We start from the raw sequence: 57,671 nt of genomic DNA, 5'->3' as shown, positions 1-57,671 counted from the left end.
TCGCCTTTCTTTATAATGTGATCATTATTCCTTTTGCTGCATTTGGCCTGCTTGAGCCATGGATGGCAGGGACGGCAATGGCTCTCAGCTCGGTGTCGGTAGTCGCTAACGCGCTTCGACTCTCCGGTCAGCTTCGGCGCAAGGCTGGATCAAGCAAATGACGATAACTTGGCAGCAGGTTGGCTTTATTATTTTGACGGGATTGTTCAGCGCTCCGCATTGCATCGGGATGTGCGGAGGCATCGTATCCGCCGTGTCGCTTAATTCTACCGCTTCAACACAGAAATCGATGCTGCTCTACAATGCGGGACGAATTTTGTCCTATACGCTGTTAGGTGCCGTCATGGGAACGGTTGGCTCCTTTGTTGATGTGGCAGGCAAGCTTGCCGGCGTACAGGGGCTTGCGTCCATTATCGGCGGCTGCTTCTTGCTGCTATGGCTATGGCGCAGGTTCCAGCTGCCTTTCATGAACCGACTATCAACCTTCCTCCACAAGCGATTGGCAGGAGGTGCACAGCGCTCAGCGAAGCAAGAAACCGGGCATTTGCTTGCGACCGGCATCGCGTTCGGTTTCTTGCCCTGCGGCTTGACATATGCGATGCAAATGACAGCGGCCTCCACCGGCTCGGGGCTCGAGGGTGCGGCTGTGATGGCCTTGTTTGGCCTCTCTACCTTTCCTGCCCTAGCTGCTGCAGCGTCCATTGCATCCTTTGCAAACAAAAAATGGCGGCGCTTCATGCGCAAGGCGAGTGTGGTGACGGCGATTGCCGTAGGCGTCATTTCGATTTTGCGAGGGCTGGCTGTCAACGGCGTGATTCCATCGATAAATCCGTGGCTATGGTAAGCAGTCTAATGAACAGCCTTCAACAATCTGACGATAGTATAGGTTTGAGCTTCTGTCTCAACCGTTAATGTCGCCTTCCATGTGCCAGCCATGAGCGGCACGCCTTCACCTTCATATTTGCCCGGTGAAGCTTCGGTCATTGTAAATGCATAATCCCCGCAAACCATATCCAGCATTTCCAGCTTTACGGATAAGCTGGCTCCCTGCAAGGCCGCGCCAGAGTCATCAGCAAGTTCGATTAGAAAGCTGTTGCCGCGAAGCACTTTGGCCGGATTAGGCGCGATCCACCAAATGGCATGGCCTCTCTCGAAAGTATGCTCCGAAATAGGAGGAGGCGCTTTGTCGCGTTGGCGGAGCCAAGTTAGCGCTAAACCAGCTAGAAGTGCAATGGCAATGAGCAGGAAGACGAATTTATAAAGCGGCGATAGTGATTTATGCTGTGGCTGCATATCGGCTAGTGACCTCCTTTTGCATAAAACGGATTCGTCGTCGTCTTTAGTAATGAAAGAGGCATATTACGTTACCTATGCGGGAATTGTCAGGAGCAGAACGGAGGGAGCTGATCCGATTGGCTTAGCGAGTAATGTTGGACAAAATCCGAGAGACGGTGTATATTAACATCTGATAATTTCATACGTAAAAATAGGTGCTGATGGGAGAGTTTCTGACAATGGGTCATTCGATTGTTGGAAGTCGCTTGCTTGAAGCTTAATAGGGAAGACCGGTGAGAATCCGGCACGGACCCGCCACTGTAAGGGAATGCAGCAGGAGCTAGCCAGCGCTCGCTGTCACGACCAAGTCAGAAAATCTGCCTGTTTGTACATAACACTTTTACCTACGTGGACTTAGGGATCGTGCTTTGGAAAGCCTGCCGCTTCGTTTATTTACTAGAGCGCGTATAAGAGCATTTCTGGCACAATTGCCGGAAATGCTTTTTTTTATTTTATACGAATAAAAAAATTAGGGGTGGAGAACAAGATGAACGGAAAGAACCGCAATATGATGAAGATTCTGTTTGGCTTGCTGTTAACGATGATGCTCGTATTTACAGCAGCATGCGGAGCAAGCAATGGCAATGAAAACAAAGCTAGCAATACACCGGCTAATACGGAGCAAGCTGCTACGAATGAGCCGGCGCCATCGGGCGAATCATCTGGTTATCCGCTAACGATAAAGGATGATACAGGTACGGAGATGACGTTCGAGCAAGCGCCGACCAAGGTCGTTACGCTTGTACCGAGTGAGACGGAAGCTATTTATGCCATTGGCTCTGGGGAGCAAGTCGTAGGGGTTGATGAATATAGCAACTATCCGGAGGAAGCTGCATCCAAGCCGAAAGTAGGCGATATGACGACTAACATTGAAGCCGTAGCAGCGCTTGACCCTGATCTTGTGCTGGCTTCACCGTCGATGAACACGGAAGCGATCACGAAGCTCCGCGAATTGAACATTCCGGTGTTCGCGACTGATCCGCTTACCTATGATGCCGTTATTGCCAAAATCGAAAATTTAGGTCATATTATGAATAAACATACGGAAGCGGCTGCCGTTGCTGACCATATGCGTGAAGTTAAGCAGCAGGTAACCGATGCAGTGAAGGACGCGGAGAAGAAGAAAGTATACCTCGAGTTTTCACCAGGCTGGACAGTTGGTTCAGGCACTTTCCTCGACGAGCTCCTGACGCTTGCAGGCGGCATCAATATTGCAGCCGCATCGCCTGGCTGGTACGAGGTTAGCGCTGAGGAAGTTGTAAAACAAAATCCTGCATTTATTGTATATCCTGCATTGAAGGAGGACCCGAATCCAATCGTTGCTGGTATCGAAAGCCGTCCAGGCTGGGATGTCATCGATGCGGTGAAAAATAAGCACATGCATGCGGTGACGGAGGATCCGCTCGTACGCGTTGGACCACGTCTTGCTGATGGGTTGCTTGAGCTTGCTAAAGTCATTCACCCGGATCTCGTAAAATAATCAAATGACCTATAAATTAGTTTGGTATGGAGGAGCAGCTATGCTCCTTCTTGCTGTTTCTATCGTTGTTAGTCTATCAATTGGATCGGCTGGCATATCCTTGCGTGACGTGTGGGGGATACTTCTTCATCAACTGCCGTGGTTTGCGGATAAGCCTACTTCGTATTCACCCGGACAAATAGCTGTCGTGACACAAGTCCGGCTCTCGCGCGTTTTGCTCGCCGTGCTCGTTGGGGCATGCCTTGCGCTTGCGGGCACCGGCTTCCAAGGCGTGCTGCGCAATCCGCTGGCCGATCCTTATACGTTAGGCGTCGCTTCTGGAAGCTCGGTCGGAGCAGCATTTATGATCTTGTTTGGACTGCAGACCGTGCTTGGCATATGGACGATACCGCTCGTTGCCTTCAGTACAGGAATCGTTACGCTGCTTGGCGTTTTTTGGCTCTCGCGCAACAAGGGCGTCATGCATATTGAAACGCTTATTCTCTCAGGAGTCATTATCCAATCCTTTCTTGGCGCATTCGTTTCATTCATGGTTTCCATGTCGGAGGGTGTTGTCAATCAGATCTTGTTCTGGTTGATGGGCTCGCTTGCTATGCGAAGCTGGGAAAATGTCTATATGATGATTCCGTTTCTGCTTATTGGAATGCCGCTGCTCCTCTCTTACGGCCAGCCGCTCAATTTATTTGTGCTTGGCGAGCGGCATGCAGCGCATCTGGGCATTCGTGTCGAGAGGACAAAGCTTATCGTCTTAATCAGCTCGACGCTGCTCACCGCAGCAGCGGTTTCCGTATCTGGCGTTATTGGCTTCGTAGGGCTTGTAGTGCCGCATCTAATCCGTCTGCTCGTAGGCCCCGACTATCGCTTGATCACGCCTTTGTCTGCAATCGGCGGCGGCATATTCGTCCTGTGGGCAGATACGCTGGCGCGAATGGCATTGACACCCAAAGAAATTCCGCTTGGTGTCGTTACCGCGCTTATCGGTGCGCCTTTCTTCGCTTATTTGCTGCATAGACGGAAGCTGAAGCAAGGAGGGACGATATGATAGAGGCTCATCAAATCGTACAAACGGTGCAGGGAAGGACCGTGCTGAACGGTCTATCCTGCTCCTTTCAAAAAGGACGCATGTACGGTATTATTGGTCCCAATGGCGTCGGCAAATCAACTCTTCTGCAGTTGTTGTCGGGTATCGATCAGCCAAAGCAAGGAGAAGTGCTGCTGGCAGGTCGAAATATCGCTTCATATCCGCGCAAGCAGCTGGCTAAGAAGCTGGCGGTGCTTCAGCAAAGCGGCTTGCCGCCTGTCGGTTTCTCCGTTCGCGAGGTCGTCAGCATGGGAAGATATCCGTTCCAGAACTGGCTAGGCAGCGAAGAGCAGGACTCCGAGCCGATCATTGACAGAGCATTATCTGCGATGGGACTTGAGGAGCTGGAGCATCGCAAAATGGATCAGCTTAGCGGCGGAGAACGGCAGCGCGTAGCGCTGGCTAAGCTGATGGCGCAGGAGCCGACTATTATTTTGCTGGATGAGCCGACAACCTATTTGGATATTGGCTTTCAGGTGCAACTGCTGGATACGGTGAGAGCGTGGCAGCAAGAGCGTGAGCTAACGGTGATCGCCGTGCTTCATGATTTGAATTTGGCATCACTTTACTGCGATGAGCTCGTCGTGCTCCATCAAGGAAAGGTTGCTGCGGCTGGCATTCCGCATGCCGTGTTAACGCCTTCACTTATTGAACGAGTATATGAAACGACAACAGCTGTCATCGCGCATCCCGTTACAGGTGTGCCGCAAATTATGCTTCAACCAAATTGGAATAACGAATCAGTCAGACTTGGCTTGAAGGAGCTATAACAATGGAAACTAATTTGTACATAGCGTTAATGGAAACGATTAAAAAGATTAAACCGTTCAACGATGAGGCTGCGGCGATTGCTTTGCGTCACTCGGATTCTTTGACGAAGCCGCCTGGCAGTCTTGGCAAGCTTGAAGCACTCGCTAGCCAGCTAGCCGGCATCTCGGGTCATTTATGGCCTGACTTGTCGCGTAAATCAGTCATTGTGATGGCTGGAGACCACGGCGTCTGCGAGGAAGGGGTAAGTGCTTTTCCACAGGCGGTTACGCCGCAGATGGTGCTAAACTTCCTGAACGGCGGAGCAGCTGTCAATGTGCTTGCGAGACAAGCCGGTGCGGAGGTCGTCTGTGTCGATATTGGCGTGAATGCGGATTTGGAGCATGAACGGCTCGTAAGCCGCAAAGTTGTTCGTGGCACGGCCAATATGGCAAAGCAGGCGGCTATGACTCGTCAGGAAGCCATTCAAGCGATCATGGTTGGCGTTGATGTTGTGAACGAGCAGTACCGGCAAGGCAGCCGATTGTTTGCGACGGGCGAGATGGGCATCGGCAATACGACGGCGAGCGCTGCGCTTACAACCGTACTGACAGGGCTATCGCCCGAGGAATCCGTTGGCCGAGGAACCGGCATCAATGATGCGAGCTGGCTGAACAAGGTGGAGGTCGTAAAGCGCGCGATTGCCGTTAATGAGCTTTATTCTGCTGATGCAGATCCAATTGATGTGCTTGCCAAGGTCGGCGGCGCGGAGATAGCTGGACTCGTTGGCGTCATTATCGGAGCTGCGGCGAGCGGCTGTCCGATCGTAATCGACGGCTATATTTCGTCTGCTGCGGCGCTCGTCGCATCACGAATTGCCGAGCAGACAATGCCATATATGATAGCCTCACATCTCTCTCATGAGCAAGGCCACTTAAGATTGCTTGAATCGATCGGCTTGCTGCCGATGATGCAGCTTGAGATGCGCCTTGGAGAAGGTACGGGTGCTGTATTATGTTTTCATTTTATTGACGCTGCGCTTCTTCTCATGCAGGAGATGGCAACCTTCGAGAGCGCAGGCGTATCCAAAGGCTAGGTGATGGTTGGTGGCAATACTGGTAACCGGCGGCGCGCGGAGCGGCAAGAGCAGCTTCGCTGAGCAATATGCGATGCGGTCTGCGGCACGCGGCTTATATCTTGCAACCTGCCAGCCCTATGATGAGGAGATGAGAGAGCGGATCACGAAGCATCGAACAGACCGAGACATCTCCGGCTTTAGCTGGAAGACCGCTGAGGATGCCTGCAATGCAGCGGATCTGCTTAATCAATGGGAAGAGCAATTTACCGCTGAGCTTCACAATGGACAAGAGCCGCCTGTTGTGCTGCTTGATTGTTTAACGTTATGGTTGACGAACTGGCTGATGCAAGTGGAGGAACATGCAGGGGAAGAAAATCGTCTGGAGCTCGAAATCGAGAAGCTGCTTAAAGCGATTGCGGGGTATTCACACCCTCTTCTAATCGTTACTAATGAAGTAGGGGACGGCATCGTCCCGGCTTACCCGCTTGGCAGACGTTTTAGAGACGAGGCTGGCCGCTTGAATCAGAGGGTCGCCGCGTTGTGTGAGCGGGTCTTTCTCGTGACAGCCGGTATTCCGATTGAGCTGAAATCGCAGGCTTTTAGGTGGGAGCAATGATGATCCTGTACTCCATAAAGGAGCTGCTTCTGCTTGCAGCGGCGGCGATTGTGATTGATTGGATCGTTGGCGATCCGAAATGGCCGACCCATCCTGTCATATGGATTGGACGGCTCATACGGCTGTTAGAGCGTCTACTAGCGCCTGAGCGCTTGCCAGGGCGAACCGCTGCTGTCAGGCTATTGGGTGTCGTGCTCACTTTTACAACGCTAATGATAAGCTGCGGAACGATGTGGCTGCTTGTGTGGGCAGCGGATGCTGTGCATCCGTGGCTTGGCTATTCGGCAAGCGCATGGTTTATTTCGACAACACTTGCTGTTAAGGGCTTGAAGGAAGCGGCGATGCTGGTTTATCGGCCATTAGTGGAAGGCAGACTGGATGAAGCGCGCAAGTATGTTGGATATATTGTTGGACGGGATACCGGGAAGCTTGACGAGCGGGAAGCTTCGCGTGCTGCTGTAGAGACCGTTGCGGAAAATACGGTAGACGCGCTTGTATCCCCGCTATTATTCGCCTTAATCGGCGGCGCTCCGCTGGCAATGCTTTACCGCGCTGCAAATACGCTGGATTCGATGGTCGGCTATCGGAATGAGAAGTATGCCGATTTTGGCTGGTGCTCGGCTCGGACTGACGATGTGCTTAATTTTGTTCCCGCTCGGTTAACAGGCGTAATGCTTACGATTTCGGCCTTTTTTTTGCCTCGAATGAAGGCAAGGCAAGCTGCGCGCGCGATTCGATCATTCGCGCATCTGCATCCCAGCCCAAACAGCGGCATTCCGGAATCTGCGGTAGCAGGCGCGCTAGGCATAGAGCTCGGCGGTACCAATATATATTTTGGCGTATCAAGCGAACGAGCGAGAATGGGCTGGCCAACGCGTTCATTGCAGCCGGATGATATTGTACATACTGTACGCTTGTTGTATAGCGTTAGCTTTATTTTGTTTATAGGAGTGATTGCAGTATGGTTCGTCGTGAGTTGAAGCTGCAAGCTCAAGCACTTATCGCTGCCTTACAATTTTTAACGCGATTTCCGGTTCCGTTGACTGTTCCGTTTCAAGGAGCGGTTCTGTCGCGGAGTGTCGTCTATTTTCCGCTTGCAGGAGCACTAATCGGCCTCTGTCTCGCAGCTTTCTCTTGGGTGCTCACTTTATTCGCGCCGGCGTGGCCAAGCGCTGTTATCGTGCTCGGCTTATGGACAGCATTAAGCGGAGGGTTGCATTTTGACGGCTGGATGGATACGGCAGATGGCGTACTGAGTCATCGTACACGCGAGCGCATGCTCGAAATCATGAAGGATAGCCGGGTAGGAGCGATGGGCGTCATTGCCGCTGTGCTTCTGCTGTTATTCAAAGTGTCCATCTTAGTTGAACTATTCGAACCCGATCAGTTAAAGCTGTATTGGCCGCTGCTCGTAATCGGCCCGATTTGGAGTCGCGCTTGGATGAGCGCCGCTATCGCTTTCTGGACGTTTGCACGGCATGGAGAAGGAATAGCGGTATTATTTAACGAGGTTAAAGGCAGACATGCCGCTGCTTCTATGATCGTGGCAGCAGTTTGCACGGGAATCATTTTGTGGATCGCAAACATAGATTTGAGTATATCGCTAGTCTATCTGCTGCTTGCAGCCTTGATTACATACAGCGTCGGCAGTTTGCTTGCGGCTTACTTAAGCAGGAAGCTTGGCGGTTTAACCGGAGATACATATGGGGCAATGAATGAAGCGATTGAAGCAGTGCTGCTTTTTGCAGCGGTTATTTGGATGCAAGCTTACTAACATAAGGAGTTGGGTTCGAAAATGTTGGAGAGGTACGGACATGGGGGCGATTTAAGGACCGCGGAGGAAGCCTTCGGAATGGCAGCGCAATCATTTATTGATTTCAGCTCGAACATGAACCCGCTAGGTCCCCCTGAAAGTGTAAAACAAGCGCTGATGGCTTATGCGGACATTATCGGGCAATATCCAGATCCTGCCGTTCGCGGTTTGAGAAGAAAGCTGGCTGAGCGGCACCAAATTGATGAGCAATCCATTGTTGTTGGCAACGGCGCAGCGGAATTGATCGATTTAATCGTGCGCGCGCTGCAGCCTAAATTAACGACGCTTGCTATTCCATGCTTTGACGAATACGGGGACGCTATCCGCAAAATCGGCGGGGCCGTATATGAAATCAAGCTGTCATCGGAAAATCAATTTGAATTGCATTTGGAATTGGAGCATCTTCGAGGAGCAGCAGCAACAGGTTCATTATTTATGCTTGGATCTCCTAATAATCCGACAGGTCAGCTTGTTGATCCAGCACTAATCCGCATGCTGCTGAGTAAAGGGGCATACGTTGTCATTGATGAGGCATTTATGGATTTTGTCCCGGAGGAATCGCGATTCAGTCTCGTTCAGGAGGCAACGAGGAATGAGAAATTGTTTGTGATCCGCTCGATGACAAAGTTTTTTTCCATCCCCGGCATTCGGCTTGGCTATATCGTTGGCATGCCAAGAACGTTAAGCGGCTTAAGGCGGTTGCAGGTGCCTTGGAGCGTCAATTCGCTCGCGCAGCTGATCGGCGAGTCGGTGCTTGACGAGACGGATTATGCGGAGAGAACGATGATGTGGCTGCATGAGGAGAGGCCTTGGCTCATTAAGGAGCTGCAAGCACTCGACTTTGTTGTTAATCCGAGCGTGGCTAATTATTTGCTCATTCGTATCCCGAGTGAGGCTGAGCTAAGCGCCAGCATGCTTCAGCTCGAGATGGGCAAGCTTGGCATCCTTATACGTGATGCATCAAGATTCGCCGGTCTAGATCATACGTATATTCGGGTTGCCGTAAAGCTTCGCAAGCAAAACGAACAACTGGTAGCGGCATTAAAACAATGCTTGCTGCAAAATCGTGGCGGCAAATGAGTATAGCTGATGAATTTGCAGCAGGCGCTCAAAAATCTCTAGGCCGCACGATCATGATTCAAGGTACGGCATCGGATGTAGGCAAAAGCTTAATAACAGCTGCGCTTTGCAGAGTTTTTAAAAATGATGGCTGGCGAACGGCTCCTTTTAAATCGCAAAATATGTCGCTGAACTCCTATGTGACATGGGATGGCAAGGAAATAGGCCGCGCGCAAGGAATGCAGGCAGATGCATGCGGCATATTGGCGACGACAGATATGAATCCGATCCTGCTGAAGCCGACTGGAGAAATGGTATCGCAGGTCGTTGTGCACGGAAAACCGCTTCGCGACTATGAGGCGACTGAATACCGCGAAAAATATTTGCCTGCTGCTGGCGCTATTGTGCAGGACTCGTTGCGGCGTCTGCGGGAGGACTATGATATTGTCGTCCTGGAAGGGGCAGGCAGTCCAGCTGAAATTAATTTAAAGGACCGAGATATCGTCAATATGCGAATGGCAGCTTGGGCAGACGCTCCCGTCATTCTGGTTGCCGATATTGATCGTGGCGGCGTATTTGCCTCTATTGTCGGTACGCTTGAGCTGCTGGAGCAGGAAGAACGAGACCGCATAGGCGGTTTTATTATAAACAAGTTTCGCGGCGATGTATCGCTGCTTCAGCCTGGGCTGGATTGGCTGGAAGCGCGTACAGGCAAACCCGTAATAGGCGTCATGCCTTATATGCCTGGCTTAGAGCTGGAGGATGAGGATTCGCTGTCTCTTAGCAAGCAGCATTCACTCGTCCCAAAGGAAGAGACAGATCAGCAGCGAGAATTGGATATTGCTGTCATCCGGCTGCCTCGGATTTCGAATTTTACAGATATGGACCCGCTGCGCTTCGAGAAGGACGTACAGCTTCGCTATATCGAGCATGCAGGTCAATGGGGCAGTCCTGATGCCGTCATTCTACCCGGGAGCAAAAACACGATCGCGGATTTGGAATGGCTGAAGGAAACAGGTCTTGCCGAATGGGTACAGAAGCATGCTTATAGCGGCGGAGCTGTAGTTGGCATTTGCGGCGGATATGAGATGCTTGGCGCGCGGCTGTACGATCCGATGAGCATCGAATCTTCTACTCAGGAAGCGGAGGGGCTGGGCTTTTTTCCATTCGAAGTCCGCTTTACGGAGCTGAAAAGAACGGTTCGCGTCGAAGGCGCTAGCCGATTCCATGGACATGCGTTATCTTCTGCCATTGAGGGTTACGAGATTCATATGGGTGAAATCGCATGGCTTTCGCATGAAGATTCCGATTATCAGCCTTTCCAAGTCAGAGAACATCAATCAGGGGTTGAGGATGGAGCATCATCCGAGTATGCTGCCGAAGGCGCAAGCAAGGCTGACGGGAAGCTGTGGGGAACGTTTATTCATGGCATTTTGCATAATGATGATTTTCGCAGGCATTGGTTAAATGGATTGAGGGAATCGAAAGGGCTTACCAGCTTACCTGCTGAGCTGCGTTTTCAAGAAAGACGCGAATTGGCATTTGATCGTTTAGCGGAGCATGCTTGCCTTTATCTTAATATGCCGCTTATATATGAGCTGCTTGGGCAGTCGAAGGAGGAGGCGCGATGACTCAGCCATTTCGCAAAGGACACCGTTATGACTCGGCCGTCTGGTCAGGAGTAATGCTAGAGCTGCTGGAGGACAGGATTGAAGCAAGCATTCCCGAGAAGCTGTATGCGCTGAGCAGCGCCGTTCATCCGGGAGGGTTCTCCGATGCGAGCCGCATCGTCAACTGGAAGGTGCCGCTCGCTTATCGATGCGATGATCCTGTGCGTGATATAATACGGCAATGCGAGGCATGGGGCCATGATCCAGCACTTACGATTGGTCTGTTAACTGCGGCGAAGCTGACTCACGCCTCTGTAACCGAGCTCGAAGGTGATAAGTTCAAGCTGTTATGCTGTACGACTGTCGGCACTCGAAATGCAGCAAGAGCAGGCTTGCCGCGCAGCACCTTCTCCGCTTACACGCCGGGTACGATTAATACGATACTTTTGATCGATGGACAGATGACAGAGTCTGCGATGGTAAATGCCATCATAACCGCGACAGAAGCGAAGACAGCCGCGCTCCAGCACTTAGGCATCGTCGAGAAGGAGACCGGCAACTCTGCAACTGGAACGACGACGGATGCTATCGTCATAGCGGTGAGCCAGGCGGATAGCTGGAATGCGGTGCACGCATACGCAGGCGCAGCGACAACGATCGGCTGCACCATCGGCGAAGCGGTTTATGAGACGGTGCTTGAAGCAACGCGTACGCAGCACGAGGACTAAAGAAAATACCCGATTCGGTGGTGAGGAAATTGGATATTTTGATACGGAAAGCAGCAGATTCAGATGCAAGCCTCCTCGCTCGAATGAATAAAACGCTTATTCAAGATGAAGGCAGTCGCAATCCGATGACCATCCAACTGCTTGAAGAAAGAATGCGTGGATGGCTAGTTAGTGATTGGGAAGTTGAGGTTTTTCAAATAGATACAGTGATCATAGGATATGCTGTTTACCGATTGACGATTGATGAATATTTTCCGCAAGAATCATTTGTATACCTTAGGCAATTTTATATTATGAGCGAGCATCGCGGCAAAGGCTATGGCAGCACCGTATTACATCACTTAATCAACCATTCCTTTCCCCGCGATGCTAAGGTTACGATAGAAGTATTAGCCTCAAATCCGCGAGGTTATAATTTCTGGTTGAAGTTTGGATTCATGCCCCATTATACTCAGATGATGCTGACGAAATGATGCAACATGTATACCATCTTGCAAGGTGAAAACGCATGTCCATTTATCTTCTTCCTTATCGTAATGGCAATTGTCGAGCTTACTGATGTCCCTCTGCCCCTTCTTCGATTTTCCCTTACGATACGCGCTGTACTTGACCAATGCCTCAAGCACTTCATTCTCTAGGTAAGCATATACATAGAAACCTCCTTTCGAAGAAGGTGGGGTGGTGCCTCCATTCTTTGTTTTTTACAGATTTTAAAGCATTGAAGAGGGTGCCCCAAAAGCCTATGGCTTTTAGGGTACACTCATTTCCGCTAGTGGAGCGACTATTTGCCCATTTCGCGGGTAGCGCGCCGATGATAAGTCTACTTTCTAGACCTAGTTCCGTAAATCGTCCTAATTTATTTGAAATAGATCTAGTTTCTAGATCTATTCCGTTGGCGAATCGCACATCCTTCCCCATTGGCGGGTTGTGCGCAATCAAAAAGCTTTCTTTAAAGGTCGATAACCTTTGAGACACCCCCTTTTTCTTATGCCTGATAGGCTATGATGCTGCATAAAAGAAGCGATGTTACATCTGCTGATATGATGAAATCTTCCGATTTTTTAAGTTAAAGAAGATAAGTTGATACCTTTGACTCTATTATTTTTACAATCTTGAAATATATGAGTCGAATTATGTCGACATATAAAATGATTCATTATATACTACACTTGCAAATATATAAGAGATAATCCAATTATGTGCAGGGGGGGAATGCCATGAAATCGCTGTCAAGGTTTTTGGGGTTTCAGTCAATAACAGGGAAGTTTATGTGGATAACAGGTCTTTTCATGCTTGCTTTATTTGCCACCTTGTTTGTGTGGCGGTATGGCCAAGTAAGTGCTCCTATTAATTCGCAATTTATGGACAAGGGAATCAGTCTTACATTATCGCTTGCGGGAACGATTGAAAGCATTACCCAGCAAGATTTGAGCAACGGCGTTACGCTTAAAGACGGCAAATATATCTCAGGTGATCAGTTGAAAGGTATGTTATTTGACGATAGGCTGTCATTAATACCCGAAAGTGAGAAGGCAGCCCAAACCCGTCTAAAGGACCCGGAATATGCGGCTGCAAAGCAAACCTTGTATGACGGTTCTGAAATTCCTTTATGGAAGTATGAATTAAAGTACGAAAGCGTATTTGATGACTATACGGATCAGCGTTGGCAAGGCATAATCGACAGTTATTTGAGAAGCGAGACCGTTGTGTTCGCGCTCCCCGTTTTTTTCTCGAACAAGAAGGAATCTGCGGGTTACATCCCAACGCATAATACGGTGTATAGCCCAGTTGGCGATGAATCCAAGGATAAGTGGGGCAGCGTGGGGCTTTTAAGTCAAAAATATAGGGCAAACCGAATATTTAACGATGTCACAGGCTACAACGCAGCGGCAGTCACCGATAAAGTTAAACCGTTAGTACAAACCTATCCCAGATTGATAGATGGCAAAGTTGTTACGATGTGGGATATTTCAGCACCTCTATATTTTGAAGGGAAGCATTGGGGAGCTGTCCGGGTTGCCATTTCCAAACAGATAGCAGATGGGGTCATTGCGGAACAGCGCATGCAAATTTTAATCCAGTACTTGTGTATGTTCGTCATCATTATGTTGGTGCTGTTGGTACTGTCTGTATTATTGGTAAAAAGTAAAATGACCCGCTTGACTGCCAAGACTAAAAGTATGTTCGCTAACGGTCGCGTAGATTTGACGGAGGAGTTCGAAAGTAAAAGCAAAGATGAGATTGGACGATTTTCTTCCGAAATGAATCACCTGCTGGATCAATTGCGGCATCTGGTGTTTTGCATTCAAAACGTCTCCTCTGAAGTAACGGATTCTGGAAGAAAGCTTAAGGGAGATGTTGCGGCTACGCAGCAATCGGCGAAAGTGTTTTACCATAAAATTGATGAAATTAGCAGTGGGGCTAATCAACAAGCGGTAGGAGCCCAACAAGGCGCCATTGCATTGAACGAGATGGCTAATGGCGTTCAGCGGATTGCAGAATCGATAGGCGATATAGCAAGCTCCTCTCATGACACCTTATCGCAGCTTCAAACAGGCATGAATCATATTCAAAATGTAATCGGACAGATGAATAACCTTCTGACATCTACTCTAAGTACAAAAGAAGTTATTCTAATCTTGCATTCAAAATCTGCCGAGATCGGAAAATTTGCTTCGTTTATTACGGATATTTCGAATCAAACGAACATCTTATCGTTGAATGCATCGATTGAAGCTAGTCGCGCAGGCGAGCACGGGAAAGGCTTTCAGGTTATTGCTTCTGAAATTCGAAATCTGGCCATACAGTCCAAGGCATCATCAGATCGGATTTTAACGATGATTCAAGAAATACAATCTTATGTGGATATAGCGGTTTCTTCTATGACGGCAAACTCAAGCGATGTACAAGAAAGCGTAGAAGTCGTCAATCAAGTAGGTGAATCGCTTGGTAAAATTGTATTTGCCACTCAATCTGTCACGAGCCAAGCTGAAGATGTCTCTGCGACCGCTGAAGAGCTTTCCGCAAGCGTAGAGGAAGTAACTGCAACAGTTGATGATATGGCCTCCATTTCTGAGGAATCCGCCACACATATTCAATCTGCAGCATCAACCTATAAAGAGCAATTGCACGTAATGGAAGGAATCATGCAATCCGCAGACGATTTAAATGGTCTGGCTGAACGGCTTGAGGAAGAAATTCGAATGTTTAAGATTGACGAAAACGAAACGAAATAATTGCATTTTTTTAAAAAAATGATGAAATGCTGTCTCTCTTTATGGGGCAGCATTCTTTTTTTTAGGGAAATGAACAGCCCTAGATTCAAAAAAATAGTTGAATAACTATTAAACCAACGCTCATTTCATGTAAAATGGATAAGTTGAACAACCTATGATTAATTACTTAGTATGGTGAATGGGAGGACGTATCCCGTGATACGGATTATTGGCTATACGAAACAAAAGGAATGGTTGACGGATTTGACGATGGAAGAGTTGAAGTCTGCTGATCTTGAATGGTATTGGGTAGATTTCAGCGATCCAAAGGAAGAGGAATGCAGGCTGCTCGATTCCTTTTTTCACTTCCATCCGCTGGCGATTGAGGATTGCTACCATTTGCTGCAGCGTCCCAAAATCGATCATTACGATGATGTGCATTTTTTCGTGCTGCATGAGGTTGAGCGGAAGACATTGACCGTAAACGAAATCAATATGTTCCTTGGTCCGCAATTTATTGTAACCTTTCATTATGAGCCATCCCCTGAAATTGACGAAGCACGAAAGAAGCTGATGTGCAGCTCAAAGATAGGTGATCACGGCCAGCTATATGCGGCATATTTAGTTATGGACAAGCTGGTGGATCAATATTTCCCTGCTGTTCATGAGCTGGAGGACCAACTGCTCGATATGGAAATCGGCGGCGACGAAATGCAAAGCAAGACGGCGATGAGCGATATTTTCAACATTCGTTCCCGCCTGCTCAGGCTTCGCAAAACGATCGTGCCGATGCGTGATTTGCTGTACCGAGTGACAAATTCGGAGCGTATTGAAGGGCTGGGCCAATACCTCGCCTTTTATCATGATATTTATGACCATCTGCTGAAGCTGTCCGAAATGATGGATTCAAGCAGAGAGATGACGGCTGATCTGCGGGACAGCTACATCTCGTTTAATTCGAACCGGATGAATGCGATTATGAAGACTCTTACCGTTATTACGACGATATTTATGCCGCTTACGTTTTTGGCAGGCATTTATGGCATGAATTTTCATAATATGCCTGAGCTCGAATGGGAATGGGGGTATTTTGCCGTCATTACGGTCATGCTCGTCATTGGCGTAGGCATGTATGCATGGTTCCGCAAAAAGGGTTGGTTTAAATGATAATAGGCAAGGAGAATTACGAGAAATGGAAATGAAAGAGCCTGCTCGGATGAGCAAAAAACAGCTGCTTGCGGTTATCGGCATATTGGTTGGGATCGTAGCTTTACTTGGAATTATGCTTTATTTCATGATAATGGCTCTTGGCAACAAAACGGCTGCTGATCCGTTAGCTGCGGAGAAAAACCTGCATTATACCTATCTTTCAGAGACGTCCGCTAATGGGATAAAGCTTCATGTGTTGAAGACGAAACCTGCGTTCGTAACGCTGGAGACGATCAATAATAACGTTACGCTTGCGGGTAAGGTAGGCATTAACGGCGGATTTTTTTATGGCAATCAGCTGCTTAGCATAGGCATGGTAGACAGTCTGCCGGTTAACAAGGAGATTGGCAATTTCGGAACAGGGAATGAAAATGTGAAATATGCGCGCGGAACGCTGGTGTGGGACGGCGCTTCGGATGCCTTGAGCGTACAGGTTGCCAGCAATGCTTCCGAGCTGAAGGTGAAGGATCATACGCGATTCTGGGCGCAGGGCGGCATTAGCATGAGCCTCGGCAATGACGATCAGTGGGTTCAGCAAACGTTAAATGAAAATGCGCCGTTTCCTGATGATGATCGGCTGCGCTCGGCGGCAGTGTACGACAGTGCGGGCGCCATATATCTCATCGTGAGTGAAACGAAGGGCTCGTTAGCCGTTTTTCGGGAAGCGATTGTGTCCAGTATTGGCGACGGCAAGCTGGTTGACGGGATCTTTCTAGATGGAGACGGCTCCTCGCAGCTATTCAGCAGAGAGGCAGCCTTGCCTGGCGACAATAGGCCTGTCGTGCAAATGCTGCGAATTGTGAAATAGATGGAGATAGGTAAAGGAGTTATCAGCATGAAGCAACTGCAATTGCCGATTGATGCGGTATTGCCTGAGCTGCTGGAATCGCTTCGCAGCGGCGTCAATGCCGTGCTTGTGGCGGAGCCGGGAGCAGGGAAGACGACGCGCGTTCCGCTTGCGCTGCTTGATCAGCCGTGGCTCTCCGGCAAAAAGATCATCATGCTGGAGCCGCGCAGACTGGCTGCGCGCTCCGCTGCGCAGTTTATGGCGAAGTCGCTAGGCGAGCAGGCAGGCGAGACAGTCGGCTACCGCGTTAGGCTCGACTCGCGGGTTGGCCCTCGAACGCGCATCGAAGTCGTAACCGAAGGTGTCCTCACACGCATGCTGCAAGAGGACCCGGCGCTCGAACAAGTCGGAGCTATAGTGTTCGACGAGTTCCATGAACGTCATTTGCATGGCGATCTTGGTCTTGCATTATGCATGCAGTCTCAGCAACTGCTGCGAGAGGAGCTGCGCTTAGTCGTCATGTCAGCCACGCTCGCAGCGGAGCCGATTGCCGAGCTGCTTGGCGGAGCCCCAATCATTCGCAGCGAAGGGCGCGTATTCCCTGTTGCGACGTATTACGCGCCAGCTAGGACTCCAGGACCGATTGAGACTCCTATGGCGAGGACGATTATGGAAGCACTTCGCGCACATGACGGGGATGTGCTCGCTTTCTTGCCTGGCGTCGGAGAAATACGCCGCACAGCAAGGAGGCTGATCGAATTAGGCCTTCCATCCGATGTTCGGATTGAGGAGCTTCATGGCAGCTTGCCGCTGGAGAAACAGGATGCAGCCGTTGCGCCATGCGCTTCTGGAGAACGAAAGATCGTGCTTGCGACCTCGATCGCGGAATCCAGCTTGACGGTCGAAGGCGTTAAGATCGTCGTGGACAGCGGCCTTATGCGCGTGCCGCGTTTTTCTCCGAGAACGGGCATGACGCGGCTGGAAACGGTGCCTGTCTCTGCGGCGTCGGCTGACCAGCGCCGAGGCCGAGCGGGTCGACTAGCGCCTGGCAGCTGCTACCGGCTGTGGACGGAGCTTGAGCATCCTTATTTGCCTGAGCAAAGCAAGCCAGAGCTTCTGGAGGCGGATCTAGCAGCGCTTGCGCTAGAGCTGGCGATTTGGGGCATAGAAGATCCGCAAGAGCTCGAATGGCTAACGCCGCCACCCGCGGCTGCCTATGAGCAAGCCAAAGCGCTGCTTCGGCAGTTGAACGCGACTGATGACAGCGGGAAACCGACAGCAGCTGGCAAGGCGATGGCGCAATTTGGTTTGCATCCGCGGCTTGGAGCCATGATTTTGCAGGCATCGGAACTTGGAGCAGCCAGAGTGGCATGCGAGGTTGCAGCCTTGTTAAGCGAGCGTGATCTCCTTCCTCAGGAGCGCAATGTGGATGTCCAGCTGCGCTTAGAGCTGCTGTGCCGCTTGACTGGTCGGGCTGCGGGTGCGGGCAACGCCTCGCATGGCGGCAGCGCGCAGCATCCTAGCAGCGGAGCCGCTTACCGCATAGCGGCGCAAGCCGATCAATGGGAGCGGCTCGTCTCGAAGCAGCCATCAGCTCAAAACTCAGAGGAGAACAGGAATCAAGTACCGCTTGGCGTTCTACTCGGCCTTGCATACCCCGACCGTATCGCACAGCGGCGCAGCGACGGCCGTTATTTATTGGCGAACGGCAGAGGCGCGGTGCTGCCTGAGCTGCAGCCGTTATCGCGGTCGCCGTACCTTGCCGCTTGCGAGCTGGACGATGCCGGAACAGAAAGCCGGATGCGGCTTGCTGCCGAGCTGAGTCTGCCGATGATCGAGCAGTATATGGGAAGCTATATCTCGAACGAGGATGTCGTGGAGTGGGATGCTGAGGCTCAAGCGGTAAGAGCGAGGAAGCGTGCTCGGCTAGGCTCCATCGTGCTGAAAGAATCGATCTTGCAGAAGCCAAATGAAGATCAGGTAGCGGACGCTTTAATAGCGGCTATCAAACATGCAGGCTTTGTTATGCTGCCGATGAGCAAGCAGGCGCAGCAGCTTAAGGCTCGGATGAAGCTTATGGCTCTCGCAGGCGAGGATTGGCCGGACGCTTCCGACGAAGCGTTGCTGGAATCGGTTGAGCAATGGTTGAAGCCTCATATCTACGGGATGAAGAGCCGTTCGGATTTGCAGAGACTGCCGATGCTGCAGCTGCTGGAGGGCAAGCTCAGCTGGAAGCAGAAGCAAGAGCTGGATGAGCAGGTGCCGACCCACATCACGGTGCCAAGCGGTTCGCGCATCCCGATTGACTACAGCGATCCGGAGTTGCCGGTGCTTGCGGTTCGATTGCAGGAGCTGTTCGGACTTAAGGACACTCCGCTGCTCGCGAGAGGGAGGCTGCCGGTCACGCTTCATTTATTGTCGCCGTCGCAGCGGCCAGTCCAAGTAACGCAAGATTTAAGAAGCTTTTGGGAGAATGCTTATTTCGAAGTGAAAAAGGATTTGAAGGGGCGTTATCCGAAGCATTATTGGCCGGATGATCCCTATTCAGCCGTACCGACGAATCGGGCGAAGCCGAGGAATACGTAACGTTTCTCGGCCGAAGCCCTTTGAATGAGGCAGATTCTTTTCAGAGAGGATGTGGTTTGAGGTTATGGCCTTTTATATACTGATTGTTTATTTGCTATTGATTAACAGCTATACCTTTGCCTTGATGGGCGTTGATAAAAAGAGTGCCAAGAAGCAGCGCAGGCGCGTGCCGGAAAAACGGCTGTTTCTGCTAAGCGCGATCGGCGGCGCGGGAGGCACTTGGCTTGCGATGAAAGCTTGGCGTCACAAAACGAAGCATCGCACCTTTACTATAGGCATTCCTTTTCTGTTTGGACTTCATTTATTGCTCATCATTGGAGCTGTATGGCTCATTGGAATGACCGTAAACTCTTGATTGCTTTGAGAAGCCGTCCTATGGTATATTGGGGCTTCTCTTTTTTAATTTCCTGCCATCCAAAACTTAGGAGGTAACTGACATGACGACCGTTCAAAGTGCCTATCAAGACGAGCAAGAACGATTAACCGAATCATTGCGTGACATCATAGCTCAGCTTCAAGCCATCGGCCCGCGCTACAAAGGCGATGATTTTACGGAGCAAATGCTCGATTTGCAGCAAGAGGAACGGAGACTGCGGCTTGAAATTTCGAAGCGTGAGCCTTATTTTGGCCGCATCGATTTCCAGGAGCTTCCTGCCAACGAGCAGAAGCCATTATATATTGGAAAAGCAGGCGTCGCCAAGCAAGGCAGCAACGAGCTGCTCGTTATCGACTGGCGCGCTCCGGCAGCCAGCGTGTTCTATTCCTTCACAGGCGGCGAGGCGCCTGCATCCTATGAATCGCCTGATGGAGAGATTGAAGGCTATGTTCATTTAAAGCGGAATTTCATGATTCGTCAGGGCGAGATTGTCCGTTTGGTCGACAGCTACGTGCGAGGCCAGGTGGAAGGCTCGGTCACTGACGAATTTCTATTATATCGGCTTGGCGAGAACAAGGATAATAAACTGCGGGATATCGTCTCGACGATACAGGGCGAGCAGGACAGAATCATCCGTGCCGATCGCAACAAGGCCTTGTTTATTCAAGGGGTAGCGGGAAGCGGTAAAACGACCGTAGCGCTGCACCGCCTTGCCTTCCTTCTCTACCAATATGCCCATCGGATGCGGGCGGAACGGATGATTATTTTCGCGCCAAACCGCATGTTTCTCGACTACATATCCGGCGTGCTGCCAGAGCTTGGCGTCGGAGACATTCAGCAGACGACCTTTAGCGATTGGTCGTTGGAGCTGCTGGAGAAGACGATAACGGTCAGCGATCCTTCTGAAGCGATGGCTTACTGGTTCGAAGAGCGTCGGACCGCTGATGAGATCGAGCATGCTTCCGGTCGCTTTAAAGGCAATTTGGCTTTTAAAGCTATCGTCGACGAGAGGATAGCCGATTTCGAGCAGCGAATCGTACCGATTACGTCATTTGTGCCGATTGACGGCCTTGAGCTGTCTCCGGTGCTCATGCGTGAATGGTACGAAACCGATTATGGCGATGAGACGCTTATGAAGAAGCGCGATCGGCTCGTTAGCCGGATCAGGCGCTGGTTCGAGTCGGAGCTGAAGATGAAGGGAATCGTCGATAAGAAGATACGGGCGAAGGCGCTCGCCAAGTTTAACAGCTTTACAAAAAAAATTCCGGCCTATACATCCGTCCAGCTCTATGCATCTCTCTTCAGCGGCAAACAGCTCGCAGGCGGCATTCCGAAGCCCATTGCAGCTGCTACGGCGGATCGGCTCAAAAAGGGCATCGCTGCCGCCGAGGATTTGGCGCCGCTAGCGTATATCCAGCTCCAGCTGTTCGGATTGCCAAAGCAGGCATTCGATCATATCGTCATTGACGAAGCGCAGGATTATTCTCCCTTTCAGCTTGAAGTGCTGCGCCTCTGCCAAAGAACGGCATCGATGACCGTGCTAGGCGATCTGCAGCAAGGCATTCATGCTTATACCGGCGTGCAAAGCTGGTCTGAGCTGACAGCATTGTTCGAAGAGGAGCAGATCGGCTTCTATGAGTTGAATCGAAGCTATCGCTCGACGATGGAAATTATCGAATTCGCTAACAAAATATTAGGCAGCATGACCGGCGGCGTGAAGCCTGCCGTACCTGTATTCCGCAGCGGCGATGCCGTGACAGCAGAGCCGATTGCGAGCGAGAAATGGCTAGCTTCGCTTGAAGCAACCGTTCGGGATTGGCAAGCAAAGGGCGAATACGAAACGATCTCTGTCATCGGCCGTACGGCGCTAGAATGCGAGGACATTTATCGGCATTTGACTGATCGCGGCTTGGACGCATCGCTTGTGCAAAGCAAGCAGCCCGCTTATGGCGGCGGCTTGTCGGTCGTTCCGGTCTATTTATCGAAAGGGCTGGAATTCGATGCGGTGCTGATTGCCGATGCAAGCGATACTGCTTATACGCCGCTTGATGCGAAGCTTCTCTATGTCGGCTGTACGCGTGCTTTGCATATGTTAAAGCTGTTTTACCGCGGAAATCTCACATCTTTGCTGGGCGAATACGCCTAACTTCGATATAATAGGGAGCATTATAACGTCTAACCGGAGGCTTGCGACATGAATTGGGACGTATGGCTGCCGCCAGTAGTGCTTTCTTTAAAAGTATCACTATTTGCAAGCATCATAGTTGCTATAATCGGAATGCTGGCCGCTCGCTTCATGACGCAGCATTCCTTTAAAGGAAAAAGCATCATAGAAACGATATTTATGCTGCCGCTCGTTTTGCCTCCAACCGTTGTTGGCTTCATTCTGCTTCTTTTGCTTGGACGTGGAAGCTGGATCGGACAGGCCTATGAATGGTTATTTGCTCAGCCCATCGTTTTCTCATGGATCGCCGCGATTATCGCGGCGGTCATTGTTGCGTTTCCGCTCGTTTACCAGACGATGAAGGTCGGCTTTCTTTCCGTAGACCGGCATTTGGAGGATTCGGCACGCTCCGCTGGCGGAAGCGAGCTGCAGGTGCTGCGCTTTATTACGCTGCCGCTAGCCAAGCATTCACTGAAAACTGCGTACTTGCTTGGATTTGCGAGAAGCATCGGCGAGTTTGGCGCAACCTTAATGATTGCTGGCAATATTCCCGGGCGTACGCAAACGGTTCCGACCGCTATTTACATTGCAGTGGAGACAGGCGATACCGGGATGGCATGGGCTTGGACGATTGCGATCATCGCTTTTTCCTTTGTCATGCTGCTGTTTACGGGGCGGAAATTGGAACAATAATGTGAACGAACGAATCCGATTGCGGAATGTCAGCGTATTACATGCGGAGAAGGAGAGTGATTTAGATGCGGTCTTCTAACGAGACGGAAGAGGAATTGCAATCAGCATTGCGCGAGATTGCGGTGTGGGAGAGCAGCCAGAAGGATATATGGTTTTGGGAGAAGCTGGGACGGCTGCCGTTTATGCTGCTCGATAAAGTAACGCCAAAGTTTATTCAAGAGAAGATTGGACAAGCGGTTGACGAGATTGGGAGCTACATTCAAACCGGGGGGAAATATCTCATTTCTGAACGCTCGGTCATCGGACGCATGCAGCGCAACGCGGACCAGGCTGCCGCCATTTCCAATGGGGAAGAGGAACAGCTTGCGATTGAAGACGTTGCAGCGATGCCGCTATCGGTCATGAATAAAAGCGCTGAGCAATTAGCCTCAAGCCGCTCGACGATTGCAACGCTCCAGGGCGCGACGACAGGCATTGGCGGTATTTTTACGCTGGCGGTTGATATTCCGGCTGTTCTAGGTCTATCTTTAAAGATTATACAAGAGATTGCGATCTGCTATGGCTTTGATCCCAAGCTCAAGGAGGAGCGCATCTTCGCCGTTAAGGTTATGCAATTCGCTTCTTCTGATATTGTCGGCAAAAAAGCGATTTTGGAAGAGCTGAGCGCTTATGACAAAGCGAGCCGCAGCAATCAAATGATGTCGCAGCTGCAGGGCTGGCGGGAGGTCGTCACGGTTTACCGCGATAATTTTGGCTGGAAGAAGCTGTTTCAAATGATCCCTATAGCAGGAATGCTGTTTGGAGCTTTTATTAATCGAGGCATGCTGAAAGATGTGTCGGAAGCGGCAACGATGCTATATAGAAAGCGCAGAATAATGTTAAAGCTAGCGGAGAACGAGGCGAGTGATGATGTCAACGACAACGACAACGACAACGGCAAAGAAGATAGCTGAGCAAGCAACTGCTTTTTTGGGCGAAGCTTACTATGAGCTAGGAAAAAGCGAAGAGGAAGCGAAGCGCCGAATCGAGCAGGTTTTGGAGCAAATTGAGCAGACAGGTGTCTACTCCCATACCTATGAGGAGCTGAAGCATGGCGCGAAAATGGCTTGGCGGAACAATAACCGCTGTATCGGCCGTTTATTTTGGCAAACGCTTGAAGTATTCGATGCTCGCGATGTGGTGGATGAGATCGATGCGTCAAATCGCATTTTCAAGCATATGAGCTATGCAACCAATAATGGACGAATTCGTCCGGCGATAACGATTTTTCCCGCGAACCATTCGCTTAACCGCTTGCGAATATGGAATCATCAGCTTGTTCGCTATGCGGGTTACCGTAAGGAAGACGAAATCGTAGGCGACTCGGCTTCGCTTGCCTTTACCGAAGCTTGCCAGAAGCTTGGCTGGAATGGCGAAGGCACAAGATTTGACGTGCTGCCGCTCGTCATTCAGATGGAAGGGAAAGCGCCGCAGTGGTATCCATTGCCTAATGAAACGGTGCTGGAGGTGCCCTTAACGCATCCTGAGATTATCGAATTTCAGCAATTGAAGCTGCAATGGTACGCCGTACCTTTTATTTCGGATATGGAGCTTGAGATCGGCGGCATTACTTATGCCGCAGCTCCGTTTAACGGCTGGTATATGGGAACGGAAATCGGCGCAAGAAACCTATCGGATACCGACCGCTATAATCAGCTGCCTAATGTCGCCAAGCTGTTCCAGCTCGACACAACGACGAATACTTCGCTCTGGAAGGATCGTGCGTTAGTGGAGCTGAATGCTGCCGTCCTTCATTCGTTCAAAAAGCTAGGCATCAGCATCGTTGATCATCATACGGCTGCCGAGCAGTTCCTTCGCTTCGAGAAGCAGGAGCAGGATCAAGGCAGAGCAGTGACCGGACGCTGGTCATGGCTCATCCCGCCAATGTCGCCCGCAACGACAGACCTCTGGCATCGCAGCTTTGACGATATAGAGCGGACGCCAGCTTACCGTTATCAGGCTGCGCCGTATTAAGCCTTTTTTTACAAAAGTACGATATGGGGTCGAAGGCGGGATTGATGAATCTTTTCCTGCACAAGCTGCTGCAAAGAAGATCGAGATCATGAAAGAATAGTGCAATAAAACGACGGTAGTCCAGCGACTTTTCAACAAGTCCTTGACTGCCGATTTTTTTTATAAATGTTCATTTTGTCATTGATTGAAAGGCTTATTTTAATCAAAGCCATTCTTGCTTCTGATTTAAATTCGTAAGAATGGTTGAAATTAGTTGTATCTCTTATTGCATTTCATGCTAGCTGAAGCCTCATTCATAGGCCCAATGAATTATGCTGCCATTGCCCTCTAACCGTACTTTGGAATGATGGAAGATGCTTGCGAGGTTCTCCCGTCTGATGTCATGAAGAGGAGAGATATGCTATTCTAAGGAGATGACATTAGCCCGCTTGGAGGAATTATCAACGTGGATTTTAACATGCAATATTTATCCTTTTTCGTGATTCATACCGATGGAGAGGAGAGCGCAGCTTCATCTGGCAAGCGATTCAAGCACTATCAGACACTAGATGAGGATACGTACGAGGATAGCGAGATTCAGAAGTTTTTGGATGATGAGTTTAAGCGTATCGTCAAAAGAAAGGTGGAGCGCAACCCGAACTCCGCGGGCGCCCCTACCAAAATCGGACGTTTTATGGTGGAGCCGGGCTATGAGCTTGGCAGCAACCAGAACTACAACCTGTTCCAAAGGCTCCGCGACGCTGACTCGAAGGAGCGTTTTATCGGCATCGCGGACGAGCTTGTTCGGATTTATATGGATACGAGCGCGGTGAGGGGCGGAGCCTTTATCATTGCCTTGTCCAAGCTGAATACGTATTTTGACGAGCCGTTCCTGTTTTTGCTCAAATGTGATTTCGAGCCGAAAATCGCTAGAATTTCCGATGAGAAAAACTTGATCTCGCAGGTGGAAATGGCGATAAGCGCGCGCAGCATCAAATCCATCCAATATCCGCATATGCCGGAGGAGGGGATGCTCGAGCATTGGGAGCTGAAGATTCATCAGGCGTCGCATGCGCGGTATTTTGAGGACTTCTTGAAATATGTGTCCTATGAGAAGCCTTTGCCAGAGGTCATGGGTGAGCAGGTTGTCGAAATGGTCCATCAATACATTGCCGACAAGTGGCAGGAGGATGAGAGCTCCGAGCGCCGTGAGGAAGAAAATGCGGTTGAGGTGTGGGCGGCAAGCGAGAAGCGCGACCTGCAGGAGTGGTGGACGCCGGAGCAAGTAGAGGTTGCTGCTGCGGCTCTAGTCGAGCAAAAGCCGGATCTGCCGTTCTCGTTCAAGCTCGATAGCGTAACGGTGAAGGGGCTGCTTGCCGATTTTGGCGATGCCATTCATTTTGCGAAGCATAATGGCCGTTATGTGGTCGTGATCGAAGGCGACGCCTTCCAATTCGAGAAAGGAATGTCGCCAGTCGAGCTCGTACAGCCGCTTGATTTGGTCGATGTCATGCCGCGGATTGGAAGCAGGAAGCCTCCGGAGGACGCGGATTCCGGCTATAGCTACACACCCGCAGGCGAAGGCGCTGGACCAAACGATGAGGTGCCATGGTAATAGATCCAGCATGTATCAAATGCATAAATAAGGGAGAGGATATTTAAGTGGACAACTTATTTTTTATAGAAATAGGCATGGGATGCGATCTTCACGGTCAAAATATTACGAAGGCATCGGTGCGTGCGGTTCAAAACGCGATTCACCACAATTCGATGCCCGGACTGCGGTCTGTTCTGCCTGGCGGCTCGCTTGATAACATGAAGGTGCGGGTCAGGCTAGCGCTTCCATGCGATCATGAGCTTCTTGATATCGAACAGGTAAAAGCCGTGCTGCCTTATGGTCATGTGACTGTTGAGCTGATGGACGGCGGCATGCTGACAACCAGCGGTGTAGTACTTCCTGACAAAGATGATAAGAACGATTTGATCTATATCGTTAATGCATCGGTTGAGGTCGGCTACTAATCGCATCTCCATTCGAAAAGAGGGAGAAAACTATGATTTTAAAACTTGTAATATTCGCGTTATTGCTTGTACTTACTGCTTTCTTCGTTGCGACGGAGTTCGCCATTATTCGAATGCGATCAAGCCGTGTCAATCAGATGGTAACCGAAGGTATGAAGAATGCTAGAGCGGTAGAGCAGGTAACAAACAAACTCGACGGTTATTTATCCGCTTGCCAGCTTGGCATTACGATAACAGCGCTAGGCCTCGGATGGTTGGGCGAACCGACGATCGAGCAAATTTTGCATCCGTTGTTTGATCGACTTCAAATTGAAGGAGAGTTAAGCTCCGTACTGTCGTTTGTCATCTCGTTCATTATTGTGACGTACTTGCATGTTGTGCTTGGCGAGCTTGCTCCGAAGACGCTGGCAATCATTAAATCTGAGGAGGTCAGTCAATGGACAGCTCCGATCATCATTGTCTTCTACAAGGTGATGTTTCCGTTCATATGGCTGCTTAACGGCTCAGCGAACGGCTTGGTGCGGCTACTTGGATTAAAGCCCGCGAGCGAGCATGAGGCCCATTCTGAGGAAGAGATTCGCATCATTTTGTCGGAAAGCTACGAAAGCGGGAAAATCAACAAAAGTGAATTCGGGTACGTGAACCGGATATTTGCCTTCGATGATAGGCTTTCCCGCGAGATCATGGTGCCGCGGACGGATATGATATGCTTATATGTAGATCAATCTGCCGAAGACAATTTGGCTACGATCAAGAAGGAGCAATATACAAGGTTTCCTGTTGCCAAGGGCAGCAAGGATAACATCATTGGCGTGCTTAACACAAAGCAGTTTTTTCTGCGCTATGATACGGACAGGACCGTCGACGTAGCAAGTCTGCTGCAAACCGTTATGTCCGTTCCCGAGGTCATGCCGATCAACAACTTGCTTCGCAAAATGCAGCAGGAACGCGTTCATATTGCTATTTTGCTGGATGAGTACGGCGGTACGGCCGGTTTAATTACGATCGAGGACATCATTGAAGAGATTGTTGGGGAAATTCGTGATGAATTCGATGAGGATGAAGTGAAGGAGATTGAAATCATTGAGCAGCAGCGTTATATGGTTAACGGAAAAGCGTTGATTAGCGACTTGAACGAGGCTGCAGGAACGGATCTTGAGAGCGAAGAGGTGGATTCGATCGGGGGCTGGCTGTTTAATAAGAAGCCGGAGCTGCCGGTTGGAGAGCCGTGGACGTACGGCAATATGACATTCATCATCCGCGAGAGAGACGATAACCGAATCCGCAAAATAGAAATTCAAACCGATTTGATTGAAAATGAGATGGACGCATACGGACATGCATAAGCTTGTATAAAGCGAGTATGAATCATTCTTTTGAGGGGGAATCGGGCGTTGGGCGATTTAATTAATGCCATTATTATGGGCATCGTGGAAGGGTTGACGGAGTTTTTGCCCGTATCGTCAACCGGCCACTTGATTTTGACGGCGGAGCTGTTGAATTTTACGGGTGATCGCGCGAAAACGTTCGAGGTGGTCATTCAATTCGGGGCGGTGCTGGCTGTGCTTGTCCTATATCGAAAGCGATTTGCAAGCCTGCTCAATTTCAATATCGGCAAAAAATCAGGGCTAAATGCTTTGCACGTTATTATTGCGATGGCACCTGCAGGAATCTGTGCTGTTCTGCTGCATTCCTTTATTAAAGGAGAACTGTTTGTAGCGGAAAAGGTTCTGATCGGACTCGTCGCCGGCGGAATACTGATGATTATCGCCGATCGGGTGAGGAGGAAGCCTAGCGCCGAGGAGCTCGACGATATTACATATAAGCAAGCCTTCGCCATCGGATGCTTCCAGGTGCTAGCCCTTTGGCCGGGCTTCTCGCGATCAGGCTCTACGATATCAGGCGGCATGCTGTTCGGTACCAGCCAGAAGGCTGCTGCGGAATTTACGTTTATCGTCTCTGTGCCGATCATGGCGGGAGCAAGCGGTATCGACCTTCTTAAGAGCCGCGAGTTTCTAACGATGGCGGATTTGCCGCTGTTCTTGATCGGTCTCATTGCCGCTTTCATTGTGGGGATGATAGCTGTCGTCACTTTCATAAATATGATGAAAAAAATCAGGCTTTCTTGGTTCGCTTATTATCGCTTTGCGCTAGCAGCACTTTTTTATTTTATTATTTTATAAATAAAGCGAAATAACGAGAACGATTTTCAATTAGCACTCATTTTTACGGAGCAATTAATTATTCAACTATCACTTTTTTATATCCAAACGATCATTTTTTCTAATAAACGAACGAAAATCAGGGCAAATAGCCCTGATTTCTTTATTTTAGCCGGAAATAAGGTCAAATTGCCTAAATATGGGCATTCAAGCGCCTGAAAACATCGTTGAACGTTTTGTCTGATTATGTTAGGTTAAGTAATATTGTAATACTTTTTTTATCTGACTTTAAAAAATAGAAGATGATTTTATGTTTATGAGAGGTGGATATTGTTGCAACTTCAGGTAACGAACAGTCCTTTTAGTCAAGATCAAGTCGAGCTTCTTAATCGCCTTCTGCCATCCTTAACCGAATCACAGCAAATATGGCTTACAGGCTATTTGTTCGCTCGCCAGACAGCAGTCGGAGCGACAGCAGCCACTGAGCTTCAAGCAGTTGCGGCAGCAACAAGCGCAGCGGAGGTCATCTCTATAGCGAGTCAAGCACCCGTTTCTCGCGAGGTAACGGTGCTATTTGGCTCACAGACCGGCAATTGCCAAAGAATCGCAACCAGCTTGTCACGCAAGCTCGAAGAGCAAGGGTTTCAAGTGACGCTAGCTGCGATGAACAAATTTAAAACAAATGGTTTGAAAAAAGTTGAAAACCTGTTTTTGGTCGTCAGCACGCATGGCGAAGGCGAGCCGCCGGATAATGCGCGGGCTTTCCATGAATTCGTTTATAGCAAGAGAGCGCCTCAGCTTGAGAATCTGCGCTTCTCCGTGCTGTCTCTTGGAGATACTTCCTACGAGTTTTTCTGTCAAACTGGCAAGGATTTCGATCAGCGACTGGAGGAGCTTGGCGGCAAGCGGCTAGTTCCGCGTGTCGATTGTGATCTGGATTATGATGAGCCGGTTGCAGGCTGGATCGGGCAAGTTATTAGCTCTTTAAATGAAGGCTTGAACGCAGCATCGGGCTCGAGCGACATTGTAAAAGAAACTAGCAGCAGCACTGCATCGGAGCCATCGGCATATTCGCGGACGAATCCGTTTAAAGCCGAAGTACTTGCAAACATTAACTTGAACGGACGCGGCTCGGATCGGGAAACCCGTCATTTGGAGCTATCCCTTGAAGGCTCCGGCTTGCTGTATGAGCCAGGCGATAGCCTAGGCATATACCCGGAGAATCATCCTGCTCTAGTAGATGCAATCATTCATGAATTGGGCTTTGCACCGACTGATTCCGTTGCTATTAATAAGAATGGCGAGCAAGCATCGCTGCGCGAGGCACTTCTAAAGCATTATGAAATTACGGCATTAACAAAACCGTTGCTAACGCAAGCAGCGCAGCTTACGTCGAATACAGCTCTTCAAGAGCTGCTGGCGCCAGGACAAGAGCAAGCGCTTAAGAGCTATATCAATGGACGCGATCTGCTTGATCTGGTCCAGGACTTTAAGCCTTGGCAGTTATCGCCAAGCAGCTTTGTCGCTATTTTGCGGAAGCTGCCAGCACGCCTGTATTCCATCGCAAGCAGCTTCAAAGCGAACGAGGATGAAGTGCATCTTACGGTTCGTGCGGTTCGCTATGAAGCGCATGGCCGCGATCGTTACGGTGTATGCTCGGTGCATTGTGCGGAGAGAGTTGAAGCAGGCGACACTTTGCCAATCTATATTCAGCAAAATCCAAACTTCAAGCTGCCAACTGATCCGGAAACACCGATCATTATGGTTGGTCCGGGTACGGGAGTTGCGCCATTCCGCGCATTTCTTGAAGAGCGCGAGGAGCTGGGAGCAGAAGGGAAATCATGGCTGTTCTACGGTGATCGCCATTTTGTTACGGATTTCTTGTACCAGACCGATTGGCAGAGAATGCTTAAGGATGGCGTGCTGACGAAGCTGGATGTTGCGTTCTCCCGCGATACGGAAGAGAAGGTATATGTACAGCATCGTATTCTGGAGAAGAGCCGTGAGCTGTTCCAGTGGCTGCAGGAAGGCGCATATGTCTATATTTGCGGCGACGAGAAGCATATGGCACATGATGTCCATGCTGCGCTAATTTCAGTTATTCAACAAGAAGGCGGCAAGAGCGCAGAGGAAGCAGCGGCTTATTTGGACGATTTGCAGCAGCAGCAGCGCTACCAGCGCGACGTGTATTAATAGATCGTTTTTAAATCATCAAGAGTATGTGAATGATTGCGAGAGGAGATTAGCAGCAATGGCGAAAGAGCAGTTGGTTAAGCCTATCGGCGGGCCGCCAAGCGAGGTTGAGCATATTAAGATCGAAAGCAATTACCTGCGCGGAGCGCTTGTCGACACGTTAAGAAATCCGATTACGGGCGGTTTGCCTGAGGACGACAATCGGTTGTTGAAATTTCACGGGAGCTACATGCAGGATGACAGGGATCTTCGCAACGAACGTGAAAAACAGAAGCTGGAGCCCGCTTTTCAATTCATGATTCGCGTGGTGCTGCCAAGCGGTGTAGCCACTTCCGAGCAATGGTTGGCGATGGACAGTCTGGCGCATAAATACGGCAATGAGACACTGCGTCTGACAACTCGTCAAACCTTTCAAATGCACGGTATTTTAAAATGGAACCTGAAGCCAACGCTTCAAAAAATCAACAGCGAGCTGATGACTACATTAGCAGCCTGCGGTGACGTCAACCGTAACGTCATGTGCAGCCCGAATCCATTCCAATCCGATCTTCATGGCGAAGTGAGCCACTGGGCGCGGCAGGTGAATGATCACCTCGCACCGCGTACACGCGCTTATCATGAAATATGGCTGGATGGCGAGAAGGTGGTTGACGGTCAACAAGAAGGCGAAGTAGAGCCTATTTATGGACCGGTATATTTGCCGCGTAAATTCAAAATCGGATTTGCGATTCCGCCGCATAACGATGTGGACGTGTTCTCGCAGGATATCGGATACATTGCTGTCGTAGAAGACGGCAAGCTGAAGGGCTTCAATATCTCCGTTGGCGGAGGTATGGGGATGTCTCATGGCGATTCGACTACGTATCCGCAGCTAGGCAAAGTTATCGGCTTCTGCCCGCCGGAGCGCATCGTTGATCTGGCTGAGAAGACGGTTACGATTCAACGGGATTACGGAAATCGTTCCATTCGCAAAAACGCACGGTTTAAGTATACGATCGACCGTCATGGCATTGATTGGTTCAAAACCGAGCTTCAAAACAGACTCGGCTGGCAGCTTGAGACTGTGCGTCCGTATCAATTCGATAACAACGGCGACCGCTATGGTTGGCTGAAGGGCAGCAATGGCAAATGGAATTTGACATTGTACATCCAAAGCGGACGGATTGAGGATAAGGATGGCTTCCTACTGATGACAGCTCTTCGCGAAATCGCTAAAGTTCATAGCGGCGACTTCCGAATTACGCCGAATCAGAATTTAATTATCGGAAATGTCAGCAGCCAGAAGAAGCGCAAAATTACAGAATTGGTCGAGCAATATGGTCTTACCGATGGCGCTCAGCATTCGGCTCTTCGCAGAAGCTCATTGTCTTGTGTCTCCTTGCCGACCTGCGGACTTGCAATGGCTGAGGCTGAACGTTATCTGCCGACTTTGATTGACAAGCTGGAGCCGATTATTAATGAGGCTGGCCTACGCGACAAGGAGATTAACATCCGGATGACGGGATGCCCGAACGGCTGCGCAAGACCGGCATTAGGTGAAATCTCTTTTATCGGTAAAGCAGTCGGTAAATATAATATGTATATGGGTGCCGGCTTTGCCGGAGAAAGACTGAATAAGCTGTACAAGGAAAATATCGACGAAACGGAAATTCTCGATACGCTTAAGCCGATTATTCATCAGTATGCGAAAGAACGCGAGACGGGTGAGCATTTCGGAGATTTTGTAATCCGGGCTGGATATGTCAAAGCTGTTCATGATGGACAGGAGTTTCATAACTAATTTCGTTGAACGAAATGAAGAAGACCAGAGCGTTTATGCTCTGGTCTTTTTGTGTGTATGAGGCATTAAGCTTGATCGCGAAGCAGCTTCTTGTCGAGAACAAACGTGCCCAAGGGGAGGAATGCAGCGATAAAGGCTGCCGCAACCTTAAAGATAGACCAGCGGCACGCAATCCAGACATGAAGAAGAGCAAGCATATAAAGAACAAATAATAGCCCGTGCAGACTTCCTGCGACAGCGACAGCCTCCGGGATATCAGCCCAATATTTGAGCGGCATCGCGATAAGCAGCAGCACAAGAAAGGATATCCCTTCAAACAAACCGACGACACGGAGTCGGCCAATTACAGTTTTAAGCATTACATGACCTCCAGGTTAAATTGATTTCGAACGCGGTATCAAGCCAGTCCACAATAGTTCTACGATTTCGGTCGACGCTTGTTCCACTGTTTTTTCCTCATTTATAATTTCCTTGCGATTTCGGACGGTAAGCATTGCCGTAAAGACATGTGCCAGCAATAAAGAATCGCCGCGCATAATTTCGCCCTCGTCCATCGCTTTCTGGAATACGCTTGCGACAAGCTCATGAATAGCATTCTCGCTCGCGCGAATACTCGTCACTTGCTCCTCGCTTAAGCCGCTTGATGCCTCGCGCATCATCGTTTCGAACTCAACATGAGCATTGTTCATATGCTTTTGTGCAACGTTTAGCAATCTTTCCTTAAGGGAGCCAGGCCCATGGACGAGATTGGCGGTTTGATCATATGCCATTTTCAGCACAAATTGAAGGCATTCGGTGAATAGAATGCTTTTGTTGTCAAAATAATAATAGACGCTGGCCTTTGTAACGCCGCAGGCTTGAGCAACGCCATCCAGCGACACCTTTTCAAATCCATGTTCCATAAAAAGATAGGCTGCTGTTCGTAAAATTTGCTGCATCGTCTGAATTGAGCCTGTCCCTTTGGGCCGGCCTGGTTTGCGTTTTATTTGTTCGTCGCCCAAACGCCTTGCCCTCCATTCATCAAATTGTAAAAAATAGAGATTGATTAATTAACCTTCGGGTATATATAATTAATTCGTAGTATGCTTTCATTTTAAACGATATGAGTGAATAAGTGAAATGGAGGATTTGACAAATGATCGAAAAATTAGCTGGGATCATCGCAGGACCGCGTACAAGGTGGATTACGTTAGTAACATGGATTGTCATTGCTGTGCTGCTCAGCCTATTTCTTCCTGCAGTCGGGGAAAAAGAAGAAAGCAATGCACCTAACCTGGAGTCAGCTAGTCCGTCGGTTGTGGCTGATCAGCTTATTAAAGACAAATTTCCTAGCTCCTCCGGCATTCCGGCTCTCGTCGTCTGGCACCGTGAAGGCGGCTTGTCTGATGAGGATTTTGTACTTATTCAGCAAACGACGCAGGCTCTTATTGAAAATCCGTTGAAGGAGCAGGGAGAGGTCGTGCCGCTCCATCAAATGCCGATGCCTGCCTTGCAAAAATTTGCTTCGGAGGACGGAACGACACTCGTTCAGCCGATTGCATTCGGAGAACAGACCGAAACCGAGGTATTGAAGGAGAATATCGAAGCGATAAAAGGGATCATTAATGATGCTTCAGGGAAAGATCCTTTTGCCATTGCGGTTGACGATAAGGAAGAACTTAGTGTTCGTGTCAGCGGACCGGCAGGCATATCGGTAGATGCGACCGATCTGTTCAAAGGAGCGGACGTATCGCTGCTTATCGCAACGGTGCTGATCGTGTTAGTTCTTCTACTGCTCATTTACCGTTCTCCCATACTTGCTGTTATCCCGCTCATCGGCGTAGGCTTCGCGTATGCAGTAACGAGCCCATTGCTTGGCTGGATGGCAGGCGAAGGGTGGATTACAGTTGATGCACAGGCAATTTCGATTATGACCGTCCTTTTGTTTGGGGCAGGCACGGACTATTGCTTGTTCTTTATCTCGCATTTCCGCCATGAACTAACGCGCGAGAGCGACAAGATGGCCGCATTAAAACGCTCTTTCAGAGACGCATCGGGCGCAATTGCCATGAGCGGTTTTACCGTTGTCCTTTCCTTGCTGGCTTTGCTTGCTGCTAAATATGGCGCATACGATCGCTTTGCCGTTCCATTTAGCTTATCCATCCTTATTATGGGCATTGCCAGTCTTACACTAGTTCCGGCATTACTCTCGATTATAGGCAGAGCTTCCTTCTTCCCGTTTATTCCACGCACTGAATTTATGGAGCAAGCACGTGCAGTGAAAAAAGGAAAGCCATATCGCAAGCCAAATCCAGAGAAGAAGCTTGGCTCGAAAATTGGAAATCTCGTTATCGCAAAACCATGGATGGTCGTTATCTCATCGGTTGTTGTATTAGGCATCTTGGCCAGCTTCTCCAGTCAAATTAAATTTACTTATGATTTGCTTTCTTCTTTCCCGAAAGATATGCCTTCCAGAGAAGGATTTGAATTGATCTCAGAATCATTCACGCCTGGAGATTTAGCGCCGATCACGGTTGTCGTACAAACGGAAGGAACAGATGCTGACTTGGCAGGCAAGCTGGCAGCCGTTCCGCTCGTTGATCATGTACAGGAACCGCAGCCAAGCGTCGATGATCCAAACTTACTTTCCTATAAGGTTATTCTGAACACGAACCCTTACTCGTCTGCAGCGATGGACACGATCCCGCTAATTCATCAGGCAGCAGAAGCGGCTCTTGCCGGGGCGAATTTGGCGGATGCTGATCAGAAGGTATGGGTCGGCGGACAAACAGCTACACAATATGATTCCAAGGTGCTCACAGATCGTGATAACCGCGTAGTCATTCCGCTCGTTACCTTGTTAATTATGATATTGCTGCTTGTTTATTTGAGATCCATTACTGCCACTCTATACTTAATTGGTACAGTATTGCTTTCCTTTGGAGCAGCGCTAGGCATAGGCTGGATTATTCTGCATTACTTCATGGGTATTGACGCGATTCAAGGGGCGATTCCTCTATACGCATTTGTGTTCCTAATCGCGCTCGGTGAAGACTACAATATCTTCATGATCTCAAGCATTTGGAAGAAGCGCAAAAAAATGCCCTTAAACCAGGCGATCAAAGAGGGCGTCAGCGAAACGGGAGGCGTCATTACGTCGGCTGGTCTTATTCTAGCAGCTACGTTCGCGGTGCTTGCCTCGCTGCCGATTCAAGTGCTTGTCCAATTCGGTTTAATTACAGCAATTGGTGTATTGATGGATACGTTTATCGTTCGACCGTTCCTAGTCCCGGCGATCACAGCCTTGCTGGGCAAGAAAGCATTCTGGCCGGCAAAAGTCGAGCTTGTCGAAGAGACGAAGCAAAGCTTAAAAGGGTAACAAATGGAAGGGACTGTCCCAAAAATGTTCGCACGGAATGGGAGCATCCCAATTATGAAGCGAAAGGACCTCTTAACCCACTGCTAGGTGGGGACGAGGTCCTTTTTTATTCCTATCATTCAATATGAAGTGGAGCATAAAAATCATGAATTGGTTTTTTAAGACAGCCCCTCACGCCGAATTAGCTCTTTAAGCACACATAGGTGCTTAAAGCTGACAAAAACACGCTACTCAACTGCTGTAAGAACACATACGTTCTTAAAGCCACCGTTCGTCCAGCCGCTCACGACGAACTAACGGGGAGGCCCCATAGCTTTTGGGAAATCCTTTTTTTCAACTTCCCATCAATGCAACATTTTCCCAATTATCCACGTCTAGGCTAATAGGCTATTTATGCCTATTATTAATAAAGGTCAGGGGACTATTTATGGAAAGAAAAAAACGTTGGATTGGATTATGGCTGGCTGCAGCTTTGTTTGCTTCTAGCTTGCTCGTCTTTCCAAGGGAGGCATCGGCATGCACTTGTGTAAAATCAAAATCGATTCAAGAGATTACAAGCAGGAGCGATGCTGTATTTGAAGGCACGGCAACCTCTGTAAAATCATCGTCATTAGCTTTGTTTCGCTCGCCAGCGAAGGCCGTGAAAGCAACCTTTCAAGTAAACGAGGTATGGAAGGGACATGTTACGCCGTCTATTGAGGTGCTAACTGCGGAAAGCAGCGACAGCTGCGGGTTTGAATTTCAGGAGGGTGAGCGATATTTGGTTTACGCCGTTTCAACAGGCAAATCGATGGAGGTAAGTCTTTGCAGCGGCACGATGCTGCACAGCAAAGCGAATGAGCATATCGCATGGCTAGGCAGCGGTTCACTGCCGCCGCAGCCTAGCTTAGACATTCAGCAGACGGATGATTCATTTCCGCGGACTATTTATTTAGCGATTGGAGCGTTAGTTGCTGTTATGACGGGAATGATTGTTTATCGAAAGCAAAAACAGTCTAAATCAAGAACATCGCGACGATAGTCGTCACCGTAAGTCCAATAAGGACAGGCTTCAAATTGCGACGCGCGAGCTCGAAGGGATCTACTCCGCAAATAGCCGCTGCCGGAATAAGTGCCCAAGGAATAATGGTACCTCCGCCAACCCATATTGCGGCAACCTGACCAAGCGCCGTTAAAGTGGCTAGACCCGATCCGATCGCATGCCCGAAGAGCTGAGCGATTGAGCCTGCCAGCGAAATACCGGAGAAGCCGGAGCCGTCAAGGCCGGTGACAGCGCCAACGACCGTTAAGGTGATGGAGCCGACGAAACCGTTTACGGGAACGACATGAGCAAGAGCGACGCCTAGATCATTGACGATGCCATGTGACGCTTCCGGCAGCTTCTCTCCGAACAAAGCCAGAAATCCGGAGTCGCCCAAATAGAAAAATGCCGCAATCGGAATGACGGGACCAAACACTTTAAAGCCGAATAAGAAGCCCTCGATTAAATAACTGGTTGTCTTCTCGAAGCCTTTGCCCCGATGCGTCATCATCGTAATGAGCAGCATAATGAGGATTGCGGTTCCGCCGATCAGAGCGGTGGCATCCCCGCCTTGCAGATTAAGCATGAACATGGCAACCACATCAAGCGCGAACAGAACAGGTATAACGGCTGCAAGCACGCGTTTGGTTCCCAAAGACAATGCATTGCGGTCGGCTTCATCGCTATAGTCATTGGCAAGCGGTTTGTCACTTGTCGTTGCAATGAGACCATCACGCCATGTTCCTAATTTCTGATCCCTCCGCATCATCCAGAAAGCAGCTATCGTCGTAACGGCACCCATGACAATAACGAGAGGAATGCTGGCCTGCATGACGGCGCTGACAGGAATTCCTGCGGCATCCGCTGTAAGCTTTGGCGCCCCTTGGATAATATAATCGCCTGATAGCGCTATGCCGTGCCCGAACAGGTTCATCGCTACCGCTGCTCCGAGTGCCGGCAAGCCGACTCTTAGTGCAACAGGCAGCAGCACAGCCCCAATGAGGGCAACCGCTGGAGAAGGCCAGAAAAAGAACGATGTCACCATCATGATGAGCCCAATTCCCCAGAAAGCAAGCGTTGGTGTCCTAAGGAAACGGGTAAAGGGTGAGATCATAATTTCGTTTATGCCGGTTCGAATGAGCACGCGGCTCATGGCGACGATGATGGATATGATTAAGATCGTTCCGAGCAATTCTTTTATGGCAAAAATAAAGCTGTTAAAAATACCGCTTACAGAGCCGCTTGCCGAAGTGGTTGCAAGTATGCCGATTCCTAAAATTCCCGCAATACAAATAAGCGTAGTATCGCGCCGCATCAGCATAAATCCAATAATGGCGATTATAAATCCTAAATAAACCCAGTGAAGCGCCGATAATTGAATTTCCATCCCGATCATCTCCTTGTGACATACACGAAACCAGCAGGAGCTGATTTCGTACTGTAATGTATGCATGAGAAGGAATAGGCGTTCGCCCTCGGCGGCGCCGCAATATATGGAGGAGGGTTCGGATGATTAAACGCAGCGTAACCATATTGATGCTCTCAATAATGCTTCTTACAGCCGGCTGTGGTATTATGGAGGAAGTAGGTCAAACGGTAAATTTTGCAACAGAGACGACGGATTACTTGCAATCGTTAACGGACTTCGGACAAGATATGAATACACTTGCGGAGCAAGCAGTGACAGACCTGGATGCAAGAACCGATTTGAAGGAGCGACTGCTCGCTCTCAAGGAGCAGGTCGTCAACTATGGCGGGCTCCAGGTACCGGACTACGCAAAGGATCTTCACCAGTCGATTGCCGAATACAATACGACGCTTCAGCAGGGACTTGATCAGGCTCTCACGAATATAGAGCAAGGACGAGCCGTGTTTGAATCAACGGGTATTCCGGATACGATTAACAAAATTAACGAGCTGTTAAGCCAAATCAATCAGCTCGCGCCGTAACGAACATATAGGAAGGAAGAATAGCAGTGATCAACATCAATGTATTAGAGGCATCCATGACGTATTCGAAGGAAGACGGCTATGTGGGCAAGGTTCATTTTGGAGTAGAAGGCCATGTGAACGAATATGAAATCGCTTTGCACAGCAAGAGAGGCAAAGAATGGGGCTACGGATTGTTTTTCTTGCATGAATCAGGCAAGGAAGAACAGTTGCTTGCACTAGAGGATCTGCTTGAAGAGGATGACGAGCTGTTTGATTTCCTTGTCGACACAGCGAAAGAGAAGCTAGACAAAGCTGAATAACATGCATACACAAAAAAAGCTCATGCTAGGACACCTTCGAGGTGAACGGGCATGAGCTTTATTGTATTAATGACCGCTTGAAGAGGTCAAGCCTAGATTGCGGATAATGAGCTTGCTTTCTTCATTAAGGCCGATGAACGTTACTTGCTTATTTAATTGCTCGTATTTGCTTTTTACTTTTGCGATAGCTGTCACAGCGGACTGATCCCAAACATGCGAGCCGCTAAAGTCAAGAGTAACCTTGCTAGGATCCTGTTGATAGTCGAACAAAGAAACGAAACGGCTCGTCGTCCCGAAAAACAACTGCCCGGATATGCGGTACGTTCGCGTATTCGATTTGTCTGCTGCGGAAGAGACGCGAATTTTGGCCATTTTCCCGACGAATACGAAGGCACTGAGAACGACGCCGGCAAAAACACCTTTGGATAAATCATGCGTGATTAGAACGATCACGACAGTTGCGATCATAATCAGCGCATCCGAGCGCGGCACCTTATGAATTTGAAACACCGATTTCCAATCGAAGGTGCTGATGGAGACCATAATCATGACGCCTACCAAAGCTGCCATCGGTATTTTATTGACGACGTCGCTTAACGCCATAATTAGAAAGAGCAGGAAGGAGCCCGCAACTAATGTAGATAGCCTTGAACGGCCGCCGGATTTGACGTTGATAACGGATTGTCCAATCAGAGCACAGCCAGCCATGCCGCCAAAGAAGCCTGTCGCGATGTTCGCGATGCCTTGACCTCGGACTTCTTTATTCTTATTGCTGGTTGTGTCCGTCATTTCATCGAGAACGGAAGCCGTTAACAGCGACTCCAATATGCCGACAATCGAAAGGGAGAAGGAGTATGGCAAAATGATCCACAACGTTTTGAACGAGAATAACACGTCCGGAATGTGAAACAAAGGCAGTGTGCTTTCGATTAAGCCTCTATCGCCAACGGTTTTAAGATCGGCTCCAATCGCTACTGCAATAATCGATACGATAATGATCGCAGCAAGCGGTGATGGAATGACCTTAGTAAACTTAGGAAGCGTGTATATAATAACTAATGTCAATGCGACGAGCGCATACATGATCCAGCTTGCACCTACGAAATGAACGAGCTGAGTAGTGAAGATGAGAATGCCAAGCGCATTAACAAAGCCGAGCATGACGGATTGCGGCACGAACGATATGAGCTGTCCCAGCTTCAGAGCACCCATTATATATTGCAGTACGCCAGCCAAAATCGTAGCAGCGAATAAATATTCGATGCCATGGTCTTTGACGAGAGAAACCATCAGCAATGCCATCGCGCCTGTTGCGGCCGAGATCATGCCGGGCCTGCCGCCGACAATCGAGATAATGACAGCGATACAGAAGGAAGCGTAAAGCCCGACCATAGGTCCCACTCCGACCATCAGCGAGAACGAAATCGATTCCGGAATGAGGGCGAGAGCAACCGTAATCCCCGCTAATACATCGCCGCGCACATTGGAAAACCATGATTTTTTAAGTTGTTCGAGCAAAGCAAATAAGCCTCCTTCAAGATATGTTTTGTGAAAATTGCAGCAATTAAAAGCGAATGATATTTCTATCGTTGACTTTCCACTCTCAGGAAGGTCGGGGCCGATGCACACTGAGCGTTATTATACAACAAATGAATGCTAGACATTTAAATCATTAAGCTCAATTAAGCGCTTACATCGCAGCATTCCGACATTTATCAGCCAATAGCTTCATTATGGATAAAAGGTTGCTGCAAATGAAAAGAACCACCGCATTTCGCGATGGTTCTTGGTTTGGTGCAGCGTTACATCGGCCTTTCAATCTGCTTCTTCTCGTTTCTGCTTTTTATATATTTATAAGCTGCAAAGCCGAGCACAGCTGCGGCGAGTCCGTAAATGATCCACATCCCATATTTATAAATATGACCGGAAAGATCTTGTACCTGATCGCCAACGAATGAACCGATTATAAAGTAGATAAGCGTCCAGATAAATGCAGATGGATAAGCGAATAGGGCAAAACGTTTGTAAGGCATAAGGTTCATGCCCATCACATAAGGCGTGACATGTCTCAAGAAAGGAAGGCAAAGGCTAAGGCTGATTGCATAACCGCCGTAGCGTTCACTCAGCTGCTCGGATTTGGCGACGAACCTTCCTATGTTTTTCTTCCTTTTAAACCAATCGGACAACTTGCTTCCCGCAAATCTTCCGATGCTGTATCCAAATGTCATCGCGGAGCAGATGCCAAGGAAGGTCATAATAAATGCAGGTACAGGCAATAACATGCCGGATGCAGCTAATGCGCCGCCAGTCATTACGACTGCTTCATTTGGAATAGGCAGACCTATCAAGCCTAGGCATAAAACGAGAAAGAGGGCGAAATAGCCAACCTGATCGATTATATTTAACAACACATCATACATTCAGCAACATCCTTACTTTCCAATAAATAGGATTATAGATTAAATCACATCATATATGTTATCACAAACAAATCCGAAAGGACATCTTTCATACGTATGACAAGCGAGAAGGATTCAAGTTTTACCATTCTGTAACTACTTGTTTACAACTAGCGGATACAATAGGGGAATAGGTTTAATGCGTATGAAGGGGCGACTAGTATTATGCTTGATTTCCACAAAAAGGTTGAAATATTAAGAGGTTATGAATCATTATGTTATACGGTATGCGTCACGTTGATCTTAGATGAACAAGCAGCATGCAAAATGGCTGAGCAGATGCTGTGCCAGCTATTTGGCGATAATGAATTTTGGCTGCTGCAAGAAACAGAAAGGCCATCCTATATTTTGCGGCTGTGCAAACGAGGATGCTTGCAATTTACACGAGTAAAGCTTCAGCAAACGTCATAACTTTGAATATAATCGTTGATATTTCAAGCTTACAGCGATCATAATAGAAAGGATCATCTTCATTTTTTATTTTTCGTACAAAGATTGATGGAAAGGATGAACAATGAACGCTAATCAGACTCGCAAAAAAGTAACGATTGCCCTCTTTGTCGCCACTTTCCTTGCTGCAATCGAGGGAACGATCGTAAGTACGGCTATGCCCAGCATAACGGGAGAGCTTCAGGGCATCCAGCAGTACAGCTGGATTATTTCCATCTATTTGTTAGCGACGGTCATTACGACCCCCATTTACGGCAAGCTATCCGATCTATACGGGCGCAAGAAAATGTTCATTATCGGTGCTTTGATTTTCTTGGCTGGCTCGATGCTTTCCGGCGTGGCGCAAACGATGAATCAGCTCATTTGGTTCCGAGCGCTGCAGGGTCTCGGAGCAGGAGCGCTCACAACGATTCCTTATACGATTATCGGAGATTTGTATCCATTCGAGAAACGCGCTAAAGTGCAAGGCTGGATGTCTAGCATTTGGGGAATCGCGGGCATCTCAGGGCCGTTGTTAGGCGGACTTTTGGTCGATTACATATCCTGGCGCGCCATATTTTACATGAATCTTCCGTTTGGTATCGTAGCCATTTATCTGTTGTCAACTTCGCTGCAAGAGACATTGGAGAAAAAGAAAAAGCATATAGACTATCCCGGCATTATTACGTTTGCTATTGCAATGTTCAGCTTGCTCTATGCGATGACGCTTCTTCGCGATGGCGGTAAGGGCAGCAGCTCTTTTTGGACAATTGGCCTGCTCCTGATGCTCGCCGTCCTATTTTTCATCGTGTTTGCTCGGATTGAAATCCGTTCGCCTGAGCCGATCATTCCTTTCCAGCTCTTTCGGAACCGGATGATCAGCATGGCGAATTTGGATAGTTTTCTGCTATGTGTCATCAATGTGGTTGTTATTTTTTATTTGCCATTATGGATCCAAGGCGTTTACGGCAAACCGGCTACTTATTCGGGGCTTGCCATGATCCCGCTCTCGATAGCATGGCCGCTAGGCTCTATACTGGCTGGCAATTGGATTTCGAGAAAAGGACTGCGTTACATCGGCGTTGCAGGCGCTTGCATCCTGCTGGCCAGCAGCATTGGCTTCGCATTCATGACAGCTTCAACATCCATTGCCTTATTTATCGTTTATACGTTTATGGCAGGGTTATCCTTTGGTTTATCCTTGACCTCCTTGACGGTTGCCGTATCTTCGTCCGTTGGATGGGAGCTTCGCGGCTCGGCTGTTGCCAGCAATAACTTTATTCGAACACTCGGCCAAACGATCGGCATTACGGTTTTTGGCTTGCTGCTGCATACCGGACAAGCCGATTCAATCGAGTCAGCGGTACTCGCAGGAAGCTTGCATACGATTTTTATTTGGGTAGCCGTATTGTCGGTATTTGTTGTCGTTGTCTCATTGGGCTTGCCTAAACTCAAACAGGTTGATCAGCAGCAAAGAAATGCTTCTTAGAAAGGTCGATTGCGCCTATGAACCCGAACGATTTGGAAGCATACCGCAAGCTGCTTTCAGAATGGAAAATGAAAACAGTTATCGTGTTAAAAGGGCAGCAGCTCCTTGGCGAATGGTATGAGAGCGGCAAGGATTCGATCGGACCTCTCTATTCATGCACCAAAAGTATTTTATCTGCGTTAATCGGCATTGCAATCGATAAGGGCTTCTTAACAAACGTGGACGAGCCGATCACGGATTATTTGAAGCATCCTCCCGAAATAAGCGAGGCGCTTAGCCAAATAACGATTAAGCATCTTCTAACGATGACGCCAGGCTTTGATTGGCCTGATTTTGACAAGCCTTACAAAGTATTTAAAGCGGCACAGGACCCGATCCAATTCGTTTTTGAGCAGCCGTTGATTTCCGAGCCTGGAACGGCATTTGCCTACAACTCCGGAGGCTCGCATTTATTGTCGGCCATATTGACGAATGCGGTCGGCATGCCGGCGCTATCTTTCGCTAAGGACTATTTATTTGGTCCGCTTGGCTTCCACAGCGCTCGCTGGATGGAGCGCGGGGGAATCAACGAAGGCGGTACAGGACTTTATTTGTATGGCAAGGATTTAGCAAGGATTGGAAGCCTGTTTGCACAAAATGGCCGATTCGACAACAAGCAGCTGTTATCCTCCGCTTGGGTGGAGGACTCAACGAAGCTGCATCACCGGGGCTTGCTTCACTATGAGCCGCCGATTTATGGCGGCTATGGCTTTCATTGGTGGCATTCGCCCGAAAGCCACAATTGTCTTTGCGACTGTTACTTTGCTTTTGGCCATGGCGGTCAATATTTGCTGATTGCTCCGGCGCATGAGCTCGTTATTGTCATTCGGAAGCAAGTGACCAAGCGCAATGATGCCATCTGGTCGAGGAAGCTGCTGTTCGAGCATCTTATTCCAGCGTGTATCGTTTGAAAAAGGTCAACGTGAGCTTGAATGGCAATTTATGAAGGCATCGACTAAAAATCGATGCCATTTTTTTATTTTCAGCGTAATATATGTGTCAGATGTGGACGGAAAATCAAAATTTTGCATATAAATATTTCACTAAACGTATTGCTTAACGTTAAACTCTGCATTATGATGTTAGATAAACTTACATAACGAAAGCGAAAGGGCTTATTTTCTTTCTGTTTGGCAGGATGGGCTGTCTATGGAAGATAAGTTGCATGAAACGATTGGAGTGGGGAGAAGACGCATAAAGATAGTAATGCAATGAAGCCCAAGCTGTGGTAAACAGGAGAATGGATCGGCTTTAAAGTCAGAATATTTAGCTAATTAAATAATACATTAATTGGGTTTTTATGCATAAGGGGGAGATCACGATGACAACCATACTTATTCAAAACGCTGTAGTGATGACAATGAACGCGCAGGATCACATTTTTACAGGCGATGTATTAATAGAAGGCAATCGGATTGTGCAAATTGGAGAACGGCTCGAAACGAATGCGGCGGATCGGATTATCGACGCTGACGGCAAGGTGCTGCTTCCCGGTTTTGTGCAAACGCATATCCATCTTTGTCAAACGCTCTTCCGGGGAAGAGCCGATGATTTATCGCTTATCGAGTGGCTCAAAGAAAAGATTTGGCCGCTCGAGGCAGCGCATAGCGAGGATTCCGTTTATTACTCTGCCATGCTTGGAATTGGGGAATTAATCCGAAGCGGTACGACAACGATTTTGGATATGGAGACGGTTCATTATACGGAGTCTGCCTTTCAAGCGATAAAGGAAAGCGGCATTCGCGCACTCTCTGGAAAGGTCATGATGGACCATGGTACTGAAGTGCCGATTGCTTTGCAGGAAAATACGCAAAAGTCGCTTCAGGATAGCGTAGATTTATTGGAAAAATGGCATGGTGCGGAAAATGGACGGATTCAATATGCTTTTTGCCCGCGGTTCGTAGTTTCCTGTACGGAGGAGCTGCTTGTAGGCGTGCGAGATCTATCCGCGAAGTATGGCGTCATGGTGCACACGCATGCATCGGAAAATTTAGGCGAGACCGCCATGGTCGAAGTGGAACGCGGGATGAGAAACGTTGTTTATTTGGATCATATTGGTCTTGCGAAGCCGAATCTGATTTTGGCCCATAGTATTTGGCTTGATGGTGAGGAGATGAGGATCATACGTGAGCGAGGCGTTAAAGTGACACATTGCCCGGGCTCCAATATGAAGCTTGCGTCGGGTGTTGCAGAAATTCCGCTCTTGCTCGAGCAAGGCATAGACGTCGGGATTGGCGCAGACGGTGCGCCGTGCAATAACAATTTGGATATGTTCCAAGAAATGCGGTTGACCGCCTATATGCAAAAGGTAAAGCATGGCCCGACGATCATGAATGCAAAGACGGTGCTCCGAATGGCGACGATGGGCGGCGCTAAGGTGCTTGGTTTAGAGCAGGAGATCGGCAGCATCGAGGTCGGCAAGCTTGCGGATTTGCAGCTTCTTGATCTTGAAGACTTTCACGTCTATCCATCCTTCGACGCCGATTGGTATTCGAGAGTCGTCTATGCGGCAACAAGAGGCGATGTGGATACGGTGCTTATCGACGGTCAAATCGTCATGGAGAGCAAGCTGGTCAGAACGGTCGACAAGAAGGTTGTATTAAAGGAAGCGGACCGCTCTCTGCGCAAATTAATTGCAAGACTGTAGACGAGGCCACTTGTTCATAACGCGTAAAATGTAGTCCTTGCGACGGCTTATGTTTTGGGAGGGATAGGGATGGATATGCATGATATATTGACGGCGGCGATGGCAGACCATGAGCAGAGTGTGCTGGCGACGATCGTTTGCGTGAAAGGCCATTCTTACCGAAAAACAGGAGCGGCCATGCTGTTCAAGCAAAGCGGGGAACATATCGGAACCGTGAGTCCAGGCTGCCTAGAGCATGATCTGTTCGAGCGGACTGCTGCCATCGTTCAATCAGGTCAATTTGAAGTAATCGATTATAATTTGAATTCGGATGAGGATATCATTTGGGGAGATGCCATTGGCTGCGGCGGGAAAGTACGCTTGCTGCTTGAGCCGGTCAATGGACGATTGCGATCGCTTCTAATGGAAGCGAAGGAGAAAAACGATGCGGGTAAGTCTGTAAAACTCGTTAGAAGCTGGAATGAGCAGCAAATAAGCTATTCCCTTATTGACGAAGCGGCAGTGGAAATGGAGAAGAGCGATTCAGATGCCGGGGAAGGAAACGCTGATTATTTGTCTATTTGGATTAGACCTAGGCCGAGGTTGGTTTTATTCGGAGCAGGCAAGGACACGGAGGCGATTTATTCGCTCGTCAAAAATATAGGCTTCCAGATCGTGGCTGCGGATTGGCGTTCGTCATTGTGCACGAAGGAGCGGTTTCCTGATGCGGTATGCATCGTTGGTTCGCCTGAACAAATCGTTGAGCAGATCGGGTTCCGCCCGGATGATTATTTGATCGTATGCAGCCATCATTTGCAGCAGGACAAGGAAATGATTCGCTTATCGCTGCCGCTCCAGCTTGTGTACATCGGCATTATAGGCTCGAAGAAACGGATTCGGATGTTATTTGAAACCTTTCTTATGCCATCGAATGTAAGGGCGCCTATCGGTTTATCCATTGGCGCGGATGGGCCTCTTGAAATAGCGGTCAGCGTTGCGGCAGAGCTGATAGCTGTTCGTTCGGGAAATAAAGCGGGTTCAAGAAGGGAGATGGCGGGCAATGGTTATTTCAGCTCTTTATTTAGCGGCAGGACAGAGCAAGCGGATGGGAATGAGAAAACAGTCGCTCAAGCTGGCCGCAAGCAAGCCGCTCGCAAGTATGGCGCTGCATGCTCTTATGGGAAGCTCTCTTAAGCGTGTGATGGTCGTTGTGCATCCGGAGGATCCGTTAGAGTGGGTGCCGGCAGAAGGAGGGGAAATAAGAGGAGCTGCCCCGCCTAAAGTTACGTCTATCCATATCGATGCCTGCATAGATGCTTCGCAAGGCATGGGGCATTCGATTCGCCATGGCCTTCGAACCCTTATGGGCATTGATGCGGAATTAGATGCTGTTGTGGTGGCTCTAGCGGACCAGCCCTTTATTACGACTGGCATGATTAATGAGCTTATACATTATTGGCTTGTACAGCCCGAGCTGGATTATGTAGCTACAGCTGTGCATGACGCAAGTGATGGTGCGGTTGTTCTAATGCCTCCTGCTATATTATCGTCTTCGATGTTCGAAGCTTTGCTGCAGCTTGAGGGGGAAGCTGGAGCGAGGAGGTGGTTTGGCTCTCCACATTTTAGAGGGTATGGATTATTGGCTGTGAATCGGGCAGCTTTATTTGATGTGGATACGCCAGAGGATTTTGAATTGGCGAAAAATCATTATATAGACTCATTAACGGAGTAGCAATTAAATTTATGTCAGCATAAATAACACAAAATCGGATATTTTCATTAATTATTTCTTTAAGACATAACTTAAACCCACTTTTTAACTATTTTGTGTTATATATATTGACGTAATGTTAACATCGATATATATTGATAGTACGTTATTGGTCGAGGCCAAAACGAGCGAGAGGTATAAACAGCTTCCATGGAAAGTTGTTGAAGCCATTCGATTCGAGTGACCGACAGCGTACAATTGCTAGTCTTGTACCTTGTCAGCTGTCCAAAAAAATAGAGAGTCGGGGAGGAACGGTATGAAACAGCACAAAAAAGTAATATCCACAGGTTTTGCACTTCTTTTAACATTTGTATTAATCATTAGCGGCTGCTCCAGCAGCAAGACGAACAATTCGAGTGAGGGCACGGCAAGCCCGGCCGCGGAAACCTCAGCAGGAGATACCGCAACGGATGAACCGGCTAAGCTGCCTCGCGTCGCATTCGTCTATATTGGGCCTCCGGGAGATGGCGGATGGACTTTCGAGCATGACAAGGGCAGATTGTATATGGAAGAGAAGCTAGGCATCAAAGCGGATACGGTCGAAAATGTGCCGGAGAGCGCGGATGCGGAACGGATCATTACGGAGCTCGCGCAAAACCACGACATCATCTTCACGACAAGCTTCGGTTACATGGATTACACCCTCAACGTAGCCAAGAAATTTCCAGATGTGAAATTCCTCCATACCGCAGGCTACAAAACAAATGACAACATGGGCACATTTTTCGGCAAAAACTTCGATGCCAGCTATTTAAGCGGTATAGCAGCAGGGAAGATGACGAAGAAAAACATCATCGGCTATGTTGGCGCATTCCCAATTCCTGAAGTTATTTATAACATAAACGCCTTCACGCTTGGCGTGCAGAGCGTCAATCCGGATGCAAAGGTCAGCGTAGTCTGGACGAATACCTGGTATGACCCGACAACGGAGCGTCAGGCAGCAGTAAGTCTGCTTGATAAAGGAGCGGATGTGCTGCTCGCTTATCAGGATTCACCGGCAACGCTGCAAGCAGCGGCTGAACGAGGCGCAATGGCTGGCGGCAACGATTCCGATATGACCCGGTTCGCGCCAGAAGCATACTTAACGAACCCGATTTGGAACTGGGGGCCTTATTATACGAAGACGGTTCAATCCGTTATCGATGGCACTTGGAAGAGCGAGCAGTATTCCGGTTCATTGACAGACGGCATGGTTGATATTGCACCGCTTGGACCAAGCGTGCCTGAGGATGTGAAAACGCTCGTGAACGATACGAAAACGAAGCTCATTAGCGGCGAGATCAACGTATTTACCGGTCCGATTACGGATGCGTCCGGCGCAGTCAAGGTTGACGAAGGCAAAACACTTGCGCTTGATGACATTTTGATCATGGATTGGTTCGTTAAAGGGGTAGAAGGCACGATTCCGAAATAATCGGCTTTCGCCATATGGGTAAGTCAACAAATCCCTGAATGAAGGGATTTGTTGATTTAGTGCGCCCAGCATGGGCGCTATCTCTAGGGTTCAAGTCCCGAATGGTGAAGGCAGTAGTAGCCATAGCTTAAGGCAAGGGTGTCCATCGCGAGGTGGAATCTGAAGGAAGCCGGCGGCAAATCTCCGGTCTGAGGAACACGAACTTCATATCAGGCTAGCGTACGTTGGATGAGGTTGCTAAACAAACCAAAGTCCTTACTGCCGAAGGCGTGCGAGAGTAAATGAAGCAGATAGATGGAGAGGAAGATAGCGCTCTTACCTGGGGAGATCTGTACGGAACGCGAGAAACCTCGTAAACCTGCTTGTGAAAGCAGGCTGAACGTATAGAAGTCAGCAGAAGCCATAGTACGTGGGCTGTTGCAACAGCTTGCGGAAGGGCCGAACATGGAATAGGAACGTAAGCGACTTGGCGTTCGAGGATGGACATGGAAAGCAGACAATCCCTTTCTTTAAGGGACTTATCTGAGGAAAGTAGCGGTGAATACGCTGAGGGTACTCAGAAGGGCAGAGTTCATCAACGGCACAAAGAGAAGAGACGTTCACGCAAGGGAGTGTATCGAAGGATGATCGAGGAAGTGCTGTCACGAGGCAATATGCTGTCGGCGCTAGCAAGGGTCGAAGCGAATAAGGGAAGCCATGGCGTAGATGGCATGTCGGTAAAAGATTTACGCAGACACATCGTACAAAACTGGCAAACGATTCGCAAAAGCATAAGAAACGGAACCTATGAGCCTAGTCCAGTCCGTCGGGTCGAAATCCCGAAGCCGAACGGTGGAACTCGGTTCTTAGGCATACCAACCGTGACAGACCGCCTCATCCAGCAGGCGATCACGCAAGTATTAACCCCGGTATTTGACCCCGCATTTTCTGAACAAAGCTATGGATTTCGCCCTCAAAGGCGAGCACATGATGCGGTGAGGAAAGCGCGCAGCTACATGCAAGAGGGACATCGAATTGTGGTAGACATCGACATGGAGAAATTCTTCGATCATATCCATCATGACCGCTTAATGGCAAAGCTAGCGGAACGAGTAACAGACAAAACAGTGTTGAAACTCATACGCACTTATTTGCAGGCGGGAGTCATGGAAAGAGGACTCGTCCAAGCATCAACGGAAGGAGCGCCGCAAGGAGGTCCGCTGAGTCCATTGTTATCTAATATCGTCCTTGACGAATTGGATAAGGAACTAGAACAGAGGAACCTCCGCTTCGTAAGATATGCCGATGACTGTAACATCTACGTGAAAACGTGGAAGGCAGGACAACGGGTGATGAAATCCATTACCACATTTATTGAGGGAAAACTGAAGTTGAAGGTAAACCGAGAGAAAAGCGCGGTAGATCGCCCATGGAAACGCAAGTTTCTAGGATTTACGTTCAGTTGGGATAAAAAGAATCCGAGAGTAAAGATAGCAAAACCATCGCTAGAGCGAGTGAAAGCAAGGATCAAAGCGATAACCTCTCGTAGTAAGCCGATCCCGATCGAGAAGCGGATAAAGGAGCTAAATCAATATCTTACGGGCTGGTGCGGATATTACGCGCTGTCGGACACGAAAAGCCTATTCCAAGAACTGGACGAATGGACAAGGAGAAGGCTCCGGATGTGTGTCTGGAAACAATGGAAGCAACCAAAGACAAAGGTTAGGAAATTGGTGTCGCTTGGAGTCCCGAAACAGAAGGCATATGAATGGGGAAATTCGAGGAAGAAATACTGGCGTATCGCATGCAGTCCAATTCTCCATCGATCACTAGATAACCAATATTGGTTATCTCTTGGTCTGAAAAGCTTAACGGACAGATACAAACAACTGCGGAATATGACATGAACCGCCGTATACCGAACGGTACGTACGGTGGTGTGAGAGGACGGGGGTTTATCGCCCCCTCCTACTCGATTAAACAGCTATTTCGGTATGAAGCTGCTTACGAAGTAGGTTTGCTAAGCAAACCTTGGCTTATGCTTTCGAAGTAGGTTTGCTTCACAAACCTAAGTTCATGCTTACGAAGTAGGTTTGCTTCGCAAACCTTGGCTTATGCTTTCGAAGTAGGTTTGCTTCGCAAACCTTTGAGGAGGGTCAAAATGAATGAAAAGTATTCGGTAGAAATGCGCCAAATCGTGAAGCATTTTGGCTCGGTCGTGGCGAATGACTTTGTTGATTTCCAAGCAAAGCGGGGAGAAATTCATGCGCTGCTCGGGGAGAACGGAGCAGGCAAAAGCACGATGATGTGCATGCTCTCTGGCGTATATCGGCCGACCAGCGGCGACATCTTCATTCATGGCGAGCCGGCAAAGATTCGATCGCCGAAGGATGCCATGAAGCTTGGCGTTGGCATGGTGTTTCAAAACTTCCGCCTCGTTCAATCGTTGACCGCAGCCGAAAACATTGTGCTGGGGGAGAAATCATCGTTTTGGCGGGGAGCCAGATGGATGAACAATAAGCAGCAGGAAATCGAAGCGATCGCGGAACATTTTGGTTTATCGTTCCCGGTCAATCGTCCGATCTGGCAGCTCTCGGTTGGGGAGCAGCAGCGTGTGGAGATCGTCAAGACGCTCTATCGCGGCGCGGAGCTCATTATTTTGGATGAGCCGACGTCGGTGCTGACCCCTGGCGAAGCCGAGCAGCTGTTCGCAACGCTGCAGCGCATGAAATCAGAAGGGAAGACCGTTATTATGACTACCCACAAGCTGAAGGAGGTCATGGCTGCTTCGGATCATATCTCGGTCATGCGCAAGGGCAAGCTGATTCATTCGATGGCGAAAACAGACACCAATGAACGCGAGCTTGCGAGGCTGATGGTTGGCAAAGAGCTCGCTGAAAGCCGGCCAATCCTTCCGCGACCGAAAGGGAAGCGGCTACTATCCGTCCAGCATGTTGATGTCTATGCCGATCATGGCAGGAAATCGCTTGATCATTTCTCGCTAGAAGTTAGCGAAGGCGAAATAGTAGGAGTCGCGGGTGTTGCAGGAAATGGGCAGAAGGAGCTAGCCGAGGTGCTGACAGGTCTCAGGCCGTGGAAGCGCGGAACGATTCATTTTGACGGCAAAGAGCTGAAGAATGGTTCCGTAAGGGCGGCAATCGAATCGGGAATTGCCCATGTGCCCGAGAATCGCATGAAGAGCGGTCTTGCCGGGAATCTGGGTATCGTTGACAATTTATTGTTCAAATCGTATCGGACGAAGGAACGCTCTCTATACGGCTTTTTGCGGATAAGGGCAAATCGCCAATGGTCGCATGATTTAGTTAAACAATTTGATGTTCGAACGCCTGGCCTCGATACGCCAGTCCAGCAATTGTCGGGCGGGAATCAGCAAAAGCTGCTTTTTGCTAGAGAAGTGAATCAGGATCCTCTGCTTATGGTAGCCGTGCATCCGACTCAAGGGCTCGATGTTGGAGCGACGGAAGGCGTGCACCGACTTATGGCAGAGATGCGTGACGCTGGAAAAAGCGTTTTGCTCATTTCAGAAGATTTAGATGAGGTTATACAGCTATCTGATCGCATTCTCGTTATTTATAACGGTCAAATCGTAGGCGAGATGGCAAGGGAGGAAGCGGATCGGGAGAGGATCGGCATGTATATGGCAGGTCTTCAAGCTCCGGAGGCGCCGGAGGAGGAAGCGGGATGAGCGACAAAAAGCCTGTATTAACGAAAGGATCGCTTGCTATCGAAGCAGCTCAAGAATCTAGCAAATGGAAGTGGCGATCCTATCGCATTGAAATTTATAGCACAAAGAAGGGCAGCTCGTGGTGGATTCCTTTCGTGTCGGTGCTGCTGGCGCTAGTCGTTTGCGGCATATTTATTGCAGCGAATGGCATGAACCCTTTTCCTGTATATAAGAAAATGTTCACAGGCGCGTTCGGCACTTCATACGGCTTGACCGAAACGCTTGTCAAGACGATTCCGCTGCTGCTATGCGGACTTGGCGTTGCGATTGCTTATCGCATATCCGTATGGAACATCGGTGCTGAGGGGCAATTTGCCGCTGGCGCGATGGCCGCGACAGCAGTAACGATTTATTTTCCGAATATGCCCGGCATTCTCATTATTCCTGCGATGATCGTGTTCAGCATCGTTGCAGGCGGCGTGTGGGGTCTGTTGACGGCAATTCCGCGCACCTACTTTCAAGTCAATGAGCTGGTCACCTCTCTGATGCTCAATTACGTTGCTTTGCTTGCGATGGATTCTTTTGTGTTTGGTCCTTGGAAGGATCCGAAGGGGATGAATTTTCCAGGGACGCCGATGTTTACGGAGGCGCAATCGCTTCCGGTGCTTGGCGACACAAGGCTGCATCTTGGGCTGTTGTTCGGCATCATCGCGATTGTTCTATATGGCTTCTTCATTAAATACACGCGTTGGGGCTATGAGCTGAGACTGATCGGCGCCAATCCCGAAGCCGCCAAAAATGCGGGCATTCGCATTAGCAGACATATTTTGCTGGTCATGCTCATAAGCGGCGGGCTGGCCGGTCTTGCAGGAATGGCTGAGGTATCCGGCGTGACGCATCGCTTAATGTACGGCATTTCGCCAGGGTATGGCTACACCGCCATAATCGTGGCATGGCTCGCCAAGCTGCATCCCATCGGGCTAGTCGTAGCCTCGTTTCTGTTCGGCGGCCTTATTGTCGGAGGGTACAGCGTACAAACGATTGGCTTGCCATCCTCGATCTCCGAAATGCTTCAGGGCGCGATCTTATTTTTCCTTATTGCAGGCGGCACATTCAGTAAATTCCGTCTTCGTAGAATTCGTTGAAAAGGGGCGTTTAAACGATGGAAATCGTGTATCAAATGCTGCTTGCCGCCATATCCTCTGGTACACCGCTATTGTTCGCAACGCTAGGCGGCATATTGATCGAACGCTCAGGCATCATCCAGCTTGGCGCGGAGGGTCTTATGCTGATGGGTGCCGTTACGGCATGTCTGACTTTTCTGCAAACCGGAAGCTTGACGGTTACGCTGCTGGCCGTTTGCGGCATTAGCATTCTGCTAGGCGGCATTCACGCTTTTCTCAGTGTGTCGCTGCGGGCGAATCAGATCGTTTGCGGACTTGCGATGACTTTATTCGGGGCGGGACTAAGCGCTTATTTAGGCAAGCCGATTAGCGGGCTCCCCGTTCCAAGAGCGGTACCGAAGCTTGATATGCCTTGGCTTGAGGGCGTTCCGTTCTTTGGCCGCATTTTCGCCCACCTTGATCTATTGACATGGTTCAGCTTCTTGCTTGTTATCGGTCTTCATCTCTTCATCCACCGCACCTCGCTCGGGCTCCATCTGCGGGCAATGGGCGATAATCCGGCTACAGCGGATGTAATGGGGATACGCGTTCAAGCGTTTCGCTACGGCTACATCATTGTCGGTTCCATTCTCATTGGGCTCGCCGGAGCGGATTTGCTGCTCGTCTACTCGCCGACTTGGACGGAGGGCATGACGACGGGACGAGGCTGGATCGCGGTTGCTTTAGTTATTTTTGCCAGATGGAATCCGATTCGCGCCCTCTTTTGCGCTTATTTCTTCGGGGCGCTCGACATGCTGGGCTTCCGCATTCAATTGATTGGCAGTGAAATACCGTCCTATTTCTTAAAAATGATTCCGTACGTCGTTACGATTCTAGTGCTCATGTTCCTCGGCTGGCGCAATCGCAACAAGCCATCCGGCTCGCCGGAATCGCTTGGCGTACCGTATATTAGGGAACAACGATTTTAACAACTTTTTAACAGTAAAAGGAGGGGAGCACGATGGGCATAAACGTTCCGGAGACCATGGCGTCTCCTCTTGTATGGCATCCGCAAACGGCTGCGGATGCGTGGCAGCTCAAACAAGCCTATGCAGCAGGCAGCGTTTATATATCCGGCGGCACGCTGCTTCGCACGCACTGGGAATCTGGGATAGCGGCCTTGCCGAAGCATTTAATCAATTTGAGCACGGTTCGCGGTTTGAAGGAGATTAGAGTCGGCGAGACGGGGCTCTTAATTGGCGGTCAAATGAGCTTGCAAGCCTGCCGTACCCATGCTTTTCTGCAGCGGCATTTTCCGATGGTGACCGAGGCGATTCGTACGATAGCGGCGCCTTCCGTTCGGCATTTAGCGACGATTGGAGGCAATGTTGCTTCAAATATTGGCGATTCGATTGCTGCGCTGCTTGCGTATGATGCCGAAGTGATTTGGTATGACGGCACTGCTGAGCAGTTGCTGCCATTAACGGAATGGCTGAATATCGCAAGCGCTCCGAGCCGGGCCAATGAACGTCTGCTGTTAAGCGTGCTGCTTCCTTTCAAAGAGACGGAGGAACGGGAAGCGAGCGATGATGGTGACGGGAAAGATTCGATTTCGAAAATGAAGCGTTTCGGCGCTTATCATAAAATCGGACGCCGAGAAGCGTTCACCCCATCAGTCGTTACCGCAGCGATCAAGGGATCGCTTGCGGATGATGGTGTTCTACAGGGGATACGGATTGCGCTTGGCGGCGGTCAGACCGTACCGCAGCGGCTCGAGCAATTAGAGAAGGAAATCGTCGGAGCACCATTGGATGGTCAACTGCTGCAGCATGTCTATGACCGAATTATTCAACTCTATGAGCCGCGAGAGGATCTGTTCGCATCGGCTGCTTATCGGAGAACTACGGCGGCAAATGTTATCGTGACAGAGCTTTGGAAGGCTGCGAGACATTAATGGCAAAAAAGGGAGGATGAAGCTTTTGCTCTTAAACCGCGCAAGCAGCGCTGGGCGATGGCGAATTCGTCCTGACGGGTTAGGCAAGGTAACAGGCAGCTTGGCATATTTAACGGATATAACAAGGGAAGAAATGCTCTACGGTCTTGTGCTGCGAAGCGAGCATCCACATGCGCGAATCGTATCCATTCATACGGAATCGGCAAAGCAACTGCCTGGCGTTCATGCGGTGCTTACTTATCTGGATGTCCCTGGATTAAATGCTTTCGGAATCGCGCACCCGGATCAGCCCGTACTTTGCGAGGACCGTGTGCGATATGTGGGCGATGCGCTGGCGACAGTAGCGGCAGAAAGCATTGCGATTGCCCAGCATGCAATTGAGTTAATCCAAATCGAATACGAGATTTTACCAGTCGTCGATGATCCCGAGCGGGCGCTGCTGGCAGATTCGCCGCAGCTGCACCCTAAGGGGAATGCGATGCATCATACCACGTTTAGCAGAGGCGATGCGGAGGATGGCTTCAAGCAGTGCACTCATATTATTGAAGAAACGTATTATACGCCTCGTCAAATGCACACGTACATGGAAACGGAAGGCGGCTTGTTCGTACCTGAGGATGACGGTCGATTGACGGTCTACTCGGCGACGCAGCATGGGTTCATGGATCGGATGCAGCTATCCCGCATCTTAGCGAAGCCTCAGCAAGAAATTCGGATCGTCTCAAGCCCGATCGGAGGCTCGTTTGGCGGGAAGGATGAGCTGAACGTGCAGCCATACGGCGCACTGCTCGCTATGAGCACGGGGAAGCCCATTAAGATGCATAACGCTAGACAGGAATCGATTCGCGCAGGCTTAAAGCGGCATCCGATGAAATTTACGATGAAGACAGGTACGGATGCTTCCGGCAAATTGCTGGCGCATCAAGTCAGCATTATTTCGGACACAGGTCCATATTCCACCCTTGGCGCAGAAGTGCTCAACTTCGCCACCGAGCATGTCATTGGCCCATACCGCTATGAACATCTGGATGTCAAAGGCGTCTCCGTATTCACGAATAACGGCATGTCCGGTGAATTCCGAGGCTTTGGAGGCAATCAAGCGATCTTCGCGCTGGAGGGTCAAATGGATCGGCTTGCCGAACGGCTCGGCATGGAGCCTTGGGCATTTCGCAAACTGAATATGCGTCAGGTCGAGGATCTTGGTCCATTCGACCAGCCTATCGCCATGACTGAGGGTGCCGAACAGGTGTGGGACGCCATTGCAAAATGTCCGCTGTGGCAGGAGAGAAGCAGCCCGGATGCAACCGGCTTGCCTGAAGAAGAGCCTTGGATAAAGACTGGAATCGGCGCTGTTTTTACGATGCAT

52 protein-coding genes and 1 riboswitch (2 of these 53 cut by a window edge) are annotated in these 57,671 nt (G+C 49.3%); of the genes, 46 read left to right on the top strand and 6 right to left on the bottom strand.

Translation table 11 applies throughout. From position 1 onward, the window contains the following. Together AC1TPC_RS03240 and AC1TPC_RS03235 are read left to right on the top strand one after the other, a co-directional pair. On the top strand, positions 1 to 161 hold the final stretch of the coding sequence (locus AC1TPC_RS03240) for a heavy metal translocating P-type ATPase (protein WP_482065437.1). 2,134 nt of this gene lie to the left of the window's left edge; only the last 161 of its 2,295 coding nucleotides appear in the window; the start codon falls outside the window, past its left edge; its stop codon occupies positions 159 to 161. Then, complete coding sequence (locus AC1TPC_RS03235) at positions 158 to 844, top strand: sulfite exporter TauE/SafE family protein (RefSeq protein WP_482065436.1); 687 nt, start codon at positions 158 to 160, stop codon at positions 842 to 844. The genes AC1TPC_RS03240 and AC1TPC_RS03235 overlap by 4 nt, the downstream gene beginning before the upstream one ends. Positions 845 to 849: 5 nt before the next feature. Here AC1TPC_RS03235 and AC1TPC_RS03230 read toward each other — a convergent pair whose 3' ends face one another. Next, on the bottom strand, positions 850 to 1,293 hold the full coding sequence (locus AC1TPC_RS03230; protein WP_482065435.1) for a FixH family protein: 444 nt from the start codon (positions 1,291 to 1,293) through the stop codon (positions 850 to 852). Between the two features lie 206 nt (positions 1,294 to 1,499). Continuing rightward, positions 1,500 to 1,674: riboswitch (cobalamin riboswitch) on the top strand. A 148-nt stretch (positions 1,675 to 1,822) separates the two neighbouring features. Between AC1TPC_RS03230 and AC1TPC_RS03225 the strand changes: the two genes are divergently transcribed. The 27 genes from AC1TPC_RS03225 to cysI all read left to right on the top strand — a co-directional run bounded on the left by AC1TPC_RS03225 (position 1,823) and on the right by cysI (position 32,726). Continuing rightward, positions 1,823 to 2,815 carry an ABC transporter substrate-binding protein gene (locus AC1TPC_RS03225; protein WP_482065434.1) on the top strand — a complete coding sequence of 331 codons (993 nt, stop codon included), beginning with the start codon at positions 1,823 to 1,825 and terminating at the stop codon, positions 2,813 to 2,815. 40 nt (positions 2,816 to 2,855) lie between these two features. Then, positions 2,856 to 3,857, top strand: coding sequence for a FecCD family ABC transporter permease (locus tag AC1TPC_RS03220; protein WP_482065433.1), 1,002 nt, complete (start codon positions 2,856 to 2,858; stop codon positions 3,855 to 3,857). After that, complete coding sequence (locus AC1TPC_RS03215; protein ID WP_482065432.1) at positions 3,854 to 4,666, top strand: heme ABC transporter ATP-binding protein; 813 nt, start codon at positions 3,854 to 3,856, stop codon at positions 4,664 to 4,666. The genes AC1TPC_RS03220 and AC1TPC_RS03215 overlap by 4 nt, the downstream gene beginning before the upstream one ends. Positions 4,667 to 4,668: 2 nt before the next feature. Then, complete coding sequence (gene cobT / locus AC1TPC_RS03210; protein WP_482065431.1) at positions 4,669 to 5,739, top strand: nicotinate-nucleotide--dimethylbenzimidazole phosphoribosyltransferase; 1,071 nt, start codon at positions 4,669 to 4,671, stop codon at positions 5,737 to 5,739. Positions 5,740 to 5,749: 10 nt separating this feature from the next. Beyond that, positions 5,750 to 6,337, top strand: coding sequence for a bifunctional adenosylcobinamide kinase/adenosylcobinamide-phosphate guanylyltransferase (cobU, locus tag AC1TPC_RS03205; RefSeq protein WP_482065430.1), 588 nt, complete (start codon positions 5,750 to 5,752; stop codon positions 6,335 to 6,337). Then, positions 6,337 to 7,317: an adenosylcobinamide-phosphate synthase CbiB gene (gene cbiB, locus AC1TPC_RS03200; RefSeq protein WP_482065655.1), complete on the top strand. Its 981-nt coding sequence runs from the start codon at positions 6,337 to 6,339 to the stop codon at positions 7,315 to 7,317. Before cobU ends, cbiB begins: the two co-directional genes overlap by 1 nt. Continuing rightward, positions 7,299 to 8,111, top strand: a complete 813-nt coding sequence (gene cobS / locus AC1TPC_RS03195; protein ID WP_482065429.1) for an adenosylcobinamide-GDP ribazoletransferase — start codon at positions 7,299 to 7,301, stop codon at positions 8,109 to 8,111. The genes cbiB and cobS overlap by 19 nt, the downstream gene beginning before the upstream one ends. A 21-nt stretch (positions 8,112 to 8,132) precedes the next feature. Next, positions 8,133 to 9,230 (top strand): threonine-phosphate decarboxylase CobD, encoded by a 1,098-nt coding sequence (gene cobD / locus AC1TPC_RS03190; RefSeq protein ID WP_482065428.1) that lies wholly within the window; start codon positions 8,133 to 8,135, stop codon positions 9,228 to 9,230. Beyond that, complete coding sequence (locus AC1TPC_RS03185; protein ID WP_482065427.1) at positions 9,227 to 10,840, top strand: cobyric acid synthase; 1,614 nt, start codon at positions 9,227 to 9,229, stop codon at positions 10,838 to 10,840. Before cobD ends, AC1TPC_RS03185 begins: the two co-directional genes overlap by 4 nt. Beyond that, positions 10,837 to 11,547, top strand: coding sequence for an adenosylcobinamide amidohydrolase (locus AC1TPC_RS03180; protein WP_482065426.1), 711 nt, complete (start codon positions 10,837 to 10,839; stop codon positions 11,545 to 11,547). Before AC1TPC_RS03185 ends, AC1TPC_RS03180 begins: the two co-directional genes overlap by 4 nt. Before the next feature lie 29 nt (positions 11,548 to 11,576). After that, positions 11,577 to 12,020 (top strand): N-acetyltransferase family protein, encoded by a 444-nt coding sequence (locus tag AC1TPC_RS03175; RefSeq protein ID WP_482065425.1) that lies wholly within the window; start codon positions 11,577 to 11,579, stop codon positions 12,018 to 12,020. A gap of 744 nt (positions 12,021 to 12,764) precedes the next feature. After that, positions 12,765 to 14,783, top strand: a complete 2,019-nt coding sequence (locus AC1TPC_RS03170) for a methyl-accepting chemotaxis protein (RefSeq protein WP_482065424.1) — start codon at positions 12,765 to 12,767, stop codon at positions 14,781 to 14,783. Positions 14,784 to 14,978: 195 nt separating this feature from the next. Then, positions 14,979 to 15,929, top strand: coding sequence for a magnesium/cobalt transporter CorA (corA, locus tag AC1TPC_RS03165; protein WP_482065423.1), 951 nt, complete (start codon positions 14,979 to 14,981; stop codon positions 15,927 to 15,929). A gap of 25 nt (positions 15,930 to 15,954) precedes the next feature. Next, complete coding sequence (locus tag AC1TPC_RS03160) at positions 15,955 to 16,779, top strand: hypothetical protein (RefSeq protein ID WP_482065422.1); 825 nt, start codon at positions 15,955 to 15,957, stop codon at positions 16,777 to 16,779. Between the two features lie 27 nt (positions 16,780 to 16,806). Next, positions 16,807 to 19,344, top strand: a complete 2,538-nt coding sequence (gene hrpB, locus AC1TPC_RS03155; RefSeq protein WP_482065421.1) for an ATP-dependent helicase HrpB — start codon at positions 16,807 to 16,809, stop codon at positions 19,342 to 19,344. Between the two features lie 64 nt (positions 19,345 to 19,408). Continuing rightward, entirely contained in the window at positions 19,409 to 19,699 is a 291-nt protein-coding gene (locus tag AC1TPC_RS03150; RefSeq protein ID WP_482065420.1) for a DUF1294 domain-containing protein, read from the top strand. 82 nt (positions 19,700 to 19,781) lie between these two features. Then, positions 19,782 to 21,866, top strand: coding sequence for a HelD family protein (locus tag AC1TPC_RS03145; protein WP_482065419.1), 2,085 nt, complete (start codon positions 19,782 to 19,784; stop codon positions 21,864 to 21,866). Between the two features lie 48 nt (positions 21,867 to 21,914). Next, positions 21,915 to 22,577 carry a molybdate ABC transporter permease subunit gene (gene modB / locus AC1TPC_RS03140; RefSeq protein WP_482065418.1) on the top strand — a complete coding sequence of 221 codons (663 nt, stop codon included), beginning with the start codon at positions 21,915 to 21,917 and terminating at the stop codon, positions 22,575 to 22,577. A gap of 65 nt (positions 22,578 to 22,642) precedes the next feature. Continuing rightward, positions 22,643 to 23,530, top strand: a complete 888-nt coding sequence (locus AC1TPC_RS03135; protein ID WP_482065417.1) for an EcsC family protein — start codon at positions 22,643 to 22,645, stop codon at positions 23,528 to 23,530. Further along, positions 23,484 to 24,590: a nitric oxide synthase oxygenase gene (locus tag AC1TPC_RS03130; protein ID WP_482065654.1), complete on the top strand. Its 1,107-nt coding sequence runs from the start codon at positions 23,484 to 23,486 to the stop codon at positions 24,588 to 24,590. The genes AC1TPC_RS03135 and AC1TPC_RS03130 overlap by 47 nt, the downstream gene beginning before the upstream one ends. Next, entirely contained in the window at positions 24,571 to 24,690 is a 120-nt protein-coding gene (locus AC1TPC_RS03125) for a DUF3221 domain-containing protein (RefSeq protein ID WP_482065653.1), read from the top strand. The genes AC1TPC_RS03130 and AC1TPC_RS03125 overlap by 20 nt, the downstream gene beginning before the upstream one ends. 345 nt (positions 24,691 to 25,035) lie before the next feature. Continuing rightward, complete coding sequence (locus tag AC1TPC_RS03120) at positions 25,036 to 26,184, top strand: DUF3900 domain-containing protein (RefSeq protein ID WP_482065416.1); 1,149 nt, start codon at positions 25,036 to 25,038, stop codon at positions 26,182 to 26,184. 47 nt (positions 26,185 to 26,231) lie between these two features. Beyond that, the gene (locus tag AC1TPC_RS03115; protein ID WP_169082949.1) at positions 26,232 to 26,591 is read left to right on the top strand and encodes a Lin0512 family protein; all 360 of its coding nucleotides are present in this window, start codon (positions 26,232 to 26,234) and stop codon (positions 26,589 to 26,591) included. Between the two features lie 32 nt (positions 26,592 to 26,623). Beyond that, complete coding sequence (locus AC1TPC_RS03110) at positions 26,624 to 27,937, top strand: hemolysin family protein (protein WP_482065415.1); 1,314 nt, start codon at positions 26,624 to 26,626, stop codon at positions 27,935 to 27,937. A gap of 48 nt (positions 27,938 to 27,985) precedes the next feature. Continuing rightward, on the top strand, positions 27,986 to 28,774 hold the full coding sequence (locus AC1TPC_RS03105) for an undecaprenyl-diphosphate phosphatase (RefSeq protein ID WP_482065414.1): 789 nt from the start codon (positions 27,986 to 27,988) through the stop codon (positions 28,772 to 28,774). A gap of 312 nt (positions 28,775 to 29,086) precedes the next feature. Next, on the top strand, positions 29,087 to 30,946 hold the full coding sequence (locus AC1TPC_RS03100; RefSeq protein WP_482065652.1) for an assimilatory sulfite reductase (NADPH) flavoprotein subunit: 1,860 nt from the start codon (positions 29,087 to 29,089) through the stop codon (positions 30,944 to 30,946). Between the two features lie 58 nt (positions 30,947 to 31,004). Then, a complete protein-coding gene (gene cysI, locus AC1TPC_RS03095; protein WP_482065413.1) occupies positions 31,005 to 32,726 on the top strand; it encodes an assimilatory sulfite reductase (NADPH) hemoprotein subunit in 1,722 nt (573 codons plus the stop codon). A gap of 65 nt (positions 32,727 to 32,791) precedes the next feature. Here the strand turns inward: cysI and AC1TPC_RS03090 are convergent, their stop codons facing one another. Together AC1TPC_RS03090 and AC1TPC_RS03085 are read right to left on the bottom strand one after the other, a co-directional pair. Next, positions 32,792 to 33,085 carry a DUF3817 domain-containing protein gene (locus AC1TPC_RS03090; RefSeq protein ID WP_482065412.1) on the bottom strand — a complete coding sequence of 98 codons (294 nt, stop codon included), beginning with the start codon at positions 33,083 to 33,085 and terminating at the stop codon, positions 32,792 to 32,794. Between the two features lie 15 nt (positions 33,086 to 33,100). Then, complete coding sequence (locus AC1TPC_RS03085) at positions 33,101 to 33,727, bottom strand: TetR/AcrR family transcriptional regulator (protein WP_482065411.1); 627 nt, start codon at positions 33,725 to 33,727, stop codon at positions 33,101 to 33,103. Positions 33,728 to 33,861: 134 nt separating this feature from the next. On the opposite strand from AC1TPC_RS03085, the gene AC1TPC_RS03080 reads away from it, so the two are divergent. Then, positions 33,862 to 36,084, top strand: a complete 2,223-nt coding sequence (locus tag AC1TPC_RS03080) for an MMPL family transporter (protein WP_482065410.1) — start codon at positions 33,862 to 33,864, stop codon at positions 36,082 to 36,084. Positions 36,085 to 36,511: 427 nt separating this feature from the next. Next, positions 36,512 to 37,105: a hypothetical protein gene (locus AC1TPC_RS03075; protein WP_482065409.1), complete on the top strand. Its 594-nt coding sequence runs from the start codon at positions 36,512 to 36,514 to the stop codon at positions 37,103 to 37,105. Here the strand turns inward: AC1TPC_RS03075 and AC1TPC_RS03070 are convergent. Continuing rightward, positions 37,080 to 38,492, bottom strand: a complete 1,413-nt coding sequence (locus AC1TPC_RS03070) for a hypothetical protein (protein ID WP_482065408.1) — start codon at positions 38,490 to 38,492, stop codon at positions 37,080 to 37,082. The two genes, AC1TPC_RS03075 and AC1TPC_RS03070, sit on opposite strands and share 26 nt — an antisense overlap. A 122-nt stretch (positions 38,493 to 38,614) precedes the next feature. Between AC1TPC_RS03070 and AC1TPC_RS03065 the strand changes: the two genes are divergently transcribed. Both AC1TPC_RS03065 and AC1TPC_RS03060 read left to right on the top strand, forming a co-directional pair. Further along, the gene (locus AC1TPC_RS03065; RefSeq protein ID WP_482065407.1) at positions 38,615 to 39,055 is read left to right on the top strand and encodes a DUF6376 family protein; all 441 of its coding nucleotides are present in this window, start codon (positions 38,615 to 38,617) and stop codon (positions 39,053 to 39,055) included. Between the two features lie 26 nt (positions 39,056 to 39,081). After that, the gene (locus tag AC1TPC_RS03060; protein WP_482065406.1) at positions 39,082 to 39,357 is read left to right on the top strand and encodes a hypothetical protein; all 276 of its coding nucleotides are present in this window, start codon (positions 39,082 to 39,084) and stop codon (positions 39,355 to 39,357) included. A 66-nt stretch (positions 39,358 to 39,423) separates the two neighbouring features. Here the strand turns inward: AC1TPC_RS03060 and AC1TPC_RS03055 are convergent, their stop codons facing one another. Then, a complete protein-coding gene (locus AC1TPC_RS03055; protein WP_482065405.1) occupies positions 39,424 to 40,875 on the bottom strand; it encodes a SulP family inorganic anion transporter in 1,452 nt (483 codons plus the stop codon). 284 nt (positions 40,876 to 41,159) lie between these two features. Next, positions 41,160 to 41,777 carry a DedA family protein gene (locus AC1TPC_RS03050; protein ID WP_482065404.1) on the bottom strand — a complete coding sequence of 206 codons (618 nt, stop codon included), beginning with the start codon at positions 41,775 to 41,777 and terminating at the stop codon, positions 41,160 to 41,162. A 204-nt stretch (positions 41,778 to 41,981) separates the two neighbouring features. On the opposite strand from AC1TPC_RS03050, the gene AC1TPC_RS03045 reads away from it, so the two are divergent. The 13 genes from AC1TPC_RS03045 to pucD form a co-directional block, all read left to right on the top strand. Continuing rightward, positions 41,982 to 42,227 (top strand): hypothetical protein, encoded by a 246-nt coding sequence (locus AC1TPC_RS03045; RefSeq protein ID WP_482065403.1) that lies wholly within the window; start codon positions 41,982 to 41,984, stop codon positions 42,225 to 42,227. A 103-nt stretch (positions 42,228 to 42,330) separates the two neighbouring features. Then, positions 42,331 to 43,734: an MDR family MFS transporter gene (locus tag AC1TPC_RS03040; protein WP_482065402.1), complete on the top strand. Its 1,404-nt coding sequence runs from the start codon at positions 42,331 to 42,333 to the stop codon at positions 43,732 to 43,734. 17 nt (positions 43,735 to 43,751) lie between these two features. Next, a complete protein-coding gene (locus tag AC1TPC_RS03035; RefSeq protein ID WP_482065401.1) occupies positions 43,752 to 44,684 on the top strand; it encodes a serine hydrolase domain-containing protein in 933 nt (310 codons plus the stop codon). A 410-nt stretch (positions 44,685 to 45,094) separates the two neighbouring features. Continuing rightward, positions 45,095 to 46,420 (top strand): 5'-deoxyadenosine deaminase, encoded by a 1,326-nt coding sequence (locus AC1TPC_RS03030; protein WP_482065400.1) that lies wholly within the window; start codon positions 45,095 to 45,097, stop codon positions 46,418 to 46,420. A 69-nt stretch (positions 46,421 to 46,489) separates the two neighbouring features. Next, entirely contained in the window at positions 46,490 to 47,593 is a 1,104-nt protein-coding gene (locus AC1TPC_RS03025; RefSeq protein WP_482065399.1) for an XdhC family protein, read from the top strand. Further along, positions 47,511 to 48,131, top strand: a complete 621-nt coding sequence (locus AC1TPC_RS03020; protein WP_482065398.1) for an NTP transferase domain-containing protein — start codon at positions 47,511 to 47,513, stop codon at positions 48,129 to 48,131. The genes AC1TPC_RS03025 and AC1TPC_RS03020 overlap by 83 nt, the downstream gene beginning before the upstream one ends. Before the next feature lie 295 nt (positions 48,132 to 48,426). Beyond that, positions 48,427 to 49,584, top strand: coding sequence for a BMP family ABC transporter substrate-binding protein (locus AC1TPC_RS03015; protein WP_482065397.1), 1,158 nt, complete (start codon positions 48,427 to 48,429; stop codon positions 49,582 to 49,584). 623 nt (positions 49,585 to 50,207) lie between these two features. Next, positions 50,208 to 51,470, top strand: coding sequence for a group II intron reverse transcriptase/maturase (gene ltrA / locus AC1TPC_RS03010; protein ID WP_482065396.1), 1,263 nt, complete (start codon positions 50,208 to 50,210; stop codon positions 51,468 to 51,470). Between the two features lie 254 nt (positions 51,471 to 51,724). Then, the gene (locus AC1TPC_RS03005; RefSeq protein WP_482065395.1) at positions 51,725 to 53,269 is read left to right on the top strand and encodes an ABC transporter ATP-binding protein; all 1,545 of its coding nucleotides are present in this window, start codon (positions 51,725 to 51,727) and stop codon (positions 53,267 to 53,269) included. Continuing rightward, a complete protein-coding gene (locus AC1TPC_RS03000) occupies positions 53,266 to 54,393 on the top strand; it encodes an ABC transporter permease (RefSeq protein WP_482065394.1) in 1,128 nt (375 codons plus the stop codon). The genes AC1TPC_RS03005 and AC1TPC_RS03000 overlap by 4 nt, the downstream gene beginning before the upstream one ends. Before the next feature lie 17 nt (positions 54,394 to 54,410). Next, entirely contained in the window at positions 54,411 to 55,340 is a 930-nt protein-coding gene (locus AC1TPC_RS02995; RefSeq protein ID WP_482065393.1) for an ABC transporter permease, read from the top strand. Positions 55,341 to 55,372: 32 nt separating this feature from the next. Further along, complete coding sequence (locus AC1TPC_RS02990) at positions 55,373 to 56,305, top strand: FAD binding domain-containing protein (protein ID WP_482065392.1); 933 nt, start codon at positions 55,373 to 55,375, stop codon at positions 56,303 to 56,305. 25 nt (positions 56,306 to 56,330) lie between these two features. Further along, positions 56,331 to 57,671: the 5' portion of a xanthine dehydrogenase subunit D gene (gene pucD / locus AC1TPC_RS02985; RefSeq protein ID WP_482065391.1), read on the top strand. Its footprint extends 936 nt past the window's final position; 1,341 of the gene's 2,277 nt are visible here — the first part of the coding sequence; its start codon is at positions 56,331 to 56,333; the stop codon falls past the right edge of the window.

The organism is Paenibacillus sp. Y280, assembly GCF_056786335.1.
This window is presented reverse-complemented; position numbering and strand designations above follow the sequence as displayed.

What these genes read in the sequence shown, in the direction of transcription:
- AC1TPC_RS03020 (WP_482065398.1), top strand. Translation starts at nt 47,511, where the DNA reads ATGAGAAAACAGTCGCTCAAGCTGGCCGCAAGCAAGCCGCTCGCAAGT.
- modB (WP_482065418.1), top strand. Translation starts at nt 21,915, where the DNA reads ATGAATTGGGACGTATGGCTGCCGCCAGTAGTGCTTTCTTTAAAAGTA.
- AC1TPC_RS03225 (WP_482065434.1), top strand. Translation starts at nt 1,823, where the DNA reads ATGAACGGAAAGAACCGCAATATGATGAAGATTCTGTTTGGCTTGCTG.
- AC1TPC_RS03130 (WP_482065654.1), top strand. Translation starts at nt 23,484, where the DNA reads ATGATGTCAACGACAACGACAACGACAACGGCAAAGAAGATAGCTGAG.
- cobS (WP_482065429.1), top strand. Translation starts at nt 7,299, where the DNA reads ATGGTTCGTCGTGAGTTGAAGCTGCAAGCTCAAGCACTTATCGCTGCC.
- AC1TPC_RS03145 (WP_482065419.1), top strand. Translation starts at nt 19,782, where the DNA reads ATGACGACCGTTCAAAGTGCCTATCAAGACGAGCAAGAACGATTAACC.
- AC1TPC_RS03035 (WP_482065401.1), top strand. Translation starts at nt 43,752, where the DNA reads ATGAACCCGAACGATTTGGAAGCATACCGCAAGCTGCTTTCAGAATGG.
- AC1TPC_RS03220 (WP_482065433.1), top strand. Translation starts at nt 2,856, where the DNA reads ATGCTCCTTCTTGCTGTTTCTATCGTTGTTAGTCTATCAATTGGATCG.
- ltrA (WP_482065396.1), top strand. Translation starts at nt 50,208, where the DNA reads ATGATCGAGGAAGTGCTGTCACGAGGCAATATGCTGTCGGCGCTAGCA.
- AC1TPC_RS03135 (WP_482065417.1), top strand. Translation starts at nt 22,643, where the DNA reads ATGCGGTCTTCTAACGAGACGGAAGAGGAATTGCAATCAGCATTGCGC.
- AC1TPC_RS03005 (WP_482065395.1), top strand. Translation starts at nt 51,725, where the DNA reads ATGAATGAAAAGTATTCGGTAGAAATGCGCCAAATCGTGAAGCATTTT.
- AC1TPC_RS03080 (WP_482065410.1), top strand. Translation starts at nt 33,862, where the DNA reads ATGATCGAAAAATTAGCTGGGATCATCGCAGGACCGCGTACAAGGTGG.
- AC1TPC_RS03030 (WP_482065400.1), top strand. Translation starts at nt 45,095, where the DNA reads ATGACAACCATACTTATTCAAAACGCTGTAGTGATGACAATGAACGCG.
- AC1TPC_RS03110 (WP_482065415.1), top strand. Translation starts at nt 26,624, where the DNA reads ATGATTTTAAAACTTGTAATATTCGCGTTATTGCTTGTACTTACTGCT.
- AC1TPC_RS03045 (WP_482065403.1), top strand. Translation starts at nt 41,982, where the DNA reads ATGCTTGATTTCCACAAAAAGGTTGAAATATTAAGAGGTTATGAATCA.
- cysI (WP_482065413.1), top strand. Translation starts at nt 31,005, where the DNA reads ATGGCGAAAGAGCAGTTGGTTAAGCCTATCGGCGGGCCGCCAAGCGAG.
- cobT (WP_482065431.1), top strand. Translation starts at nt 4,669, where the DNA reads ATGGAAACTAATTTGTACATAGCGTTAATGGAAACGATTAAAAAGATT.
- AC1TPC_RS03050 (WP_482065404.1), bottom strand. Translation starts at nt 41,777, where the DNA reads ATGTATGATGTGTTGTTAAATATAATCGATCAGGTTGGCTATTTCGCC.
- AC1TPC_RS03215 (WP_482065432.1), top strand. Translation starts at nt 3,854, where the DNA reads ATGATAGAGGCTCATCAAATCGTACAAACGGTGCAGGGAAGGACCGTG.
- AC1TPC_RS03180 (WP_482065426.1), top strand. Translation starts at nt 10,837, where the DNA reads ATGACTCAGCCATTTCGCAAAGGACACCGTTATGACTCGGCCGTCTGG.
- AC1TPC_RS03150 (WP_482065420.1), top strand. Translation starts at nt 19,409, where the DNA reads ATGGCCTTTTATATACTGATTGTTTATTTGCTATTGATTAACAGCTAT.
- AC1TPC_RS03025 (WP_482065399.1), top strand. Translation starts at nt 46,490, where the DNA reads ATGGATATGCATGATATATTGACGGCGGCGATGGCAGACCATGAGCAG.
- AC1TPC_RS02995 (WP_482065393.1), top strand. Translation starts at nt 54,411, where the DNA reads ATGGAAATCGTGTATCAAATGCTGCTTGCCGCCATATCCTCTGGTACA.
- AC1TPC_RS03170 (WP_482065424.1), top strand. Translation starts at nt 12,765, where the DNA reads ATGAAATCGCTGTCAAGGTTTTTGGGGTTTCAGTCAATAACAGGGAAG.
- cobD (WP_482065428.1), top strand. Translation starts at nt 8,133, where the DNA reads ATGTTGGAGAGGTACGGACATGGGGGCGATTTAAGGACCGCGGAGGAA.
- AC1TPC_RS03075 (WP_482065409.1), top strand. Translation starts at nt 36,512, where the DNA reads ATGGAAAGAAAAAAACGTTGGATTGGATTATGGCTGGCTGCAGCTTTG.
- AC1TPC_RS03230 (WP_482065435.1), bottom strand. Translation starts at nt 1,293, where the DNA reads ATGCAGCCACAGCATAAATCACTATCGCCGCTTTATAAATTCGTCTTC.
- hrpB (WP_482065421.1), top strand. Translation starts at nt 16,807, where the DNA reads ATGAAGCAACTGCAATTGCCGATTGATGCGGTATTGCCTGAGCTGCTG.
- AC1TPC_RS03065 (WP_482065407.1), top strand. Translation starts at nt 38,615, where the DNA reads ATGATTAAACGCAGCGTAACCATATTGATGCTCTCAATAATGCTTCTT.
- AC1TPC_RS03090 (WP_482065412.1), bottom strand. Translation starts at nt 33,085, where the DNA reads ATGCTTAAAACTGTAATTGGCCGACTCCGTGTCGTCGGTTTGTTTGAA.
- AC1TPC_RS03160 (WP_482065422.1), top strand. Translation starts at nt 15,955, where the DNA reads ATGGAAATGAAAGAGCCTGCTCGGATGAGCAAAAAACAGCTGCTTGCG.
- cbiB (WP_482065655.1), top strand. Translation starts at nt 6,337, where the DNA reads ATGATCCTGTACTCCATAAAGGAGCTGCTTCTGCTTGCAGCGGCGGCG.
- AC1TPC_RS03000 (WP_482065394.1), top strand. Translation starts at nt 53,266, where the DNA reads ATGAGCGACAAAAAGCCTGTATTAACGAAAGGATCGCTTGCTATCGAA.
- AC1TPC_RS02990 (WP_482065392.1), top strand. Translation starts at nt 55,373, where the DNA reads ATGGGCATAAACGTTCCGGAGACCATGGCGTCTCCTCTTGTATGGCAT.
- AC1TPC_RS03235 (WP_482065436.1), top strand. Translation starts at nt 158, where the DNA reads ATGACGATAACTTGGCAGCAGGTTGGCTTTATTATTTTGACGGGATTG.
- AC1TPC_RS03070 (WP_482065408.1), bottom strand. Translation starts at nt 38,492, where the DNA reads ATGGAAATTCAATTATCGGCGCTTCACTGGGTTTATTTAGGATTTATA.
- AC1TPC_RS03040 (WP_482065402.1), top strand. Translation starts at nt 42,331, where the DNA reads ATGAACGCTAATCAGACTCGCAAAAAAGTAACGATTGCCCTCTTTGTC.
- AC1TPC_RS03015 (WP_482065397.1), top strand. Translation starts at nt 48,427, where the DNA reads ATGAAACAGCACAAAAAAGTAATATCCACAGGTTTTGCACTTCTTTTA.
- AC1TPC_RS03185 (WP_482065427.1), top strand. Translation starts at nt 9,227, where the DNA reads ATGAGTATAGCTGATGAATTTGCAGCAGGCGCTCAAAAATCTCTAGGC.